Source organism: Sphingomonas sp. (genome assembly GCF_965248875.1).
Lineage (GTDB): Bacteria > Pseudomonadota > Alphaproteobacteria > Sphingomonadales > Sphingomonadaceae > Sphingomonas.
In genome coordinates this window covers 1-57,671 of the sequence record NZ_CBDFKR010000004.1, presented here as the reverse complement: position 1 = coordinate 57,671, position 57,671 = coordinate 1, and the positions used below count along the sequence as shown (strand labels likewise).

Genomic DNA, 57,671 nt, shown 5'->3' with positions numbered 1-57,671 from the left:
GGCTCAGCATCCAGTTCTTGTTGCCGCGGATCGTGTTGATCTCGCCGTTATGCGCGAGGCAGCGAAACGGCTGCGCCAGCCACCATTGCGGGAAAGTGTTGGTCGAATAACGCTGGTGAAAGATTGCGACGCGGCTCTCGAAGCGGCGGTCCTGCAGGTCGGGATAGAAGACCGACAGCGACTCCGCGAGGAACAGACCCTTGTAGACGATCGAGCGGCAGCTGAGCGAACAGACGTAGAAGCCCTGAATCTGCGCCGCGATCACGCGCTTCTCGATGCGGCGGCGGACGAGGTAGAGCGTCTTCTCGAACTCGGCGGCCGATTGCTCTTCGGGCAGCGGCCCGGCGATCATCAGCTGCTCGATCTCGGGCCGGGTCAGCTGCGCCTTGGTGCCGATCACGCCGACGTCGACCGGCACCTGCCGCCAGCCATAGATGGTATAGCCCGCCTCGATCACCGCGCTTTCGACGATCGTCCGGCACGTCTCCTGCGCGGCGAGGTCTGTCCGCGGCAGGAACATCATCCCCACTGCAAGCCGATTGGGCCGCACCCGATGCCCCGATGCCGCGACGGCGTCGTCGAAGAAGCGCACCGGCAGATCAAGGTGCAGCCCGGCGCCGTCGCCGGTCTTGCCGTCCGCATCGACCGCGCCGCGATGCCAGACCGCCTTCAGCGCGTCGATTGCGGACTGGACGACGCGGCGCGAGGCCACGCCGCCGGTCGCGGCGACCAGCCCGACCCCACAGGCATCGCCCTCGAACTCGGGGCGGTACATGCCTTCGGCGGCGAGACGGGCGCGTTGTGAATCGGCCATCATGTCGCAGGTCGATCCGTCCGGCCGAGGATCTCGCGCGTGGCTCGGGTGACCGCCCGCTCGCCAGCCTCTGCGCCCGCAACCCGGCCAAGCCCCTGCCCGCGGGCCGACATGCGCTGCTGGAGTTCGGGCTGCAGCCTGAGCAGTTTAGCGCCTGCTCCCGAGCTATAAAATGCGGCGATCGCTTCCAGCTCCTCGCGCGTGAACGCGGCGGCATATTCGGCGGCGGCGCCCCGTTCGATCTCCGGATAACGCCGCCGGATGCTGGCGAGATATTCCTGCGACAGGATCGCCGAGAAGCGCTCACGCCCGTCGGGCTTCGCGTCCAGTGCGGCGAGCAGCGTCCGCCCGCTTTCATCGCCCGACAATGCGCCGATAACGCCCTGTGCGAAGACCGGGGTCAGCTGCGCGAAGAGGCGATCGAGCGTCGCGTCGAGGTGCATCAGCGCGATCAGCCTTGTCGCCGCCGCGACCCGGGCCGGGTCGGTGTCCGGTGCTACCGTGACCGTCGGCGGGGCCTTTTGCGCCGCCGCCGGTATCGCCGAGAACAGCGTCGCCACCGACGCCAGGGTCGCAACGATCCTCTTCATGCCGCCCTCCTCTCCGCCATCGCCTTCGCCTTCAGCCACCGATGCATGCTCGCCGCGGCGTCGCGGCCGTCGCGCACCGCCCACACCACCAGGCTGGCGCCGCGGACGATGTCGCCGGCCGCGAACACGCCGTCGAGCGCGGTCATCATCGTCGCGCCGTCGACCAGCACCGTACCCCAGCGCGTGACCGGCAGGTCGGCGGCGCCCCACAGCGCCGGCAGGTCCTCGGCGTCGAAGCCAAGCGCTTTGATGACCAGCTCGGCGTCGATCGTCGTATCGCCGCCCGGGTCGTGCTCTGGCGTGCGCCTGCCGCTCGCATCCGCCGTGCCCAGCCGCATCCGGCGCACCGCGACGCTGCCGCCGCCGATCGCGGCGGGTGCGGACAGCCAGACGAACTCGACCCCCTCCTCCTCCGCGTTCGCGACCTCGCGCTGCGAGCCGGGCATGTTGGCACGGTCGCGGCGGTAAAGGCAGCGCACGCTCGCCGCACCCTGGCGGACGGCGCTGCGCACGCAATCCATCGCGGTATCGCCACCGCCGATCACGACAACATGCTTGCCGAACGCGTTGAGGCTGCCGTCGTCGAACGCAGGCACGGCGTCGCCAAAGCCCTTGCGATTGGAGGCGGTCAGATAGTCTAGCGCCGCGACCACCGGCGCTCCGTCCGCGGTCGGCACGTCGATTGCCCGTGCGCGGTACACCCCGGTTGCGATCAGCACCGCGTCATGGCGCTGCCTCAGCTGGTCCAGCGTCGCGTCACGGCCGACCTCGAAGCCATGATGAAAGACGATGCCGCCATCGCGCAGGCGCTCGACCCGTCGCATCACCACCGGCTTTTCCAGCTTGAAGCCGGGGATGCCGTAGGTAAGCAGTCCACCCGCCCGGTCGTGCCGGTCGTAGATGTGGACCTCATACCCCTCGACGCGCAGATATTCCGCCGCCGTCAACCCGGCCGGTCCCGCGCCGATCACCGCCACCGACTGCCCGCGCGCGCGTCCAGCGACGAGCGGCTCGACCCAGCCCTGTTCCCAGGCGGTATCGGTGATGAACTTCTCGACCGAGCCGATCGTCACTGCGCCGTGGCCGGTGAATTCGATCACGCAATTGCCCTCGCAGAGCCGGTCCTGCGGACAGATGCGCCCGCAGATTTCAGGCATGGTGGAGGTGGCGTTCGACAGTTCATACGCCTCGCGCAACCGTCCCTGCGCCGTCAGCCGCAGCCAGTCGGGAATGTGATTGTGGAGCGGGCAGTGCACGGTGCAATAGGGGACGCCGCATTGCGAGCAGCGGCCGGCCTGCGCCTCCGCGTCGGGTGTTGGATACCGAGCGGCGATCTCAGCAAAGTCGCCAGCCCGCTCTCCGGGCGCACGCTTCGCCGGATAGACTTGTGTCCGATCGACAAATCGAAGCGTTTCGCCGTCCGCCATACTCGCCTCCAAAATGGAGCGATATGCAGGAACTTCGACCGGAGTCCAGCGCAAATGGAGCTAATCAGACAGTAAGCATTACCTAATCAGACGTAAAATCCGATCTATAAGGTTCGCGATGCTATCGAACAGGTAGGTTAAGGCCCGCATCGGACTTATCCTTTCAGCAAGAGAAGCGCTACAGCACCGGCAATGATCCGGTACCACCCGAATGGTGCAAAGCCGTGCCGCCCCACCAGTGCGACAAAACCCCGTACCACCACCAGTGCGACGACGAACGCTACGGCCATGCCAATCGCGATCTCGGCGAAACTAACCCCCTGCCCTGCTGCCAGCGCGTGCCGCTGCCCCCAGATTTCTACTGAGCTCGCGCCCAGCATTGTCGGAATGGCAAGGAAGAACGAGAACTCCGCCGCCGTTCGCCGCTCGACACCGAGCGCGACGCCGCCAAGGATCGTCGCCCCGGACCGGCTTACCCCCGGCACCATCGACAGGCATTGGATCGCTCCGACGCCGGCGGCGATCCCGGCCGGCACGTCGGCAATGCCCCGGATGGTGCCCGGCCTTGCGAACCGTTCGACCAGCAGGATCGCGACTCCACCGGCGATCAGCGCCACCGCGACCACCGTCGCGTTGCCGAGCAGCGCCTCCACCTTCTTGTGCAGCGCAAGCCCGACCACCGCCGCGGGTAGAAAGGCGATCGCGATGTTGCGGACGAACCGGGCCGACCCGCGCTGTCCGCGCGCCAGCCCCGCCGCGACCGTCCAGAAGGTCCGCCAATACAGCACCACGACCGCCGCGATCGCGCCGAGCTGGATAACCACGTTGAACAGCTTCCACCGCGCGGCATCGTAGCCGAGCAGCTCGGTCGCGAGGATAAGGTGGCCGGTGGAGGAAACGGGCAGGAACTCGGTCACCCCCTCGACCACGCCCAGCAGCGCAGCGGCGAGCAGGTCGCTCATGCGGAAGCATCCCCCGTCTCAAGCACCCGGCGCGCAAACCGCCCCTGCCGCCGGTAGCGCACCAGCCATTCCCCAGCGACCGCCGCGATCGGCGTCGGCACGATCCCGAATGCCTCCAGCCCCTGCGCTCCGGGAGCGACCACATTGTCCGCTTGCAGCATCAGCCACTGATCGCGCGTGATCGGCATGCCGGGAAGAAATCCCGCCGACGCCAACGCCGCCCCGGCCAGGTCCGGCAGCTCAAGGAAGCGTGGCCGTCGCCCCGTTTCCGTCGCGATATAGCCAAGCAGCTCCCGCATCGTCAGCGTGTTGGGCCCGCCCAGCTCATAGGTCCGCCCGGCATGCGCCGCGGGCTCGGTCGCCGCGAGACAAATCGCCGCCGCGACATCGGCGACGTAGACCGGCTGAAACCGGGTCGGCGCCCGCAGCACCGGAACAACCGGCGCGATCGCGATCAGACGGGCGAAGCGGTTCAGGAAATGATCTTCGGGGCCGAACACCACCGACGGCCGCAGGATGGTCGCGGCCGGAAACGCCGAGCGTATCGCGTCGTCGCCCGCGCCCTTGGTCTGCGCATAGCGCGACCGCCCGGTCGCATCGGCACCGATGGCGGAGATATGCACCAGCGCCTCGACCCCCGCCTGGGCCGCGGCGGCCGCCACGATGCGCGCGCCGTTGAACTGGACCCGTGCCATGTCGGCCCCGAACGTACCAACCAGGTTGACGACCGCGTCCGCGCCCTCGACCGCCCGCGCGACCGTGTCGGCCCGGGTCACGTCGGCCGCGACGAACTGGCTCTGCCCCAGCCCGCCGAGCGGCTTCAGGTACAACGCGCGGCGCGGATCGCGCCCGGCGAACCGCACCCGCGCCCCGCTGCGCAACAGCGCCTGCGCGGCGTAGCGGCCGATGAACCCCCCGCCCCCGAACACCGTCACCAACCTGTCGCGCATCGCCTTTGTCCTCGCGTTCACCGGGGGCGTCCCTGCCCGCCCGCCGGGTTGTTGACAAGCCGCGCGACGCTCCCCTAGAGGCGCGCCCCTACCCGGGCTTCCAGCCCTCCGTGCCCAGATGGCGGAATTGGTAGACGCACCAGCTTCAGGTGCTGGCGGTCGCAAGGCCGTGGAGGTTCGAGTCCTCTTCTGGGCACCATTTTCCTGTTCGCGAACGGCCGCCAACAGTTGAGAAAACCACGGAAATCTGCGATAAAACAGCTCGACATGGTCGCTGCTGTTCGCTGCCGTACGCCCGCATTCGGGTGGTTCTGGGGGCCACGCTGGGGGCCACCGCTGAATGCGCTTTTGGAGTGGCCCCCATGCCCCTTACCGACGTAACCGTCCGTACGGCGAAGCCCGGCCCCAAGCCGATCAAGCTTTCCGACGAGCGCGGGCTGTTCCTGCTCGTGCAACCCTCCGGCGGAAAGCTGTGGAGGTTGAAGTACCGGATCGATGGCAAGGAGAAAAAGCTGGCGCTGGGCCGCTACCCGGACGTGGGATTGAAGGAAGCTCGTGAGCGGTCTGGTGAAGCGCGCAAGCTGCTCGCTGCCGGCGTTGACCCGTCGGAGAAGAAGCGATTGGATCGGCTCGATGCGACGCTCAGGGCCGCGACTATATTCAAAGCTGTAGCTGACGAGTACATCGAAAAATGCGAGCGGGAGGGACGAGCGGACGTAACCATCGGCAAGGCTCGTTGGCTGCTGTCGCTTCTGGAGCCCGCCTTGGGCTCGCGTCCGGTCAGCGAAATCAGCCCGCCGGAGCTGCTGGCGGCACTGAAAAAGGTCGAGGCGCGGGGGCACTTGGAGACCGCGCGCCGAATGCGCTCATTCGCAAGTCGGGTGTTCCGGTACGCGGTCGCGACTGCTCGCGCGTCTGCTGATCCGGCTGTGCCGCTGCGCGGTGCCCTGCTCGCACCCAAGGTGGTGCATCATGCGGCCATTCTTGAGCCGGCCGGCGTGGGCGCGCTGCTTAGAGCCATTGACGGCTACGAGGGCCAACCCATGACGCAGCTTGCGCTCCGCCTTGCGCCGCATGTCTTTGTGCGTCCTGGCGAGCTCCGGAAAGCCGAGTGGGAGGATATCGACTTCGAGGCGAGCGTCTGGACCATGGCTGCGTCCAAGATGAAGATGCGGCAACAGCCGCACAGGGTTCCGTTGTCCCGGCAAGCGGTCGAGCTACTCCGTTCGGCTCAGGCGATCACTGGCCGCCACCGATACGTGTTTGCATCCCTCTATCCCGGCACTCGGCCCATGTCGGGAAACACAATCAATGCCGCGCTGCGGCGGCTTGGCTATGCGGGAGACGAGATGACAGGACATGGCTTCCGCACGACTGCAAGCACGCTGCTGAACGAAAGCGGCAGATGGAATCCCGATGCGATAGAGCGGGCTCTTTCGCATAAGGACCCGAACGGCGTCCGTGCTGCATACCATCGTGGACAGCATTGGGCGGAGCGCGTAGAAATGGCGCAGTGGTGGTCAGATTACTTGACGAGCTTAGTGTCAGATAAGCCAAACAGCCTCGCCACGTCTTGGGCGCAGCGTTCGTCCGAAAGCGCTTAGCTGTCGGTAGTCGTTACAGCCGGTGCGGATAGGGTGATAATTCGCAAACTTGGGCTAATCTAGCCGACAAGTCGTCGTTTCGAGCTATGTCGATCGCAAACAGCTCGAGACGATCCTCACTAGCGTTGATGCCGAAACTGCCGATCAGCCCCTCGTCGCAAGCGGCCTGTCGATGGTGTGGATAGAGCAGGGTCAGGCGGCTGCAGCGATATAGGCGGCCGTAGGCCATCATCTGATAAACGTCCGCCTGCGACACGCCCTGTTTGGGGTCGTCGATCCGCGCCGTGATGCGCTTCCACTTGGTATCGATAACCTGGACGACGGCGTCGCCGCGCTTGATGAGGATGTCCGGCCGCGTCTGGAACAGGCCGCGGCGGTCGTCGGCCTCGAGGCAGTAGAGCCGGCCACCCTGGCTGACGACGCGCAGGTCGGTGTCGGCCAGCGCGCGCCTGAGCATCCGCGCGGCATATTCCTCGAACAGCGTGTTCATCTCGAACAGCAGCGAGAAGCCGTCGCTTCCGCCGGCCGACGTGGTCTGGAAGCGCTCGCCCAGCAGCAGCCGCGCCAGATTGAGCAGCTCGCGCCAGCGGGCGTTGGTGCGATCGAGCGTTACCTCGTCCCAGCGCAGCGCCGCGACAGGCACGTCGGCAATATCGGCATAGGCGAAGGCCAGTTCACGCAGCCGGCGCTGATTGTCGGTCGTGCGGGTGATGCGCGAGAGCCGGGTGACCGCCGCCTTCATGATGCGGTTCAGCGCGATGTCCGGGGTCAGCGCGTCGAAGCGGCACGCCAGCCGCGACGGTTCGACCGCCAGCGCGGTGAACTGGCGCGTCACGTTCAGCCGACCACGCAGCGTCGGCAGGTCGTCCTCATGCCCGACATAGCGGCGCGGCATCCCCTGCCGCACAGCATCGACCAGCTTTTCGGAGAATAGCCGGATCAGGATTTCGAGCAGCGTCTCGCGCTGCCAGTCGAGCGCGGTGACTTGGCCCGCGTCGATCTTCAGGTCGAGCGCGACCGCCAGCATGTGGACGAGCCGGCGGCGGATGTTCCCTGTCCTCTCGACATCGTTTCCACCAAGAACGTCGATCTTGGGCAGTATTTCGAGCGCACAGCCCTGCGCCGCGATGACGCCGACCACGCCTCGTGCGCGCAGGCGCTTGCGTCCGTGCTCGAGGACGCCGCCTCCGCCGCGGCCCGCCAATGGCGACGCTTCTGCGACCGCCGCGATCCGATCGGCGATGTCCGGCAGCAGTTCGTCTGCCGCCTCACCGTAGCGGATCGTCTCCCATTCGAGGATCGTGCGGCGGATCACGCCGCGGCGAAGCCGTCGTAGGAGAAGGTGTCGCGCACGCTCCAGCGATAACGCGCCGCTGCGTCCTCATCCCCGCCCAAACCCTTGGGCGCCTTCAGCCGACGGCGGTCGATGAATCTACCCTCGCGATCACCCGCGCCATCGTCGCCGTCACCCAGCACCGTGGCGACCTTCGCCCAGTCCTCGTAGAAATATTCGGCGAGTAGCGGGATGATCTTGTGGCGCATCACCTCGTCCACGTCCGCGCGGGTCGCGCAGCGGATGAAATAGGCGTGGCCGATCTGATGCTCGCGGTCGAACAGGTATTCAATTCGCTCGTTGATGGTGGATAGCAGGCCGGCGAGGTCGATGCCATCGACCGGCTTGAGCAGGCCCGCATCCGGCATCAGCTCGCGGAACTCGAAGCGGCGGCGCAGTGCGGTGTCGAGCAACGCGATCGAGCGGTCGGCGGTGTTCATCGTGCCTATGATGTGCAGGTTCGCTGGCACGCCGAACCGCGCCTCGCTGTACGGCAACGTCAGCCGCATGCCCTCGGCCATACCCAGTCGTTTGTCCGGCTCGATCAGCGTGATGAGCTCGCCGAACACCTTGGAGATATTGGCGCGGTTGATCTCGTCGATAACGAGGACATGCTCCTCCGCGCTCGCCTCGGCCGCCTCGGCCATCTGGCGCAGGACGCCGGGCTTAGCCTTGAGCGTGAAGCCGACGGCGTCTGCCAACGGCTGCGGCCGCAACCCCTCGATAAAATCCTCATAGGCGTAGTTCTGGTGGAAGGTGACGAAGCCGATCTGCCCCTGACCCTTCAGTTCCTCGTAGACTTTCCGCAGCTCCTGCCGACGCTCAACGTCTGTGAGCAGCGGATCGCCCTCGGCCAGGCCGCGGCACAGTCGCACCGCCTCCGCCATTGTACGGTAGGTTTTGCCCGTACCCGGCGGCCCGTAGAGGATGAGATTAAGCGGCGACCGCTTCACGGGGTCCGGCGCGGGGGCTTCCTCGGCAGGCAGGCCACCCCAATGCGTCATGTTGCGCAAGAACCAGTCGTAATCCTGCGGCTCGTCCATGAAGGCGAAGCGGATCAGTCGCTGCGCCATCTCGTTGGTCGGGTAAACCTCCCAAATCGTCGGCTGGTAGGTGTAGTGATACCACTCGCGCGGAACGTAAGCGGTCTGCCAATCGACCGACACGCGCTCGCCGGTACCCGCGTTAGCAGTGATCGTGCCGGTCGCCTTGATGGACATGACCGATACCGATCGCCCACGGCCATCAAATGGCAGGCCGTTCTTGCGGACATAGGTTGCCTTAATCGCGATCCGCTCGCCAGGGCGCATCCGAAGCACCTGCTCGCGATTGCGGTCGCTGGGGCTGTCGATGTCCCAGATCTCCTCAGTGAGAAAGCGATCGACCTGGTCGTCGCGACGACCATAGGATGCGCCGACGAACCAATAAGGACCGTCCTGCAACACCGCCGACTCCGCCTCAACCACCGGCGCGGCCGGCGGCGGCGCCTCCTCACCATCCCACTTTTCCTCTAGCGCGACCCAGATGAAGCCCTGCACATCGAACAGGTCGAGCGGGTTCCAGCCCAGCTCCTCTCGGAATAACGCGAACAGCGCGCGTAGCAGCTGGAGGTACTCGTCGAGGTCAATCGACTCGAACTGCTGGTGGGCGAACAACTTGCGGCCGAACAGGCGCTGGCCCATCGCCTCGATGCGGCTGACCTTGAACCAACTCGCCGCCTGCGGATGCATGGTGCCGACGACGCTGATCGTGATCGCCAGAACCTCACCACGGCGCAGCCCGGCAATCCCATCCGCCTTTAGCTGTTCGAGCGCGCGCGCATTATCTGCGATGGTCGCGAGCGGATCATCATCACTGCGCGCAAGTCGCGCGACGGTTTCGAAAAAGCGTTCGCGTAATGACCCGTCAGCCTTTTGCACCTCATCGAGCGTGCGCCAGCTGAGCGGTAAACCCTGCGCGTCGACGCTAAGCGCCCGATAAATCTGTTCACCGGCAGTGCGCTCATCGACGTCCGACGCGGCGAAGGCGCGCACTTTGTCGATCGTCTGGTCCTTGTAGCGACGTTCGGTCGTCCAGTAATCGCCATCTTGCCGCCGGAAATCGGTAAAGCCGGTCATCCGCGAAAGGAAGGTGCCCCGCAGCGCCTTGAACGCCGGCCAGTCGATCACGACGAAGCCGAGCGCGTCGAGCGCGGTCTTGCATTGCGCGCCGCCGGGCAGCACTTCGCTACCCGCGTGTGCAAGGGCGTCCCGCACGATCGCCTTACTGGGATAACGTATGCCCCGGTGGAGAAGCCAGAATTTGGCGGGTGCGCCTAGTCCGTCATGATTGGCAATGAACGCCTCAACCGAGCCGGCGGAATCGCAGCGGGCAATGGCGTCCAGGATGTTTTGTACGGTCAGGCCGAACGCTGAACCACTCCGCGCAACAGACCCGGCGTCAAGGAATCGTTGGTAGAAATTGAGCGCGGCGCGATAGCTTGCGAGACTGTCGTAGAGGCTACCCTCGATCGGAAACTTCGCCGGGTTAGCTCGTCCCGCACGCTGATCTGCCTTAGAGTACACTAGCGATGCGCGGATCGTTGCGACTGACTGGTTGTCGGGCAACATGTCGAGATCGCCGTAGACGCGATCGATCCGGCGGACATCGGCCATTTGGGTGCTAATCGTCCCCTTCGAGTAGCCCTCGGCCTCAAGCCACGCTTTGAACTCCGCTTCCCTCACGTTGCGCCCCTATCGTTGTAACCTTCGTCCCCGCTCACTCGCCCAGAGAGGAAGAGTACAGGTAACTCATTCAGCGCGGAGGTAATTGCCCCAGTCGGTTCAGGTCCAGCAATTCCGCGTCACCAAGACGATTTGGCGACGGCGCACAACATTCAGCCCGCTTTATCGGTGGCGGACCGTTGCATCGCACCTGTCGCGCGATGCCGTGCGGCCGCCGGCTGGCACAACGAGCTAGGAACGCTTGCGCGTCCCGGCCCGCGAGCCAATCAGCCTACACCAGCCGCGTCATTCGCACACGATTGCTTGGCGTGGACGCAGACGATGGCGAGGCACGTCTCTTTTAAGGGGAGCTGAGCAAATGTAGCGTGCTCGCCCCGAGGCTCTCGCCTGCGTTGAAACCATTGTTTTGTTGGCGCGGCCGCAAGCTAACGTCGGAAGAGCATCGCGCATACCCGTCTTTCTTCCCCGACGGAAGGAGCGGGGCAGAAGCGACCGTTTTGCAAAGTCCAAATAGCTCTCCGGGTTTTGTCACGTCGTCTCAGCCCCTTAGCGAAATCCTCAGGCGACGATCGCTATATGGGCGGCTTACTTGAATAGCGTTGCCGTGTAAGTTGGCCTCCTAACAGATGTAGGTTAGGACGTTTGCGACGAGCGTTCCGGAGCGGATGCCTCCTCCGATTTCCAAGCGAGGAGCGGCGTTGCCTCAACCCGGCTACAGTACTGCCGAAACTCGCACGTGAATGGCCGTTCGCAGTGTGGCCCAGTTGCACGCTGCACCTCCGCTCCTTCGACCGTGCGGCGGGCCTGATGCGCCACTGCTCCGCGGGTGCTAAGATAGCGCTCCAGCGGCTGGGTGACATCGGCGTCGACGAATCGGACGGCAGCGATGTCGGGGCGCGCCCAGGAGAATGGCGGCGCAAGATGACGGATCACCGCTTGGCGGACATGCAGCCCGGTGCCGCGCATGACCCACACCTGGGTAGCGAGATCGGCAAGTTCATACGCCTTGACCCGTGTCGAGGCCTTCACCTCGATTGCCCGCCAGCCACGGGCGAAGGGCTCCAGAATGTCGACCCGGCACAGCACGCCTTGGTGCTGAAAGGTCGCTTCGAAGATCGGACGGGCGGGTCCCGCCCGAAGCAGCTCGGCGGTACGGGCGAGGGCCGTCGCCATGTCGTCAGGCGCAACATCGACCATGATGCCGTCCGGCACTAGGAACGCCGCCTCCGCGCCCACGTGATGACCGAACCGGAACCGGGCCAACGTGTCGGCATCGAACCGCGCTTCATCGCGGCGATGTACCTGCAACCATAGCCGGCGGGGGCAGTGCTCGAATGCGGCGATCTTCGACTTAGACAGCCGATGCGGGCCCGCGCTCATGCCACACACTCCGGCGCGGCGGGTCTGGCAATGGGTGGCGTCGGCTCGCCTAGCGCGATCAGATAGTCGGCAGCAGCCTGAGCGCGGCTGGCGGCCGTGACGATCGCTCGCGGGTCATCTTTTAGCGCCGCCAGCCAGGAAGCGATATACAGGGCGTGGTCCTCGCGCGGCGTGGCGGCGAGCCCGAGATGCCCGACGGTGAACGCTGCGCCGAGCTCGGCTACCAGTTCCTCCATCGCATAAGCGTGTGAGCCGAACCGACCCGTAAGGTCCCGATCGAGACGGGATTTGATCCCCGTCCAGTGCGTCAGCTCATGAGCATAAACCGAATAGTAGGCTTCGGCCGATCGGAAGGCGCTGAACGAGGGTAGGAAGACGTTGTCGCTGGCCGGATCGTAGAAGGCGTCGTCGGAGCCATGCGACACCTCCGCCGGCAACGCCGCGAAGAACTCCTCGGCGGCGCTGATCCGCGCGGCGAGCGGCAATACCGGCTGCTTAGGCGTCCAGCCGTCGACCTGTGCGGCGTTGAAGACGTGGAACGCCCGGGCGAGCATACGCTGCCGGCTCCGCTCGTGATCGGCGTCGGTCTGGTCCTGGTCGGTAGCGCCTGAACCCACCGTCTTCCACAGCAGTACGACCGTGGCTTGCTCGCCCTTGCGCACCTGAGCACCGGTGGCGGACCACTGGCGGTAGGTCGCCCACTTGCCCGTCGGATAACCTGCCTCGGTTGCCGCCGCCCAGAGCAGCAGCGTGTTGATACCCCGATACGGCCGGCCTGACACGGCGTTGAGCGGGGTGGAGGTGCCGCTGCTGCGATGCCATGGCATACGATATTTGCCCGATCGCGCGCCCGCTTCGATCGCGGCGAGGATTGACCGCGTAATTGCCTGGTAAAGGTCGGTTCGCATGAACGCTCCGCGTCGTTGTCACGCGAGCTGGTTCATCAAGGCTTCTGTAATTTTTGCTCGCGCTTCGACCCAGAATGGGCCGTTCGCGGCAGCCTTCGCACCTTCCAATTTCTACCATTTGTTCATCGCGGTCGCAGCCCCTCCTTTCGCCCCACCAAGCTCTGTCCAGAATTGGATTAGTCGGACAGCGCTTGGCGGGCTCGAGCCGAATGCGTGCGTTGCCATTCTTTCGCGCGCTGACCTGGTGGCACCCTACACCTGACCGGTCGGCAGTCTACCGGACGGTGCCCAGGCCGGCGATCAAGCTTTTCCCAGTTGCGCGCGCTGCAGCGTTGCGCGAAGCGCTAGCCCGTGGAACTGCAAAGTACCCGCCGGCCGGCCGCCGAGTTCAAGCATGGCGCCGCGCTGACCGCCGTCATCAAAGATATTCTGGCCGAGAACGGCGTGCGCGCGGCGGTGGCGTTCTGGGGGCGTGGCTGCGAGGACTGGGTCACAGGTGGCAATGCGCAGATCATCGCCAATCTCAGGATGGGCGGAACGAACCCGCACGCGCTAAAAAAGGTTAAGGCGTCGCTGAAGCGCTGCGACCGCCTACACGCGAAGGTGTTCATCGGCAGGGATCGCGCCGTTATCGCGTCCGCCAACGTCTCGATCAACGGTCTCGCGCTAGAGGGTGCGGAGACCGCATCCTGGATCGAGGCCGGCATCGTGACCGACGACATCGACGCCATACACGGCTGGTTCGACGACCTCTGGCAGCACGGATCTCACGAGATCACAGGGTCCGACTGGGCGCGGGCCGAGGCTGCATGGAGCCTTCGTCCCCGCGCGAAGCCCAGCCTCGCATCCTTCGCCGACTTCGACGTGGACGCCGAGACGCTGCCGCTGGTCACCTGGATCGACAACAGCACGTGGACCGTCAACGAGCACGAGGTCCGGAAACAGCTCGGCCACTTCGACGCCCTGGCGAAGCAGCGGGTCGACGCCGGCATCGGCATCTCCCATCCGGATGATGATGACGTGTTGAAGGAGCGCTGGGTGCTCTGCTGGATGAAGGGTGCCCGCGCCCGGACGATCAAGGGCACACCGTGGTTTGCCGAGACCAGCGCGACGATCGTCCGGACCGGCTTCTCCTACGACCACGACGGTGAGGCATTCGACGTTATGCTCGCGCCCGAGAGGGATTCGGAACAGCCGTTCGACCCGAGCGAGGCGCGGTTCGTGGCCGCGCTGCGGAAGACGCTGCGCGATCCCGCCTTCCAGCAGCTCCACGAGGACGAGAAGGAAGGGGAAGGTTGGTTCGCAGCGCGCCAGTCGCTACTTCGGCAGTTCTGGGCGCAGCTTAAACAGGTCTACGACCGGACAGGTCCAGAGAAGGGGTAAAGCGGAGGGGGGGGCAGTCGGCGAGCCGCCTTCAGCTGCGGTCGCTGAGCACCGTCACGGACCAGCCGTGATAGCTGCACAGGAACTCGCCTCCCGGGGTCGGTCCTTGGACTTTACGCGCAGGCGCGCTTAATCGCCGAAGCGACATCTTGCGCAACGGCTGACATCGAGGAGATTGCAATAGGTATGCTGCTACAGCGTTGACCCAATTTCCACCGCTAGAAGCAGCTCGAGCCTGCTCCGGTTCCGACGCTGATCCATGTCCTTCTATCCTGCTCGGCTTATTCCCACCGGGCCTGGAGCGTCCCGCTCTATTCCCACCCCCGCGTCTGCCCTGCCACATCGGTTTGGCAGCCCAAGACAGCGACGAAAGCCGTGGAACGCGGGACAGCTACCCGCTAGGCATAGGCCCACGGAGGGAACGCGGCTTGTTTACTGATGGGCATCACGAGATTGCCGGGTCGAGCTGGGATGTCGAGAATCGGCTACGCGGACCTTTCCCGCGTACGTCCCTACGGCCCACCTCATGACGGGTGCGGAAGCGCAGATCGAGCGCGACCTCATCGACAAGCTGCAGGCGCTGAAATACGAGTACCGCCCTGACATCCAGAGCCGGCACGAGCTCGAGCGCAACTTCCGCGCTAAGTTCGATCAACTCAACCGCGTCACCCTGTCGGACACGGAGTTTCAGCGCCTGCTGGAAAAGATCACCACGCCCGACGTGTTCGCCGCGGCGAGCTCACTGCGCGAGCGCGACACGATCGAGCGCGACGACGGCACCCCGCTGAACTACACGCTTGTCAACATTCGGGACTGGTGCAAGAACACCTTCGAAGTCGTCAACCAGCTACGGATCAACACGGACGACAGCCACCATCGCTACGACGTGATCCTGCTGATCAACGGCGTGCCCGTCGTGCAGATTGAGCTGAAGGCGCACGCCGTCAGCCCGCGACGCGCGATGCAGCAAATCGTCGATTATAAGAGCGAGCAGGGCACCGGGTACCGCCGCACTCTGCTATGCTACATCCAGCTTTTCGTCGTCAGCAATCGCGTGGACACTTGGTACTTCGCGAACAACAACGCGAAGCATTTCAGCTTCGATGCCGACGAACGTTTCCTACCGGTTTATCAGTTCGCGGCCGAGGACAACAAGAAGATCGTTCATCTCGACCAGTTCGCCGAGAAGTTCCTGGCGAAATGCACGCTGGGTCAGATGATCAGCCGCTACATGGTCATCATCGCGAGCGAGCAGAAGCTTTTGATGATGCGGCCCTACCAGATCTACGCGGTCAAGGCGATCGTCGACTGCATCCGGCAAAACGTCGGTAACGGTTACGTCTGGCACACCACGGGCAGCGGCAAGACGCTGACGTCTTTCAAGGCGTCGACGCTGCTCAAGGACGATCCGAACATCGAGAAGTGCCTGTTTGTCGTCGACCGCAAGGACCTCGACCGGCAGACCCGCGAGGAGTTTAATCGATTCCAGCCGGGCTGCGTCGAGGAGAACACCAACACCGAAGCGCTGGTCCGCCGTTTGCTGTCGGACGACTACGCCGACAAGGTGATCGTCACCACCATCCAGAAGCTCGGCCTCGCGCTCGGCGACGGCGGCAAGCGAAACTACAAGGCGCGGCTCCAACCGCTCGCGGGCAAGCGCGTCGCCTTCATCTTCGACGAGTGCCACCGCTCGCAGTTCGGCGAGAACCACAAGGCGATCAAGGAATTCTTCCCTCACGCGCAGCTGTTCGGCTTCACGGGTACGCCGATTTTCGAGACCAACGCGCGCTACGAACAGGTGGAAGGCGAACAGGCCAGCCTGCGCACGACCGAGACATTGTTCGAACGGTGTCTGCACGAATACACGATCACGCACGCGATCGAGGATCGCAACGTGCTCCGGTTCCACATCGATTACTACAAGGCCGAAGGCGATGCGCCCAAGCCCGGCGAGGGCCCGAGGAAGGAGAAGGTCGTTGAGACGATCCTGGCCAAGCACGACGCCGCCACCGCGGACCGCCGCTTCAACGCGATCCTGGCGACCGGCTCGATCAATGAGGCGATCGAATATTGGGAGGCGTTCAAGGCGATCCAGGCCGCGCGCCTCGCCGCCGATCCCGACTTCCGGCCGCTCAACGTTGCATGTGTCTTCTCGCCCCCGGCCGAGGGCGACGCGGATGTTCGGCAGCTACAGGAGGACCTGGCGCAGGAGGTGCGCGACAACCAAGTTGACCCCGACGCGAAGAAGACGGCGCTGAAAGCGATCATCGACGACCATAATACCCGGTACGGCACCAATCACCGGATCGACGAGTTCGATCTTTACTATCAAGATGTGCAGAAGCGCATCAAGGCCCAGCAATGGCCCAACGCCGACCTGCCGCGGTCGCAGAAGATCGACGTCGTCATCGTCGTCGACATGCTGCTAACGGGCTTCGATTCCAAGTTTCTGAACACGCTCTACGTCGACAAGAGGCTGAGGCATCACGGGCTGATCCAGGCCTTCTCGCGCACAAACCGCGTGCTCAACGACAGCAAGCCTTATGGCAACATCCTCGATTTCCGGGGGCAGCAGGATAGTGTCGACGAGGCGATCGCGCTATTCTCGGGCGAGAGCACCGAGGCGCCCGCCGCCATCTGGCTCGTCGATCCCGCGCCCAAGGTGATCGGGACCCTGAGCGACGCGGTCAAGCGGCTCGACGAATTCATGACCTCCCAGGGGCTTGAGCCCCGGCCGGAGGAGGTGCCCAATCTGAAGGGCGACGGCGCGCGCTCGACGTTCGTAGAGCTGTTCAAGGGCGTGCAGCGGCTGAAGACGCAGCTCGACCAATATACCGACCTGGGCGAGGAGCAGAAGGCGGAGATCGCGCGCGTGGCGCCCCTCGAGGCGCTGCAGGGCTTCCGCAGCGCCTATCTGGAGACGGCGCAGCGACTGCGGGCTCAGCAGCGCCGGGAGGGCGACGACGCCGCGCCGGAGGTGCGGGACCTTGATTTCGAGTTCGTGCTCTTCGCCTCGGCAGTGGTCGATTACGACTACATCATGGGCCTGATCGCGAAGATGACGCAGGCCCCGGCCGGCAAGCGGACGTTGAGCCGCGAGCGCCTGATCGGCCTGATCCAGGCCGATGCCAAGTTCATCGACGAGCGCGACGACATCACGGACTATATCCGCGGGCTGCCCGTCGACCAGCCGCTCGAAGAAGCGGAGATCAAAGCTGGGTACCAAGCGTTTAAGACGAACAAGGAGGCGGCCGAACTGACCGCGATCGCCGAGCGGCATGATCTGGATGTCGCGGCGCTCCAGGCGTTCGTTGACGAGATCGTCCGCCGCCGCGTGTTCGACGAGGACGCGCTTCGCGAGCTGATGGCCCCGCTGGGTCTCGGCTGGAAGGCGCGGGCGCAGGCGGAACTGGCGCTGATGGAGGCGCTAACGCCGCAGCTGCACCGGCTGGCGGAGGGCCGGGTGATTTCTGGGCTGAGCGCGTATGAGCAGTGACGCGGCGGGCGTGGTTGCGGGCGAGGTAAGCAGCACGGACGGGTTAATACCGAAGCTGCGATTTCCGGAATTCAGCGGAACAGAGGCGTGGGGTGTCCGGCGATTGGGAAGTCTTGTCTCCTTTTCTTCTGGTGGAACGCCAGCAAAGGAAAACCCCGCGTATTGGGGCGGCGATATACCTTGGGTGAGCGCATCATCGATGTACAATGTTCTGCTCAGCGAGGCAGATCATTATGTCACACCACTAGCCATCGGTAACGGCACCAGCCTTGCAAAAAAAGGAGCAATCCTAATTCTAGTTCGCGGGAGCATGCTGTTCAAGCGAGTACCGATTTGTTTGGCAGAGGTTGACGTTGCATTTAATCAGGATGTCAAAGCGCTAAACGTTTCACCCTCTTTGGCACCTTCCTTTATCTTAAACCAGCTGTTAGCTGTCCAATGCCGTATCCCCATTCAAGTAACGGGGATGGGTGCGGGAAAGATCGAGTCAGACCATCTAGTCGGACTCGATCTGCCAATCCCGAATATCGCCGAGCAACAGAAGATCGCTGATTGCCTTTCCTCGATCGACGCGGTGATCGCGGCGGAGAGAGAGCGGTTGGTGGCGCTCCGGGAGCACAAGAAGGGCCTGATGCAAGCGCTCTTCCCAACCGAAGGTCAAACCAATCCCCGCTTTCGCTTTCCCGAGTTCCGGGATGCGGGGGAGTGGGTGGAGCGGCCGCTTAGCGAACTGCTGGCATGCCCTCCTGCCTATGGTGCAAATGCCGGGGCGGTGCCCTACGACACGCAGCTGCCGACCTATCTTCGCATCACCGACATCTCCGACGAAGGTCGGTTTGTTGATGCGGGCAAGATGTCCGTGGATCTGGTCGCCGATGATTTCAACACAATGCAGGGGGGCGACATCGCTCTGACGCGAACAGGTGCAAGCGTGGGTAAATCCTACCTGCATGCCGACGCGAACGGCCCTTTGGTGTTTGCTGGATTCCTTATCAGGGTTCGGCCAGACCAACAACGCGCTCTGCCACAGATCATCTTCCAATACATGCAAACGCAGCGTTATTGGTCGTGGGTGGCGAGAGTGTCGGGACGAAGCGGCCAGCCGGGCATCAACAGCACCGAGTACGGATCGCTACCAATCCCCCTACCGCCAGGGGCTCCGGGCGAGGCACTGAAAGAGCAACAGCTAATAGCGGATTGTTTCTCGTCCCTCGACTTGCTCGCTGCGGCAATTGCCAACGGGATCGATACATTGAAGGCCCATAAGTCCGGTCTGATGCAGCAGCTCTTCCCCTCGCCCGCCCAGCCACCGGCGTGACCCCCGCCACTTCCTACCCCGACCTGCCCGCCCTCGCCACGTACCTGCGCGAGCTGTTGAACGGCACGGACGGCAGCCCCGGCAAAAAGTCCGTGCTGCTCTATGCCTATAACGGCACGGGCAAGACGCGGCTGTCGATGCACTTCAAGAACTTGGGGAAGCAGGGCGAAGCGCGCGACACGCTGTACTTCAACGCCTTCACCGAGGACCTGTTCACCTGGGACAACGACCTCGCCGGCGACGCCGACCGCAAGCTGCGGCTGAACCGCGGCTCGAGATTTTTCGACGGGCTCGCCAGCCTGGAGATGGACAATCGCATCCGCCGCCTGCTGCTGCGCTACGCCGATTTTGATTTCGCCCTCGAAACGCACGAGGATCGGGCGGCCGACTGGTTCGTACGCTTCTTTCGGCCCGAGAAGCCCGAGGAACCGATCAAGGTTTCTCGCGGCGAAGAGAATATCTTCGTCTGGTGTTTTTTCCTAGCCATCGCCGAACTCTCGATTGCGGCGACCGAGGAAGCTGAGCCCTACGCCTGGGTCAAGTTTCTCTACATCGACGACCCGATCTCCTCGCTAGACGAGAATAATGCGATCAGCGTCGCATGTCATGTCGCGGCGGTGCTGAAGGGCCAAGATCGGGTGAAGGCAGTCATCTCGACACATCACACGCTGTTTTTCAACGCGCTGCACAATGAACTAGGCAAGAACCCGGCGAAGCTGTTTCTGAGCAAGGGCGCGGAGGGGTATCTGGTGCGAGACACGAACGATACGCCGCCCTTCTTCCATGTTGCTAATATAATCGAACTGAAGCGCGTTGCGGATAGCGGTGCCGTCTACACCTATCACTTCAACATACTGCGCTCACTGATGGAGAAGGCGGCGAGCTTTCACGGGCTGCCCGGCTGGAAGGCGTGCGTGCCGCGCGATCCAGACGACCCCGACGGTGTGCTGCACGAACGTATGATCGCGCTATTCAGCCACGGCGGCTACTCGCTGTTCGAGCCGGCCGAGATGATACCCGAAAACAAGGGCCATTTCGCCAGAGTGCTAAGCGCTTTTCTGGAGCGCTTCCCGTTCAACCCCGAACTCTTTGACCAACCCCAGCAGGCAGGCGGATGACCGACCAAGAACAAAGGAAGCTGGGCCAGACGCTCTGGAACATCGCCGACCAGCTTCGCGGCGCGATGAACGCTGACGACTTCCGCGACTACATGCTGGCCTTCCTGTTCCTTCGCTACCTATCGGACAACTTCGAGGCGGCGGCGGCGAAGGAGCTGGGGCCGGATTATCCTGACGAAGTGCCCGATGACATCCGCAAAAAGCTGGGAGCCGCTTCGCCGCTGGCCCTTTGGTACCAGGACAATCCGGACGACACCGAGGAGTTTGAGCGGCAGATGCGCCGGAAGGTGCATTACGTTATCCGCCCCGAGCACCTGTGGACCAGCATAGCCGAGATGGCGCGCAGGCAGGACGGCGACCTGCTCGACACCCTGCAGCGCGGCATGAAGTTCATCGAGGAAGAGTCGTTCCAAAGTACGTTCAAAGGACTCTTTTCCGAGATCAACCTATCTTCCGAGAAGCTCGGCAAGACGATGCCGGTCCGCAATGCGACGCTGTGCAGGATCATCACGGAGATCGCCAAGGGGCTGAAGGAGTTCTCCACCGCCAGCGACATGCTGGGCGACGCCTACGAATATCTGATCGGGCAGTTCGCCGCAGGCTCGGGCAAGAAGGCTGGCGAGTTCTACACGCCGCAGTTCGTGTCAGACATCCTGTCGCGGATCGTGCAGCTCGACGGGCAGGAGCCCGCGACGGGTCCGCGCGCGCACATCGATAGCCTGCTCGATTTCGCCTGCGGCTCGGGCTCGCTGCTCCTGAATGTGCGCAAGCAGATGGGGCCGCGCGGCATCGGCAAGATCTACGGCCAGGAAAAGAACATCACCACCTACAACCTGGCACGCATGAACATGCTGCTGCACGGGGTAAAGGACAGCGAGTTCGAGATTTTCCACGGCGATACGCTCGCTAACGAGTGGCCCGAGCTGCGCGAGACGAACCCGGCGCGCATACCGCGGTTCGACGCGGTGGTGGCCAACCCGCCTTTTTCCTACCGGTGGACGCCGACGGACGCGACCGCCGAGGACACGCGCTTCAAGAACTACGGCTTGGCGCCCAAGTCAGCGGCCGATTTTGCCTTCCTGCTGCACGGCTTTCACTTTCTAAAAGATGACGGCGTAATGGCGATCATCCTGCCGCACGGCGTTCTGTTTCGAGGCGGCGCTGAGGAGCGCATCCGGACGAAGCTCTTGAAGGACGGGCACATTGACACGGTGATCGGGCTGCCCGCCAACTTGTTCTACTCGACCGGCATCCCGGTCTGCATCCTCGTGCTTAAGAAGTGCAAGAAGCCCGACGACGTGCTGGTCATCAACGCCGCCGAGCATTTCGAGCGCGGAAAGCGGCAGAACCGTCTGCTGGAAAGCCACATCGATAGGATCGTCTCGGCTTATCGGGATCGCAGGGAGGAGCCGCGCTACTCCCGCCGCGTGTCGATGGCCGAGATTGCAGACGAGAAGAACGGCTATAACCTAAACATCAGCCGCTATGTGAGCACTAATGCAGCCGAGCCTGAGATCGATTTGGCCGCCGTGCACAAGTCGTTGTTGGAGATCACTAAGCGGGCGAGGGACGCGACGGTTAGGCACAACGAGTTTCTGGCGGAGTTAGGCTTACCGTCTCTGCCCATGTGACGGGAGGCAAGGGGTCAACGCGGAGCTGGACGCTCCCAAGCAGCGCCCCCGTCGCCCCACTCTCACGACACTGCGTTACTCACTCCGCCCGATTGCAACGCGGCTTCGACTTTCCGGCGTCGCGTCCCGCACCCGGATGTCTTGCGGATCGTGGCCGGACCGGGCTGTCCGGCGCTATCGATTCGGAGGCTCCCGTTGATTAGCTTGTCATGGGCTGCCAGCTTGGGCATCACCTTGCACGGGAGGGATGGCCGTTGCTCGACTTCATCAGCAAGCACTGGAAAGAGATCGCTGCAGTCATCGCCGCGCTCGTGGCGGGAGGCCATGCCATCCGGTTCGTCTCGACCCGCCTTTCCGGATCGAGCAACAACGTCAATCAGCGGGGCGCTCGCGCGAAGGGGGACATGGTAGGTCGCGACAACAACCGCAGCCGTCGCGGATAGCCCCATTCGTGGACAGGAACGACGTCAATCAGCGCGGCGCCAGCGCGGGCGCGAACCTCGTCGGCCGCGACGACAACTCGGTCAACATCATGCTCTCCCCGGACGGCCAGATCGGCCTTCTGGTCAAGCAGCTCGACAGGGAGATCCACGCCGACGAACTGCGGGAGCAGTGGATCGACGAACTCCAGTTCTTCGAGGAGCCCTACGCTCCCGACGGGGTGAAGGGCCTCGAGGCCAAGCTGACCAGGTGCGGTCGACCCGACAAGATCCAGATGGCGCTCCGTCAGAAGGAGCTCTTCGTCAAGTTCCTGTCGAAGTGGTCGCTCTACGGAGCGGCGCAGCAGCTGCTTGCCCTCTGCCTTCACCGCATCCAGGCTGAGTTCGACACGCATGTCCATCCCCACTGCGGCAGCGTCGACGGCCTCGAGATCGACCGGATCGTCGCCGAGAAGGTGGTGAAGGCGGTGGTCGTCGAGTACGGCCTCGGGACCTTCGCGCTCAACCACGGCCTCGTCATGGGCATGACCTACTGGCTCGCCGACCGCTGCTATGTCCGCTGGCATGCGGCATGACGCAGCTCGTCTACCATCCCGCACTCGATCCGTATAACGCGCTCCTGCGCGCCTGCCGCACCCTCGCCAGCTCCCAGAGCGGTCTGGACGTGACAGCCCTGCGCATCCTCGACTTCCTTCTGGTGTTCCCGGAGAAGATAGTCGCGATTCGCCTGTCGCCCGCGCTCCGCGCGGCCTCGAAGCGCCTGAAGGCGGAGCCACGCTTCCCCTACGACCGATCGCCGTCGAGCCAGGCGCTCTTCCGTCGGATGGGCGCCCCCTTCGAAGCCGCGGTCCAGACGATGATCTCCCGCGGTCTCGCGAAGGTCGGCGGGGCATCGGGCAAGCTGACGCTCGATCCGGAAGCGGTGCCGGCGGAGATGTTGGCGCTCGCCAGGGGCAGGAACGACGAGGAACCCGACCTCATGTCGCTGCTCGCGAGCCTGGGAGCCGAATACCCCAGCCAAGGTCCAAACGGACTGAAGGATCGATCGGGCCTGGCCGAGTTCAGATACGATGTTGTTTGAGCCCACACTCGCGGTCCGCGAGGTCGCCGTCTACCGGGGCTCGGCGTACGCCTACCGGGAGAGCTTCCACGACGGCGTTAACATCATCGCGGGCGAGAACAGCTCCGGCAAGTCGACGATCCTCAGCCTGATCGTCTACGGCCTCGGAGCAGACGTCTCCAAGTGGAGCGACCAGGCGCAGCTGTGCGACCGCGTCAGCATCCAGGTGGCGTGCAACGGCAACCCGGCCACGCTGTCGCGCCTCATCACGACCAAGTCGGGCCAACCGATGGAGATCTTCCCGGGCTCGCTCCCGGAGGCCGAAAGGGCACCGGTCACTGCATGGATGCGCTTTCCATATAGGACATCCGGCGATCGGGAGAGCTTCTCACAGGCACTGTTCAACCTCCTCGGCCTGCCTGAGCTCGAGACAGAGACATCGGGGAGGCTGACAATGCACCAACTCCTCCGGCTGATGTACTCCGACCAGCTGAGCGCGGTGGATCACATCTTCCGGGACGAGAACTTCGACAGCTCGCAACTGCGTGAGGCCATCGGCAGGCTCCTCATGGGGGCGTACGACACCGACATCTACGCCAATCAGCTCCGGGTCAGGGATCTCCAGAAGGAGCTGACCGCGACGGACGCGACGCTGAAAGGTATCTACACCCTCCTCGCCGACGTGAACCACAGCCTTACCCTCGACTGGGCGGCGGCCGAGCGACGCGGCATAGAGGAGCAGCTGGCCGCACTCGCCGCGCAGGCGCTCGACGCGGAAGTGCGCCTCTACGAGTCCGATAAGATCGAACCGCTCTCGCTCGAACCGCAGCGTCGCGCGCTGGACGAGGTGCGAGGCGCGCAGGAACGTCTGGCTGCGCTGGATCAACAGATCGTATCCTTGGAGCTTGAGAGCGCGGATTCGCGCATCTTCCTCACGACGCTCGACAGGAAGATTGAGGCTCTGCGGGACTCCTCCAAGGTTGCCGACGCGGTCAGCAAGGTCGAGTACAGCTGGTGCCCCTCCTGCTTCGCGACTCTGGCGCCACACGACAACCCGCACACCTGTCGGCTCTGCAAGAGCCCCCTGGACGAGGAACGCCTCCGCCGTCGCATCGTCGGTCAACTCAACGACATGCTGATCCAGCAGCGCCAGTCCCAAGCGGTCGAAGCAGACCGGGCGGCGGAGATCTCGACGCTCAGGGAGGGACGCTCGACGCTGCTGTCGTTCTGGCGAAACGCGGCCGCCAATCTGACCAAGGTCAAGAACACGCCGTCGAGCGAGGCCCGGGACCACCTGCGGGTCCTTAACGAGCGAATGGGCTATCTGCGCCGCGAGCTTGAGGACATCGCGCGGCAGGAACGCCTAATCGAGCGCCTTGAGGGCCTCTCGAGCCAGAAGCTGGTTCTAACTTCGGAGATCGCCGCGCTCGTGGACGCCACGGATCGGCTGACTGCCGCGCAGCAGGAACGGCTGTCGAGGGCCTACAAGGCGGTCGAGATCGAGACGGTCGCGTTCCTGCACCGCGATCTTCCACGTCAGGACTCGTTCGAACGAGCCGAGAACGTGTCGTTCAGCTTCCGAAAGGACGAGATGTCGGTTGATGGACACCTCTACTCTTCGGCGTCGTCGACCACGTATCTCAAAAACTCGCTGCTCTCGGGCTTCCTCGCAGCTGCTGCCAGTGATCGGCAGTTCCGCCACTTCCGGCTGCTGGTCTTGGACACGGTAGAGGACAAGGGGATGGAGCCCGAGCGCAGCCGCAACTTCCAAGAGCTGCTCGCCGCCCGCTCGGCAAAGCTCGAAGCCGAGCACCAGATCATCTTCGCGACCGCTATGATCAGTCCTCAACTGGATAGCCCCGAGTACGTCATCGGGCGTAAGTCGACTCACGCCGAACGAACCCTCAGTGTCGGCTGACCCAGCATGCCGCATCCAGTAGCCGTGGGTAGAGCGCGCCGCGGCTAGTCGGCGTGCTCCCGACCGATGTCCGTTTTTGTCAGATGCTCTCTCCAGACCCGATATTCCGCTCTCCACCATTATCTCTCAGAACTCCCAAGCGCAGGTATGGCCCTGCTCCGGGCGTAATGTGCGTCGCTCAGCCACGAAACGCGCTGGTGATCCAGCCCGAACATGTGCTCGACGGAGTGACGGAACCCTGCCGATCGGAGGCGGCGATCGGCGTAGACGATGAATTGAGCTCGCCGTTTATCGTAAACGACACGCCCGCGCGGGTACTCGTCATACTCCGCGCTCAACGGGATCAGCGGGATGCCTGCGCCTCGCAGCCGCGCAGCCCCTAGCCGGCTGAGGTGATCCCAGAACTGGGCATGCCCGCGATCATGGGTCAGCATGTCACCATACGGCTCGGCTTTGTCGAGCGGAGTGAGATCGTGCAGCAATCGCGATGCTGCGCCCTCCGGGACGAACCAGAAGATGCCGACCGACGGGGACACCGCTGACGTCGGGTTCGCGGTCATGGCCATAGGCAGAGTTCGTTGTCGGTGTTGGACCAGCAAGCGCCGCGCCGGGTCATCGTGCCTAGCGGCAGATCCCCATCAGGATCGTGATTCGGCCCGTTCCAAAATGCGGTCGTGATCTGATCGCGAAGCGACAATGCGGCGGCGAAGCCGTCCTCGTAAGACGTATGAGGACCCTCGACTATGAAACCGCCGTTTGCGCGCCGCAAATAGCTGCATTGGCCATCGATGTACCGTTTTCCGCCAACGGTGAGACGACAGGTACCGGTTCGGGCTTGCAGTCGCGCCGGCGCAGCGGGGTTCGACCCGGTGTCGATCGCAGTCGGGGTCGGGATTGGGGCGGGGCTCTGCGCGGGTTCGGCGGGCTGTTTGCTGTCCTGCCTTGCCTCGCACTGCTCAAATATGTTGCCACTGAGGTCAAATCGGTTGTCTGGACCATTATCCAACCAACCCGGTATATATGTGCCCTGGCGTCTCCATTCCGCTACTTGAGCCGCTGTTTCGGCTTTCTTTTTGGCGACCCTGTTTGGGCAATCGGCTTTGTAGGCCTCACGGCTGGGATAGGCCAAGGCGGGATCGAGGTCTCTACCGATCAAATCACGGAAGGTCATGTTAGCGAACGCCGCCAATGGAGACCCGACGAACTCCTGCTCGTCCACTACCGCAGCCGTCAGGAGCAGCTGCGTATCCTGGCTGTCGCCCATGGAGTTTGGGCCGCGTTGCACCTCGGTGAATACGAAGCCAAGGTTGTGCTTTCGCTGCGTGAGTTGATCGACCGTCGTTCCCCGCAAGATCCAGCCAGGGCTGCCCTTCTCCCACCTGATCGCGGTGTGGTTCTCGATCATTCTCGCCACAAAAGTGCTCAGCTTGAAGCCAAGCGGAAAACGGTCGACCTGCACCCAGCCGCTTAGGAAGCTGGGCGGTGGCGCGATGGTGGCGGGCCGGCTTTGCGCAGCGTGTTCTGGCGCCGCAACCGCAACGCTTGGTGGGATGGCTAGAACGATCGCCGCTAACGCCGCTACTATCTTCGCTCTCTGCATCTGCCGTCCCCCTATGTCCAGTCGGGGCGACGGCCGAAGCCGGATGTTGAGAACACTGGCACAGCACAGCGCGCATGCGCCTTTACCGGCAAGCCGGCTGGACATGCGCGCATGCCACCCGGCCGTGAACCGACCGAGATGCTGCGACAAAGAGGTTCTCACGCCCCGCTCCCGCGTATCTCGAGAGCGCGTAAACGATAGGAGACGAACCGGAGCGGGCGCAAGGCGCTTAGTCATGGCCCGCCTCCGCTTTGCGGGTGATCGGGAGTATGGACTCGACCAGCGTCGTCGCGCCGTCGCACGCGTGACAACGGGCGCAGTCGAACACGGTGAGCAGCTCCCAGCGTTGCTCGGCGGTCGACCAGTTTGCCCACGCATCGCGGGCCACGTCTGTGCTCCCGCACGAACCGCAGGTGATCTGGATTGGCGTCGTCGCCATGATCATCCCTTTCATCAACGTCGAACGTTAGGCCGCCTGGCTGATCAGGCGGAACGGCGGCGCGTCGGATCGCTGAAGCGGCCATTTGGCGACCCGCGCCTGCACCGCTGCGCCGACCAGCCGATCGACCTCGCCCCAGTCGAGATACCGCTCGTACAGTGCCGCCGCCGCCTCGGGCGCACCGGCGCGCTCCAAGGCGGCCACCATCGCATCGAGGGTCACGTGTGCGAACGGCACGTGGCCGGGCAGCGTGGGTGCCAAGAAGGAGCGGTAGCGATCGGCCTGACGCTGCACGCGTTCGTTCGCCGCGGGTGCCAGACTCACGAACACGGCCGATGGCCAATCCCCACGGATCACTGCGGCCTGAGCGAGCAGATGCTCGCGGAACAGCTGCTGGAGCGGGTTCGTCCGCAACGCCGCATGGCGTGGATGCATGTACAGCCCGGAAGCCTCGGCAAGGTCGTCCAGCGCACCGGAACGGTATGGCGCGCTCTCGAACAGACCCTCAGTGTACTTGACCTCGATGCACAGCACGCCTGTCCGGGTCGGATGGCGGCTGCGGCGTCGGCGGGTGAACAAAATGCAGCAATCGTGTGCACTCCGGTCAGAGGTCAGATCGGGCTGGTCGCGGCCGGGGCTATGCTCGATCCGGATCGCCGTCACGGTGTCGATATCCTGGTCGGGCAGGAGCTGGCGCAGGACGCACGCGGCGAGGTCGAGGTCGCCAGCGAGGATGCCTGCCAAGTTGAGGCACAGGCCCGTGGACGAGAGTGCGTTGCCGAGACCGCGCTCGACGTCGATGAACGCGCCCCGCTCGCGATAGGCGAGCATTTGATGGGCGTATCGGGCGATGTCAGGAGTGAGGAAGTTGCGTCCCGCCAGCGCCGCCGCCGAGTTCAGCCGAGAACCGAGCCGCCGCTTGCCGCCGCCGCGCACTCGCACATGGCCCGTCGGAATGTCGTGGCGCTGAAGCCACAAGGCCTGAAGAAGCCGGGCGGCGGCCTTGAGGCGATCGTCGTTGCGCTCATGGACGTTGAACTGCTTCAGCACCTCGACGGGCACGATCGGCAGCGCGGTACGGCCACCGGTCATTGCGGACGGTACGGACATGATCTCTCCTCTCGTGCCCCGGTTTGGGCAGGTGAGGAGCATTCACGTGGGCGGCGCAGCTATTAACCTCTGGCTACAACAGACCGCGATCGAGCATGATCGCTATTACCGCGTCGATGCCGGTCTCCTTCCAAGCGGGCTCGCCATCGGTGACGATACGCCGGGTAGTAGGGTAGTAGCTCAAGGTCGGGCCCACCTTCAGCTGATGTCGATTGTTGTGCGGCCGGCGAGCCGTTATTCCCTCTCTAATCAAACGATCGATTGCCGCGATCATCTCGGGATCATCACCCTCCCGCACTTCGGCGGGTAGCATCTTATTAAACTTCATATCAACTATCCTTCTTACTTACATCTCTCCGCAGTGAAGAGAAAGAAAGAAGGGTCGCATGGATGAAGAGAAGACAGGCAGAGAGAAGGCAAGGCAGAAAGGGTACGGAAGCGCTGCTACTTTCTAATGTACAACATCGATTATGTCTATGTTTTCGAGAGCCAAGTCCGCCATCGTTTTCGGCTCCTGAATAGCATCAATGCAATTGACTTCGCTAAGCGGGCACCAGCTTGAGGTTACGGCGTTTTTTAGCAACGTTAGACACGGGCAGCGCGGCTTTCTCAACTAAGCTTATTCCCGCTTCACTGACCTCGAGAGTGGGGTTGTTTGCCACAAGCTCGTCACAACATGCTATGAGGCTGGAATTGTTAGTCTGGTCTGTCCGTAGTATGACTTCTGTTCGCGTGCATTCTGTGTCAAATTGAACGATTGCGGCCCTAAGTGTAGGGTTGGTGACCAAGTCAGCCCGTGGTGTCGGTGAAATCGCCAGCAAGCGAGCCCAAAGATCGACGTTCAGACCAATGAGAGCGTCGTCCTCCGTAGAGCCGTGCTCGTAGACGGCATCAATATGCTGTTGCGCCTTACTAACGTTTGGCCCGTGGGTAGTGTCGACAGCGCCGAGGGCGACCGTCGACGCACTGCTCGCGAACAACTTGAGCGCAGCGTAAAACTCGTCCGTCTGCCGACCGCGTACGATCAGGCAGGTGAGCAAAGACGTGAGAAGTTGTTCACCGTTGACGCTCAGCAATACTGATCCGTCCCGAATCTTAGTGGCGATCTCGTCGAACGCGATATCGAGGGGCCGGCCGGCAGCGAAGGTGAACACGACGTTCTGCTTCGTAACCACGTAGTGCGATCTTGAGCGACGGATTTCTGCTCCACTCCCGGTCCAGCGCAGCATGAATGCCAGTTGGCCAACAAGTTCAGCTGGAATAGTGATGTCGTGATCGACCAAGTCGGGTGCTGTGTAGCGCAACGCATGATAGCCACGGAGCAGCAAGCTCCCCCCTGTCACCCGAACGACATCGAAATCGTCCACCCCAAGTTGCTTGGCGATCGTCAGTCCCTTGGCGATCGAAGCTGCCGCGAGGGGGTGCGCCGCTTGTTCGACCGGCAGGCCGCTAAGAAGCCGCTGCGGAGCGGGTTCGTGAACGACCGGTAAGCTGAGCAACGTACTTCCCAAAATGTATTCGATGGCTGACCGCGCGGGGTCCAGGCGCAATAGCAGAAGGGATTTTCGTTCACTCTTCTGACTACGGCGGATCGCCGCTGGCACCGCCTGACCGCGCTCGGCCAAGAGCTGGGCCAAGAAGGAGTACTTGGTTTGGAAGGCGATGCCCTCAGCTGGCAATCGCTCGCCGACGGCACGCGCGGGAACAGGGCACTCTACCTCAATGCCGGAGATCCGGTTGCGCAGCACCATTCGGCCACTCAGAACCGTTATGGTAAGCGGCTGGAGGCTTTCGACGATGGAATGTAGTTTTGCCCGATCGGCGTCTAACTTCCCGCCGTCCTTGATCTTGCGGATACGAGCGAGCTTGGAGTCATCGCGCGTGGGCAGGCGCGTGACGGTGATGGCCGCCGACAGAAGGCCTACCGGGACGGCGATCAAGAGTGTTCGCTCGATCTCCTCCGCAGTCGGCCTCTCACCCGTGGTGAGGCCGAGCCGCGTCCGCAACAGCTCGAGTGCGCGGTCAGCGTCGTCGCCGAGCCCCTCCGCATCTAGCCCGTCAGCCGAGCTGTCGATGCGCGCAAAGGCCCGGTTGATCTCCTTTCCCTCCATGTAGCAGGCCAAGTCGTCGCGCTCGGCCGCCGCCTCCTCTCCTACCTGGCTGATCAAGCGCTCAAGTTCATGATTGGTCATCATCTATCCCTCGGCGGAAACATTGGTGAGGGGTGCCCAGAGCGGCCTACGCCGTAGGCGCAGCTCGGGCGGAAGGTCGCGAACATGTCGCTCGTCACGGGCGATCAGGTTGATGTGGGCGAGTGTTAAAGGGTCGCCGGTCTCTGCACGACGCTGCTCAAGACCCCGCTCGAACGCGGCGCGGCGTTCGCGCTCGTTCTGACGTTCACGATACTCGCGCAGCTCCCAGCCGGTGAACAATTGGTCCCACCGGCCTGCCCGCCATGCGGACGCATGGGGCAGCTGCTGACGCAGCGCGTGCCTGCGAGCACCGGGACCGATCGTGTTTGATGTTCGGTACCGCGCGCCGGCGATGTCACCCAGCGAACCTCGATATGAAGACCTGACGGCCAGTCGGTCAAGTAAGGGTTGGCCACCGACGACAGCGCAAGGATCGATGCTACCCCACAGCGGGCGAAGAAGTCGCCATTGCCGGGCCACGCTATCGCGGGGATCGGAACCCGATCGAAAATCCAGCGTCGGCGAGTATGGAGCTTTCCCGCTCTTAACGGCGAAGCGGGCGAACCACGCGACAAACCAGGCCACAGCCCGCGCCTGGAACGCGGCCGGCAAATGGAATAGCAGGGTTCCCGATAGCCCGCCGGCTGGGGAACGATCGAGGAACGAAAGGCGGTGAAGCGAATGATCCTCGCCGCCGGCGTCGCACCAGTCTGCAAGTCGTTGAGCGAACTCGCGTCCGACCGCAGTCTGAACCGCTGTAGCTTCTTTCTCCGTCGAAACACCCATCGGGGCGAAGTCGATAACAAGCCGCGCGTCGAGCGCTACGCCGTGCTCCTGAACCAGAAAGGTCCCGGCCTCGTAGATCTGAAATGCCTGATCTGGGGTCAGTCTCATCGCGCGCTTCCGACAGGCAGCGCGTGTCGCCTATAGGTCGTCCTTGGTCGACGGTGTCGAGCGGAATCGAGCTTGTCGACGCGAGGCAGAGCAGCGAGCTGCTCGAGGGGCGATAGTGCTCCGTCTGACCACAATCCGGCGCAGAGGTCGCCGAAGCGTGCGGCATGGATCGCGAAAGTCTCCGCCGTGATCGGTGGAATGTACTCGTAATGCTCTAGCAGCAGGTCAAGATACGCCCGAAGCGACAATTGCAGTCTATCTGCGTTCAGTAGCAATTGCCTGAAAAGACTCTCGACCGATTCGCGCCGATAAAGCAGTCCGGACGCGTCATTGTGGGCGAAGATTGGATTGTCGTACGATTGCTTGATATACAGCAGTAAACGTTGAACGTCGCGAAACCGGTTGACAGGCTCCGCGTCCATCCTCTCCATCGAGCTCCAGACGGTGGCTACGTCTCCGGCGAGGGATGCTGAAAGGAATTTCACCACTGCGGTGGAATTGGCAAAATAAAGTGATGTACTTACTACATCGGCAGTTACACTCTGGCTCTTACCGACATACTCACCGATTTCTTGTAGCGCTGAGGTGGCCTGTCGCAGGCCGTTGCTCTGCTGTGCGATCAACGTAAGTGCGCCCGGTTCGATGGTCAGCGATTCGGCGCGGACGATCCGTTCCAGCCCCGAGACCTTCTGTTCGACGGTCAGCGGCTGCAACCGCAAGGGCGTACATCGCTGCTGCAGCGGTCCGGGCAATGCGGCGTCGTCGATCAACGCAAATATGAAGATGACGGCGTCAGAGTCCTCGATGGGCTTGAGCAGAAGGTCGGCGGCCGGCTTCGATAGCCGGCTCGCCTCATCAATGAAAACGGTGTGCGACTTGTAGCCCGCCGGCGCAAACCGAAGACGGTCGATGAAGCCCTCCAGCTCCTCCTTCGTCCCCATCCGGCTGGGTGTATTCAGTTCGTGATAGGCTGGGTGAGGCCGAACTTCTTTGATGCACCGGCAGCTGTAACACCGCCCGCAGGGCTCAGAATTGAGCAGCGCCTCACAATGGTATACCTGCGCGATTAGCCGCGCGATGTGTGGTCTTTCCGACCCCCGACGGCCCGGTGAGGACGACGTGAAAAACTCCGCGCGCCGCCAGCAGCGCAGACAACTTGCGGATCACGACGTCTTGACCGACGACATCGGCGAAGCGCTGCGGACGGTATGCGTTGGCCCAAGCTTGCGGCGTCGCGTCCGTGGTCACTCGCTCGACCGCCGGCTAGAAGGAGATATACGCAACGCCTGTGTTGCCGCGTAGCGGTCAGGCTTCATCTACCAGCGCCCTGATGGAAGCCATCGTGATCACCGTACGGGTGCCCAGCTTGCGAGCCACAAGGCGCTTTTGGCCAATAAGAGCGTACAGGTGCGTTCGGCCAACGCCGAGCAGGAGTCCGGCATCGGCGACTGATACGACTAGCGGAATCAGAGCAGGCGCACCGCCTTGCTGAGGCCGCGCGTCGGTGCCGATGATTGAGGAAGCGTGTTGGGCCGCTTGGTCTAGCGTGCGCGTGGATGGTGAGCGTGGCGACAAATTCTTGTCGCGCCCTGCAGCGTTGTCAGGTGTTACCTTCATCTGATCCATCCAGAGTGCACCGTCGGCGACCTGAGGAGGGGTGCAAAGCACCCGGATACGTGCCGGTGAAACGTTTCGTTCGGCTATTGGCGCCGCCCGGTCCGCCGGGATCGACGCGGAGCTTAGCTCTGATTCTTGGGCCGTCCACCCTTGTTCGTCAGACCTGCGCGACGCTGTATGGCACGCAGAAGTTTCTCTGGAACGTACATACCACGAAACCTAAGTTTTGCGACATCCAACAGAGCTCTGATCCTTCGAGACTGTGCCTCTTCAGAAAGCGAGTTGAACCAATCAGTAAGGTCGTCGAGACTTACAGACCTTTTTACATTGCCTTTCTCAACTGAGCTAAGGACCCAAAGCTCTGCCGGCCTGGCTGATAGGAGAACATCATCAAGAAACCGATCGTCGTAGAAGGCCGGATTGATATCCAGTAGTTGCAATGGAAGCCTTTCTCTTCCGAGCTGTAGAAATGTCAGCAAAGACCCGTTGCTATCATGCCAAACATAATGAGGTATCTCGAAAAGTTGACCGGTTCCTACTTCGCGCAATAGGCCGGTTAGATGTCCACTCCTAAGCTGAATCAGAGCTTCCTCCGCAGCCTGAGCAAGGTTTCTGGCGTGCAGCTCGACCTCGTCGTGGAAAGCTGTGCGGGCAGTATGCAGCTTGCGCAGATGAGTCGCACGCCTTTGAACCACGTCGGCCACTGCGACCAGCCGCTCTTTCAGCTCCTGTGGGCGTACGTTCCAATGATGGCCGGACATGGCTTGTCCCTGCAGCCGGCCGGAGGATCGGTCCAGACCTGTCGACAACAGCTAGGCGACGCAGTACGCCCAGACTGCCGGCACGGCACTCGATCGATCCCGATTACCTCTCACGGGGGCCTATTTGGGGGCCAACTCGAGCGACCCTCCTAATAATCTGTTTCATTGTAATGAGATAGCAATAGATCGCGAGTCCTCTTCTGGACTCACATCGACCAGTACTGAAAAGGCAGGAGAAAACCCGATCTCGTCCGGGGACTCGAACCCGACCACTCGGCTCGCTCCTCTTCTGGGCACCACGATCTTATCACCGAACTGATCCCAACACCGCGCAGGGCGCACATTGGCGTTTTCTTATCGGGCGGGGAGAGTAGAACATCTGCCGGCTCCGTGCGGCAATGTCCGCTGCGGCATATCGGAGGGGGACCCAGTGAACTTCGACCTGCTCGACGAACACCGGATGCTGAAGGAGCTGGTCCGCCAATTCGTCGACCGTGAGCTGATGCCGTTGGAAGCCGGCGTGCTGGCGCGCGAGGCGGGCGGCGCCAGCCCCTCGCTGCCGGCCGACGAGCAGGCGCGGATCGACGCGGTGACGCGCGAGCTGGGGCTCTGGGGGCTCGACGCGCCGGCGGATGTCGGCGGAGCGGACCTGCCGGCGGTGGCGCTGGTGGGGGTCAATGAGGAGCTGGCGCGAACCGTCACGCCCTACACGCTGCCCCCCGACTCGCCCAATCTCAGGATGCTGATGGCAACTGTCACCGACCGTCAGCGCGAGGCGTATCTGGCGCCCTATGTGCGCGGCGAGACCATCTCCGCCATCGGCATCTCGGAGCCGAGTGCAGGATCCGACCCGGCGGGGATGACGACGACCGCGGTGAAGGACGGCGACGACTGGGTCATCAACGGCCGCAAGATCTGGATCACGCGCGCGGCTGACGCGGACTTCACCATCGTCATGGCGGTGACCGAGAAGAAGCCGGGCGGTCGTAACGCCGTCTCCGCCTTCCTGATCGACAAGGGAACCCCCGGCTTCACCGTTGCGCGGCGGATCCCGATGATCGGCGGCCAGTCGACTTATGAGGTGGTCCTGGACGATTGCCGCGTGCCGGGGTGGAAGCTGCTCGGCACGCCCGGTCAGGGTTTCGCGCCGATGCAGGTTCGGCTGGGGACACGCCGGATCGAGATGGCGAGCTGGTCGATCGGGATGGCGCAACGCGCGCTCGACATGATGATCGACTTCGCGCCGCAGCGGACGACCTTCGGCAGACCGCTAGGCGAGCGCCAGACGGTGCAGAACTGGATCGCCGAGGCGGCGACGAAGATACATGCGGCGCGGCTGATGACCTATGATTGCGCATGGAAGCTCGACGAAGCGCGCGACGTCAGGCAGGAAATCTCGATGATCAAGGCGTTTGCGGTCGAGATGGCGTATGAGGTCGTGGATCGCGCGATGCAGCTCCACGGCGCGATGGGAATGACGCGCGAGCTGCCGCTCCACCTGATGGCTTCCCGGCTCAGGACAATGCGCATCTATGATGGGCCGACCGAGGTACATCGCTGGGTGGTCGCGCGTAATCTGCTTGGAACGCGGGCATGACGGTCGATACCCGGCACGAGGGCCATGTCGCGGTCGTCACTTTCGCGGCCCCACCCAACAACCATGTCTCGGTCGACCTGCTGCGTACGTTGGCGGACGCCTTTGATACGCTCGACGCCGATCGTTCGGTCCGGGCGACGGTGCTCGCATCTGCGGGCAAGGTGTTCTGCGCCGGCGCCGACCTGGCGCCGCCCGCGGAGGGCGGGCCGGGGGTGAACACGCTCGCGCTCTACGAACAGGCGGCGCGGCTGTTCGGGGTCGCCAAGCCGATGGTGGCGGCGGTGCAGGGCGCGGCAGTCGGCGCCGGGCTGGGGCTGGCCTTGGTCGCCGATTTCCGGGTCGCGGCGCCGGAAGCGCGTTTCGCGGCCAATTTCGTCAAGCTGGGCTTTCACCCGGGCTTCGGCATCAGCCACTCCCTGCCCCGGCTGGTCGGGCAGCAGCACGCCGCGCGGCTGCTCCTGACCGGGGAGCGGGTCAGCGGCGAGGCGGCGCTGGCGATCGGACTGGCCGACGTGGTCGCGCCGGTCGACGGGCTGCTCGACGCGGCGGTCGCGCTGACGGCGACGATCGCCGGGAACGCGCCGTTGGCGGTGCAGGCGACGCGGGCGACGCTGCGCGCCGGGCTGGTCGAGGCGATCCGCGCGCAGACCGATCTCGAAGCGGCGAAGCAGGCTGCGCTGATGCAGACCGCCGATTTCGCCGAAGGCATCCGTGCGGTACGCGAGCGGCGCGCCGGCAATTTTATAGGAGAGTAGTCATGGCCGAAGCCTATATCATCGACGCGGTGCGTACCCCGCGCGGCGGCGGCAAGCCCGGCAAGGGCGCGCTCAGCCACATGCACCCGCAGCATCTCGCCGCGACGGTGCTGAAAGCGCTGGCCGAGCGCAACGCGCTGGCGACCGGCGACGTCGACGACATCATCTGGTCGACCTCGACGCAGAGCGGCAAGCAGGGCGGTGACCTCGGCCGCATGGCGGCGCTGGACGCGGGCTATGACGTAAAGGCGAGCGGGACGACGCTGGACCGCTTCTGCGGCGGCGGCATCACCGCCGTTAACTTCGCCGCCGCGCAGATCATGAGCGGGATGGAGGACCTCGTCATCGCCGGTGGCACCGAGATGATGTCCTATACCCAGACGCGGCGAGCGGAGGAGGCGCAGGCGGGCATGGCGTTCGGCATGGGCTCGGGTAACGAGCGGCTGGCGGCGAGCCACCCGCAATCGCATCAGGGCGTGTGCGGCGACGCCATCGCCACGATGGAGGGGATCGCGCGCGAGGACCTCGACGCGCTGGGGCTGGAAAGCCAGCGCAAGGCCGCGGTCGCGATTGGCGAAGGGCGGTTTGCGCGGTCGATCGTGCCCGTGACCGACGACACCGGCGCGACCGTGCTCGACCGCGACGAATATCCGCGCCCCGACACGACGGCGGAAGGTTTGGCGGCGCTCAAGCCCGCCTTTGCCGCGCTCGCCGACTACAAGCTCGACGAGAACGGCCCGACTTTCCGCGAGCAGATCAACGCCAAATATCCCGACCTGACGATCGAGCATTTTCACCATGCCGGCAATTCGTCGGGCGTGGTCGACGGCGCGGCGGCGGTGCTGCTGGCGTCGAAAGACTATGCCGACAAGCACGGGCTCAAGCCGCGAGCGCGGATCGTCGCCACCGCCAATGTCGGCGACGATCCGACGCTGATGCTCAATGCCCCCGTCCCCGCCGCGCGCAAGGTGCTGGCCAAGGCGGGGCTTGCCGTGGAGGACATCGACCTGTGGGAGATCAACGAGGCGTTCGCGGTGGTGGCGGAGAAGTTCATCCGCGACCTGAAGCTCGACCGGTCTAAGGTGAACGTCAACGGCGGCTCGATCGCGCTCGGCCACCCGATCGGTGCGACCGGCGCGATCCTGATCGGCACGGTTGTCGACGAGCTGGAGCGGCAAGGCAAGCGCTACGGCCTCGTCACGATGTGCGCGGCGGGCGGGATGGCGCCCGCGATCATCGTCGAGCGCGTATGAGGCTTGGGCCGGACATCGCCGCAGTCATCACCGGCGGCGCGTCGGGGATGGGTTTCGCCACCGCGCAGGCCCTGCGGGCGCACGGGGTCAAAGTCGCGCTGTTCGACAAGAATGCGGAACTTGGCCCGGCACAGGCGGCGGCAATCGGTGCCACCTTCTGTGCGGTCGACGTGATGGACGAGGCGAGCGTCGTGGCCGGCTTCGCGGCGGCGCGCGCGGCGAACGGGCAGGAGCGCATCCTGGTCAATTGCGCGGGCGGCAGCGCGGGACCGATCAAGACCGTCGCGCGCGACCGTGAGACGGGGGCAATCGTCGAATATCCGATCGACAAATACGCCTGGGTGATCGGGCTCAACCTGATCGGATCGTTCCGCTGCATCGTGAAGGCGGCGGCGGGCATGCTGACCCTCGACCCATTCGAGGACGGTGAGCGCGGCGCGGTGGTCAACACCGCCAGCGTCGCCGCCGAGGAAGGGCAGGTCGGGCAAGTCGCCTATGCGTCCGCCAAGGCGGGGATCGTCGGCATGACGCTGCCCGTCGCCCGCGACCTCGCGAACGAGGGCATCCGCGTGAATACGATCCTGCCCGGCGTCTTCGGCACGCCGATGATGGCGCGCGCATCGGTGAAGGTGCGAGAGGGCCTGGCCGCGGCCGTGCCGTTCCCGAAGCGGCTTGGCCATGCCGAGGAATATGCGCGGCTGGCGTTGGAGATGATCACCAACGGCTACCTCAATGGCGAGGACATTCGCCTCGACGGCGGTATCCGGATGCAGCCGCGATGAGGGTGGCGCAATGAACTTCGACTATTCCGACGAGCAGAAGATGCTGAAGGACGAGGCGCGACGCTTTCTGGCGGCGCGGTGCGGCCCGGCGGTGGTGCGCGGCGTGCTCGACGACGGCGCGAAGAGCCACGACGCTGAGCTGTGGCGCGCGGTCGCGGAGCAGGGCTGGCTCGGCGCAGCGATTCCGGAGGCGCATGGTGGGCTGGGTCTGGGCCATGTCGAGCTGTGCGCGCTGGCAGAGGAGCTGGGCCGGGCGTGTGCGCCGATCCCGTTCGCGTCGACCGTCTATTTTGTCGCGGAGGCGCTGATGCTGTTCGGCTCCGACGCGCAGCAGGCCCGATGGCTGCCGCGGATCGCGACCGGCGAAGCGATCGGCGCCTTCGCCACCGCAGAGGCGCCGGGCCCGGTCACGTCGCGCTCGATCAGGGCGAGCGTCGCAGACGGGAAGCTCAGCGGCGTCAAGCTCCCGGTCACTGACGGCGACATCGCCAGCCTGATCGTCGTGCTCGCGATCGACGGACTGTATCTGGTCGAACGCGGCGAGGGGGTGAGCGCCGAGGTGCTGAGCACGCTCGACCCGACCCGCTCGGCGGCGCGGCTGACCTTCGCCGACGCCCCGGCCGAGCGGCTGGGCAGCAGCGCTGTGGATGGGGACGGGTTCACCGCGGTGCAGGCGGTGCTGGACCGCGCCGCGGTGCTGCTCGCGTTCGAGCAGCTGGGCGGGGCGGACCGGGCGCTGGAAATGGCAAAGGCCTATGCGCTGGACCGCTACGCCTTCGGGCGGCAGATCGGCGGCTATCAGGCGATCAAGCACAAGCTGGCCGACATGTACGTGAGGAATGAGCTGGCGCGGTCGAACGCCTATTACGGCGCCTGGGCGCTCAACGCCGGCGCTGCGGAATTGCCGGTTGCAGCAGCGGCGGCGCGCATCTCGGCGTCCGACGCCTTCTGGTTCGCATCGAAGGAAAACATCCAGACGCATGGCGGCATCGGCTTCACCTGGGAGGCCGACCCGCAGCTTTACTACCGCCGCTCGCGCCAGCTGGCGCTGGTGGCGGGTGCACCGGCGGTGTGGCGCGAGCGGCTGGTGGCGCAGCTCGATCGGCGGAACGCGTAAGGAGGCAGCATGGACTTCGAGGACAGCACCGACGAAGCGGCGTATCGGCGCGACGTGCAGGCGTGGCTGGCGGAGAACGTTCCCGCTCACCACGCAGAAACTCATGTGGACGGGCTGGCAGCCGCCAAGGCCTGGCAGGCGCGCAAGGCGCGCGGCGGTTATGCGCAGATCACCTGGCCCAGGGAGTGGGGCGGCGGCGGCGGCACCGCCATCCAGTCGGTGATCTTCGGTCAGGAAGAGGCCAAGCACGACGTCGACTCGCGCCCGTTCGCGATCGGACTCGGTATGTGCGTGCCCACGGTGATGAAGTTCGGCGACGACGCGGCCCGCGGTCGTTTCGTCGGCCCGGCGGTGCGCGGCGAGGAAATCTGGTCGCAGCTCTTCTCCGAACCTGCGGGCGGATCGGATGTGGCGGCGATCCGCACGCGCGCGGTGCGCGACGGCGACGATTGGGTGGTCAACGGCCAGAAGGTCTGGACGTCGGGCGCGCATTATTCCGACTTTGGCATACTGCTGGTCCGCACCAACTCCGATGTGCCCAAGCACAAAGGGCTGACGATGTTTTGGCTCGACCTGAAAAGCCCGGGGGTCGAGATCAGGCCGATCCACCAGATGTCGGGCGGATCGAACTTCAACGAGGTCTATTTCACCGACGTCCGCATCCCCGACAGCCAGCGGCTGGGCGCGGTCGATGACGGGTGGAATGTCGGGCTGTTCACGCTGATGAACGAGCGTCTCGCGATCGGCGGGGGGTCAGGGGTAGGTCCGGCGGAATTGCTGGAGCTGGCGCGTGCGCTGCCCGCGGCGGAGGGCACGCTCCTGGGTGACGCCGCATTCCGCCAGCGTTACGCCGACTGGTATGTCGCGGCACAGGGGCTGAAGAACACCCGGATGCGGACCATGACGGCGTTGTCCAAGGGCCAGACGCCCGGCCCGGAAAGCGCGATCGGCAAGATCGTCGCTGCCAATCAGATGCAGGAGCTGGGCAATGCCGCGATCGAGGCGGAGGATCAGTTCGGGATCATCGACGACCCTGCGCTGGCGCCGATGCGCGCCGCGTTCCAGTCGCTGGTGATGTCGGCGCCGGGTTATCGCATTGCCGGCGGCACCGACGAAATCCTGAAGAACATCATCGCCGAGCGCGTGCTGGGGCTGCCGGGCGAGGTGCGTACCGACAAGGACAAGGCGTTCCGCGATCTGGCCGTCGGGCGCTGAGGAGGGTAGCGAATGGAACTCGTCAGCGACCATATTATCGAGGGCCGTGCGGGACCGACGGCGCAGCCGGCTTATCCTACCCTGCCCGGCATCGATCTGACCGACATTGCCCGCTTCGCGCGTGGTCAGCCCTGGGGGGACTATGCCCGGATGCGCGAGGGCGCGCCGGTGATGTGGCATGACGGCCCGCACGGCGCGCCGGGCTTCTGGGCGTTGACGCGCTATGCCGATGTTGCACGGGTCAACAACGATCCGGGTACCTTCTCGTCCGAAAAGGGTGGCATCCTGATGACGCTGGGCGCACCGGAGACGCGCCATCCGGTACTGTTCTCCGCGTCGACCAACTCGATGATCAACCTCGATGCCAGCCCGCACCGCCAGCTGCGCCGCGAGCACATGCCCTTCTTCACCGCCGGCTATATGCGCGGCCTGCGTGAGCGCGTCGCGGGCGAGGTGACGCGGCTGCTGGACATAATGGCGGCGCCGCTGGAAAAAGGGGGCACGTGCGACTTGGTCCACCAGTTCTCCGAGCATCTGCCGGTCTTCACGCTGTGCGAGATGCTGGGCGTCCCCGAAGCCGACCGCGCGAAGTTCGTCCAATGGATCCGCTTCCTTGAAATGGCGCAGCAGATCGCGGTCGAGCAGATCGAGCAGCTTGCCGGCATGACCGAGCCGAGCCCACAGATCGCCGCCTTCATCGAGTTGTTCAACACCAACGTCGCGGAGATGTTCGCCTATGGCCGCGACATGCTCGCACGCCGGCGCGCCGATCCGCAAAACGATATGATGAGCGCGATCGCCAACGCGCGGGTCGACGGCGAGCTGCTGCCGCAGGAGTATCTCGACGGCGCCTGGCTGCTGATCGTCTTCGCGGGCAACGACACGACGCGCAACTCGATCTCCGGAGCGATGAAACTGTTCACCGAGTTCGCCGACCAGAAGGCACGGCTGATCGGCGACATTTCGCTGCTGCCCAACGCGATCCACGAGATCACGCGGATGGTCAGCCCGGTCATATACATGCGCCGCACCGCGACGGAGGATGTCGAGCTGAATGGCCAGCCGATCCGCGCGGGCGAAAAGGTCATCATGTATTATGGCGCCGCGAACCGCGATCCGAGCGTCTTCCCCGATCCCGATCGTTTCGACATCGGCCGCACGAATGCGGAGAAGAACATCGCCTTCGGCTATGGCCCGCACATATGCATCGGGCGGCTGGTCGCGCAGTTGCAGCTGGAGGAGGCGTACCGGCAGATCTTCGCGCGCTTCCCCGCCATCCGCTGGACCGGCGATATCGACATCGCACCCAACAATTTCGTCCACGCGATCCGGCGGCTGGAGGTCGCACTCCACTGAGCCTCGCCCAGTCGATGATCCCGGTGTCATCGCACGGCACGGGATGCTAGGCCGCGTCGGCGTGAGAGGAGAATTGCGTGACCGACATTGCCGCGATCATGCGCCTGGCGCCGGTCATTCCGGTGCTGGTGATCGACGATGCCGCGACCGCCCGGCCGCTGGCCGAGGCGCTGGTCGCGGGCGGCTTGCGTGCCCTGGAAGTGACGCTGCGCACCCCCGCCGCGCTCGACGCGATCCGCGCGATGAAGGCGGTGCCCGGCGCCGTGGTCGGCGCGGGCACTGTGATCACCCCTGACCAGGTCGACGCGGTGCGCGACGCCGGCGCGGAGTTCATCGTCTCGCCCGGACTGAGCACGCGGCTGTCGGAACATGTCATTGCGGGTGGGCTCCCGTATCTCCCGGGTGTGGCAACGGCGGGCGACATCATGCGCGGGTTGGAGCTGGGGCTGATGCACTTCAAGTTCTTCCCCGCCGCCACTTCGGGTGGCTTGCCTGCACTAAAAGCGCTGGCGGCACCGTTCGGGCAATGCCGCTTCTGCCCGACCGGCGGGATCGGGCCGGACAGCGCCCGCGACTGGCTGGCGTTCGACCCCGTGCTGTGCGTCGGCGGCAGCTGGGTCGCCGGCGGCTCGCCCGCCGAGGTGGAGGCAAAGGCGCGCGCGGCAGCGGCGCTCGGCGCCTAGCCCAGCCCGTACGTTTTCGCCCAGGCGGCGAACAGCGCCGGCCAGAGCGCGACCGGCTTGCCCGCGGCGCCGCGCACGCCGAAACCGTGGCCGCCCTCGGCGAACAGGTGGAGCTCGACAGGCACGCCAGCGGCTTTGCAGGCTTCGCGGAACACGACGCTGTTGGCGGGCGGCACGGTGCGGTCGTCCTCGGCATGGACCATGAAGATCGGCGGCGTGGCGGCAGTGACATTGGCCGCGGGCGAGTGCGCGCGCACCACATCGGCCGACGGGTTCGGGCCAAGCAGCAGCTCACGCGAGCCGGGATGCGCCAGGGCCGGGTCCATCGCCTGCACCGCATAGATCGGCGCAGCGGCCAGCGGCTTCGCCGGCAGCGCGTCCGCCGCATCGATCAGGCGATAGACGCTCGCGGCATGCCGCGTCGCGAGGTCGGCGCAGACATGACCGCCCGCCGAGAAGCCCATCGCGCCGACCCTCGCCGGCTCGATGCCGTAGTGCCCTGCCCGCGCGCGGATCAGCCGCATTGCCCGCTGCGCATCTGCCAGCGCCACGTCGGCGCGATCCGCCCAGCCCTCGCCTGGCAGGCGGTAGAACAGCACGAACACCGTCCAGCCGCGCGCCGACAGCAGGCGGCCCATCTCGAACCCTTCCTTGTCGACGACGACGCGCGCGTAGCCGCCGCCCGGTGCGACCAGCAGCGCCGACCCGTTCGCGCGGGCAGGACGGAACACGACCAGACGGGGGCGCGTAATGCCGGTCACGGCCCGGTCGGGACGACGCGGGTCGATCGATCGCTCGACCGTCCGCTCCTGCGGCGGCGGGCTTGGCAGACCGGGTGCGTCACCCGGCCACAGGTCGATCGTCTCGGTCGGATCGGGGAGCAGCATCGTCTCGCCGGTCACGCGCGGCACCAGTGTCTGCGCCGTCACCGCCCCGGCGAGCGATCCGATCAGCGTTGCGCGGCGTGTGATCACGGGATCAGCAGCGGACGCATCGCCGGCACCGCGCGCGCCAGCTCGCCGGCGACGACGCTCGCGAACAGCTCGGCGCCGAACGGGCCGAGATGGGTGTAGTCGAACACCGGTGTCGCGGCGCCGACGCGCGGCGGCGTCCCCGGCACGGGAGGCGATGGTGGGACAGCCGCCGGGGACGCATGCTCCACCGTCGTGCCCGTCAGCGCCGCCGCCTGCGTCGCCGCATCGCCCGGCGTTTCGGCGAGGTGCGTCGCCAGCGCCGGCCCCATCGCCTCGACCACCGCCGCCGAGCGTGCGGTGAGATCGACCAGCGGCACCCGCAGCTCGGCGGCGACACGGCGGATCGCGTCCGCCCAGGGATCGAGATCGCGAGTCACCTGTTCGGCGGTGAAGCTGCGGCGGGTAAGCGGGGTGACGAGGATCGGCACCGCGCCCGCCGCGCGCGCCTCGGCCACATAGCGGCGCAGGTTGGCGGGGAACTCGGTGGCGAGGTCGGTCGAGCGGCCCGGCTTGCCCGGCTGATCATTGTGACCGAACTGGATTAGGACATAGGTGGCGACATAGCCGGGCACGCGTGCCTCGGCGAGTGCGACCGCCCAGCTGCCTTCCGCGCGATAGCTGCTGGTCGAGCGGCCGCCGCGACCGAGATCGACGCATGCCGCGGTCGACACGACGCGCGTGGCACAAAAGGCGCCGCCCCAGCCGCTGTTCACCTGCATCGTCGAATCGCCGACCAGGATGATCTTCGACGGCCGGATCGGGACGACGGGGGGCGGCGCGACCGGTGCTGCGGCTTGCGCGGCCGCCAGGAGGATGGAGAGCATCACGTTCCCGGCTGGATATAGGGTGCGCGTGCGAACAATTCGCGCTGCCACCGGCGGGGATCGTTTTCGACGCGCGCGCGGGTGTCGAACAGCATCGTCGCGCGGCTGGTCAGATCGTAACGCGGCCACCCTGCCCCGGGCGTGCCGTGCGTGGCAAAGGCGACGAACCGGTTCTGCAGCGCCTGCGACGCCGCACGAGCGTCCGCCCCGGTGCCGGTCTGCGACCCCTCTGCGCCCAGCGTCCCGAACGCGAGGGGTATGTCCATCGTATGAAACGCGCCGCGCCGCGGGTCGATGCGCGACGCGAAGTCGAGCTGGTATACCCACGCAGGCGCCCCGGCCCGCGCGCGCGCCTCCGCCTCGATCACCTGCCCCGGCCAGCTGCGGCCGCAGGTGGTGGCGTCGTAGAAGATTTGTTGCGGCGTCCAGTCGGAAAAGTGCTGCCGATACTGCGCGACGATCCATTCGGGCGAGAGGTCGACGCGCAGCTCGGGCGTCATCCGCTCGGCGAGGTTGGTCCAGCTCAGCGTCTTCACCCGGTCGCTGTCGGGCGAGATGAACGCGCCCGTCTCCTGACGTGTGTTGCCCAGCATCAGCGGCACGGTGCTCGGCGGCGCGTCGGGCCAGAAGGGATGGCGGGCGAGGCTGCGCATATCGAGCACCGGGCCAAAGTAGAGGCCGCCGCCCAGGATCGGGTCGGTCGCGGCGAGCCCCTCGACCAGCCTCGCCACGGGCATGGCGAGCAGGTCGTCGACGCTGTTTGCCCCCAGCTTCGCCATATAGGCGCGCGTCCGCTCCGTCGCGTGGAGCGGGCCCGAGGCGGTGACCTGTTGCCCGCTCATCGTGATCGCGCGGTGGAACAGCCCGGTGGCGGCGGGCTGGGCCAGCATGGTCGCGATCTTCGCGCCGCCGCCCGACTGGCCGAACACGGTGACGCGCGCCGGATCGCCGCCGAACGCGGCGATGTTGTCGCGCACCCATTGAAGCGCGAGGATCAGGTCGAGCTGGCCCAGATTGCCGCTGTCGGGGAAGCGCGGGTCGAGGCGGGCGAGGTACAGATAGCCGAAGGCGTTGAGGCGGTGGTTGACGGTGACGACCACCACGTCGCCGCGTGCCGCGAGTGCCGTGCCGTCGTTAAGCGGATCGGTGACGCTGCCGGTCGAATAGGCGCCGCCGTGGATATAGACCATGACCGGCTTGCGTGCGCGCGGGTCGGGATCGGCGGTCCAGACGTTGAGGAAAAGGCAATCCTCCGACTGCGGGCCGTAGCGGTCGCCCGGCTGGGGCGCGACCGGACCGAACGCCTGCGCCTCGATCGGCAGGCGGGACGCGGCGATCGGCTCCGGCGGCTGGAAGCGCGGGGCGCGGCCGTAGCGGATGCCGCGGAAGCGGACGACGTCGCCGTCGAAATCGCCCGCGAACGAGCCCGCGGGTGCGTCGGCGATCGCCAGCTGCCACCCCGACGCGTGCGCGTGCCGCGGCATCGCCGCCGCCGCGATGCCGCCGCCCAGCACCGCGCGACGGCTCGGCTCACCGCCGGACATCGAGCCCGCCGGCCAGATAGGCGTCGAGGTCCGCCTGACGGAACAGGCTCGCGTCGCCCGGCAGCGAGTGCTTGAGCGCCGCGAGCGCCAGACCGGTGCGGGCCATGGCTTGAGGATCGCCGCCGTTCCGCTGCGCATGGAGCACGCCCGCCGCGAAGGCGTCGCCGCCGCCGATCCGGTCGACGATGCCGGCGACGGCGATCTCCTCGGTCTGCGCCGCGCCCTCGCGTGTGTCGACGCGCGCGGACAGGCGGTGGCGGTCAACCTGCTCCACTGTGCGCGCGGTGGAGGCGATCACCCGCAGGCGCGGGAAGGCGTCAAATGCCGCCTCCGCCGCATCGCGCCGACGCGCCTCGCCCTCGCCCCGGAAATCGCGGCCGAGCAGCAGCGCGATGTCGCGGTAATTGCCGAACAGCAGGTCGGCATGGCTCACCAGCCCGGTCAGGATCGCGCGCGGATCGCCGCCGCGGCGCGCCCACAGCTTCTCGCGATAATTACCGTCGAATGAGACGGGCACGCCCGCCCCGGTGGCAGTCTCCGCCGCCGCCAGCGCCGCCGCCGCGCTGGCCGTGCCGAGGGCGGGCGTGATGCCGGACAGGTGCAACCGGTCGACCCCCGCAAGCAGCGTATCCCATTTCCACGCCGCGACTGGCGTTTCGGCAAAGGCCGACCCGGCGCGGTCGTAGATCACGTCGGTCGCGCGCAGCCCCGCGCCAGAGGTGACGAAATACAGCCCCATCCGCTCGCCGCTGAGCTGGATGCCGCGCGTGTCGACGCCGTGGCCGCGCAGCGTCGCGATCGCCGCGCGGCCGAGGTCGTTGTCGGGCACACGGCTGGCGAAGCTCACGCGATGACCGAGGCGCGCAAGCTGCGTCGCGACGTTCGCTTCCGCCCCGGCCACCCAGACGTCGAGCGCCGGCGTCTGCAACAGCAGCTCGCGTCCCGGCGGCGACAGCCGGAGCATGATCTCGCCGAAGCAGAGCAGCTTCGTCACCGCGCCAGCCAGCCGCCGTCGACCGCGAGAATGTGACCATGGACATAGTCCGCCGCGCGGCTTGCGAGGAACACCGCGGCGCCGCCGAGATCGCCCGGATCGCCCCAGCTTCCCGCCGGAATTCGCTCGACGATCGCCCGGTTGCGCGCGACGTCCGCCTGCAGCGCGGCGGTGTTGTTGGTGGCGATGTAGCCGGGTGCGATCGCGTTGACGTTCACGCCCCGCGCCGCCCACTCGTTCGCGAGCAGCTTGGTGAGGCCGCCGATGCCGGATTTGGACGCGGTATAGCTCGGCACGCGGATCCCGCCCTGAAACGTCAGCATCGACGCGATGTTGATGATCTTGCCGCCGCCGTTGGCCAGCATGTGCCGTCCCGCCGCCTGGCACAGGAAGAAGACGCTTTTCAGGTTGGTGTCGATCACCGCATCCCAATCAGCCTCGCTGAAATCGACCGCATCGGCGCGGCGGATGATGCCGGCGTTGTTGACCAGGATGTCGAGGCCGCCGAGCGCCGCCAGCGTCTCGTCGACGACGCGCCCCACCGGTTCGATCGTCGTGAGGTCGGCCGGTACGATCGTCGCTTTGCGGCCGAGCGCGCGTACCCCGGCGGCCGTCTCGTCCGCGGGCGTGCGGCCCACACAAGCGACATCCGCCCCCGCCGCGGCGAGTGCCAACGCGATCGCCTGACCGATGCCGGTATTGGCGCCAGTGACGGCGGCGACGCGGCCGGTCAGGTCGAAGGGTCCGCTCATGCCAGCTGGCAGATGTCGAGCACGGTCATGTCCGTATAGTCCTGGTTCTCGCCCGCCATCGCCCAGATGAAGGCATAGGCCTTTGTCCCCGCGCCCATGTGGATCGACCAGGGCGGGCTGATCACCGCCTCCTCGTTCGCCATGACGATGTGCCGCATCGCCTCGCCCTCGCCCATGAAGTGCATCACGCGGTCGTTGGCGCCGTCGAGGTTGAAGTAGAAATAGATTTCGGAGCGCCGCTCATGGACATGCGGCGGCATCGTGTTCCAGACGCTGCCGGGTTTCAGCACCGTCAACCCCATCACCAGCTGCGCCGATTCGCAGACGCCCGGGATGACGAGCTGATAGATGGTCCGTTCGTTCGATTCTTCCAGGCTGCCACGCTCCAGTGCATTGGCGTCGGCGATACCCAGCTTGCGCGTCGCGAACGCCTGATGCGCGGGACAGCTCGCTAGGTAGAAGCGCGCACCCGCGCCGCCGAACGCGACGTCCTTCGCGCCCATCGTGACGTACAGGCAATCCATTCTGCCCAGCGTGAACGCCTCGCCGTCGACGGTCACCGTGCCGTCCGCTGCGCCGACATTGACGACTGCCAGCTCGCGGCGTTCGAGAAACGGGTGGCCGGCAGCGGACGACGGTTCCGACTGCGCGGGCAGCGCCACCGGGGCGCCCTCGACCGCAACGCCGCCGATCACGAACCGGTCGGCATGGGTATAGTTGAGCACGCACTCACCCGGCCGGAACAGTCCTTCGATCAGGTAGCGATCGCGCAGCTCGTCGTTGGAGACGCACTCCATCATGTCGGGGTGGGTGGCGTAATAGGTGCGCTCGAACATGGCTGCTCCGGTCATGCCGCGACGGCGGCGAGGGTGGGTTGATCGATCTTGTAGGCGCGACGGACGAGCCCGCCGGTCAGCTCGTGCGCCAGCTCGACGGCTTCCCAGTCGGCGACCCGCCCTTCGGCGACAAGCCGCGCCAGGAACGCGCAGTCGACCCGGCGCGCGACGTCGTGGCGGGCGGGAATCGACAGAAAGGCGCGGGTATCGTCGTTGAAGCCGACCGTGTTGTAGAAGCCAGCGGTCTCCGTCGTCATCTCCCGGAAGCGCCGCATGCCTTCGGGCGAGTCATGGAACCACCAGGCCGGCCCAAGCTTCAGGCAGGGATAATGTCCCGCCAGCGGCGCCAGCTCGCGCGCGTAGCTGCTTTCGTCTAGGGTGAAGAGAATGATCGTCAGGTCGCGCTCATGGCCGACAACGTTGAGCAGCGGCCTCAATGCATGAACATAGTCGGTGCGGGTCGGGATATCGGCGCCCTTGTCGCGGCCGTGGGTGCGGAATAAGGCTGCGTCGTGGTTGCGCATGCTGCCGGGATGGAGCTGCATGACCATGCCGTCGTCGACGCTCATCCGCGCCATCTCGGTCAGCATCTGCGCCCGGAACAGCTCGGCGTCGGCCGGGGTCCAGTCGTCGCCCGTGACCCGGTGGAACAACGCCTCCGCCTCGCCGGGTGACAGGTCGGCGGTTGCGGCGGTGGGATGCCCATGATCGGTCGCGGTCGCGCCCATCGTCCGGAAAAAGGCGCGACGGCGGCGGTGGGCGGCGAGGTAACCCCTCCAGCTTTCGACATCCTCGCCCGTCAGCGCCGCGAAGCGCGCCATCGCTGGGCGGAACCCTTCATGCTCGACATCGATGACGCTGTCCGGGCGGTAGGTGGTGACGACGCGCCCGCGCCAGCCCGCGCGATGGATCGCGGCGTGATGCGCGAGCGGATCATCGGCGGCCTCGGTGGTGGCGAGGAAGTCGATCCCGAACCGCTCGAACAGCGCGCGCGGGCGAAAGGCGGGGGTCGAGAGCGCCTCGCCGATCACGTCGAAATAATGGTCGGCCGTCGCAGCCTCGAGCATCACGTCGAGGCCGAACACCTGCGCAAAGACGTGGTCGAGCCACAGCCGCGATGGCGTGCCGCGGAACAGATGCCAATGCGCGGCGAAGGCGCGCCACGCCGCGCGGGGCTCGATCGCCGACGCGCCGTCGCGGCGCGGAACGCCGAGCGTGTCGAGCGGCACACCCTGCGAATGAAGCATCCGGAACAGGTAGTGGTCAGGCGCGAGCAGCAGCTCGCTCGCATTCGACCATGACGCGTTATCGGCGAACCAGCGTGGATCGACATGGCCGTGCGGGCTGACGATCGGCAGCGCCGCGACCTCTGCATAGAGCGCGCGGGCGAGGTTGCGGGTGCGCGCGTCGGCGGGGAACAGCCGATCCGGATCGAGCTGCAACGGCCGCGTCACCCTTTTCCCCTCCTTGTTGTGCCGCACCGGTAACCGGTGTCAGCCCCTCGCGCAACCTACCCACTCGGCTTCTGCACAGACGCGCGCCGGATCAACGTCGAGACGAACAGCGACGGCTCCTCTACCACATCCCCGCCCTCGATCCCGGCGACCAGCTTGAGCGCGGCAGAGCGCGCCATCGATGCGATCGGCCAGCGCACCGTCGTCAGCGGCGGCCAGACATGCGCGGCGACCGGCGTGTCGTCGAAGCCGACGATCGACAGATCGCGCGGGATGTCGAGCCCGCGCTGCCGCGCCGCGTGCATCACGCCGGCCGCCATCTCGTCATTGGAAGCGAAGATCGCGGTCGGGCGCGGCACCACGTCGAGCAGCCGTGCGGCCGCTACCAGGCCGGAGTCGAAAGTATAGTTGCCGTCCGCCACCATGGATCGCGGCAGCGCGATGTCGGCGCCGGCGAGCGCTTCCTCGAACCCCAGGCGCCGCTCGCGGGCCGAACGGAAGCCGTGCGGACCGGCGATCAGGCCGATCCGGCGATGCCCCTCGCCGATCAGATATTGCGTCGCGGCGCGCACCGCCTCGCGGTCGTTCGACGCCACCATATGCGCGTCGTCGTCGAGCCGCGCCGATCCCATCCGGACATAGCGGCAGCCGATCTGGGTGCAGATCTTTGCCACCGCATCGTTTTCGCTCACCGGCGGCAGGATGACGACGCCGAACAGCCGCTGTCGCTCCAGGAAGTGGCGCAGATCCTCGCTCATCGTCGCGGAGCCGCGATCAACGGGACGCACGACCAGTTCGAACTCGGTGCCGTGCAGCGCCTCCAGAATGCCCTGCTGCACGTTCATCACCATCTGGGCATTTGGGTTGTCGTGCACCAGCCCGATCAGGAAGTTACGCCGCAACGCCAGCGCGCGCGCCTGCGGATTGGGGATATAGCCCAGCTCGGCGATCACTTCCTCAACGCGGGCGCGGGTTTCCGCGTTGAGCAGCGGCGAGCGGTTGATGACGCGACTGACCGTCTTCTTCGACACCCCCGCTTCGCGGGCCACGTCGTTAATCGTCGGCTGGCCGGTCTTCACCATGCGCCGGGGCATAGCGGGCGCCGCCCGCCGGTGCCAGCGGCCGCGGCTTGCCAATCGTCCGGCTGACACCGATAGACAGCGGCGTGGACCGTGCGCTTATCCTTGACCCGGCCGACTGCGTGGCCACGGCGCTGGCTGACCTCGCCGCAGGCGAGCAGTGCGCCGGGGTGACGCTGGGCGAAGCGGTGCCGCGGGGCCACAAGCTGGCGCGACGGGCAATCGGCGCTGGCGAGACGGTGCTGAAATACGGGCAGTCGATCGGCCGGGCGGCCTTGGCGATCGCGCGGGGCGAGCACGTCCACAGCCACAATCTCGCGACCGGGCTGGCGGGCGAGGTCCGCTACCAGTTTGGCGGCGGCACCGCGCCCGCCGCCATCCGGCGGGACCAGCGCTGCTTTCAGGGCTACCGGCGCGCCGACGGGCTGGTGGGGACGCGCAACGAAATCTGGATTCTGCCCACGGTCGGCTGCGTCGCCCGGAGCGCCGAGCGGATCGCGCGTGCCGCCGCACCTTTAGTCGCGGGGCTGGTCGACGGCGTGTACGCGTTCCAGCATCCGTTCGGCTGTTCGCAGCTGGGCGACGATCTGGCCGCGACGCGCGCGATGCTGGCAAGCCTGGCCTGCCATCCCAATGCTGGCGGCGTGCTGCTGCTCGGGCTCGGCTGCGAGGAGAACCAGCTCGACGCGCTGCTCGACGCCATCCCGGCAGAGCGCCGCGGTGCCATCCGCACCATCGGCGCACAGCTCTGCGACGACGAGGAGGCGGCCGGGGTTGCGGCGGTCGTCGCGCTGGCGGAGGCGGCGGCGATGCCGCGCATGCCGATGGGGCTCGACGCCCTGGTGCTGGGGCTGAAATGCGGCGGGTCGGACGGTCTGTCGGGGCTGACCGCCAATCCGCTGGTCGGGCGGATCGCCGATGCTGTGATCGGGGCGGGCGGCGCGGCGATCCTGACCGAGATTCCGGAGATGTTCGGGGCGGAAGCGCTGCTGCTCGATCGCGCCGCGGACGCGGCGGTGTTCGCGCGGCTGGCGGCGCTGCTCAACCGGTTCAAACGCTACTATCTCGACGCCGGGCTGCCCGTGTCGGAGAATCCCTCACCGGGCAATGTCGCAGGCGGGATCACGACGCTGGAGGAGAAGTCGCTTGGCGCGGTGCAGAAGGGCGGCAGGACGGCGATCGTTGATGTGCTCGACTATGGCGCGCGGGTGCGCGCTCGCGGTCTGTCGGTGCTGGAGGCGCCGGGCAACGACGCGGTGTCGGCCACCGCGCTGACCGCCGCGGGGGCGACCTGCATCCTGTTCACGACCGGGCGGGGTACACCGCTGGGCTTCCCGGCGCCGACGGTGAAGATCGCGTCGAACGGTGCGCTGGCGGCGCGCAAGCCGGGGTGGATCGACTTCGATGCCGGCGCCGTGCTCGACGACGGCATCGACGCGGCGGCGGCGGCGCTGCTCGACCGGATCGTCGCCGTGGCGAGCGGCGAACCGACCGCGGCGGAGCGGCTCGGCGAGCGCGAGATCGCCCTGTGGAAGCGCGGCGTCACTCTGTGAGGCTGAACCGGGCGACGCTGGAGCGCTTGCCGCCCGCCGTACAGCGCCCGGCGCAGCGCGGGCCGATCGGCGTCGGCATCGTCCATCTCGGACCGGGTGCGTTCCATCGCGCGCATCAGGCGGCGTACATCGACACGCTGCTCGATCACGACCCACGCTGGGGTATCGCCGCGGTAGCGTTGCGCAGCCGCGGGATCGTCGACGTGCTGGCGGCGCAGGACGGCCTTTATACGCTGGCAATCCGGGATGCCATGCCCGCGTGGCGCGTGCTCGATGCCCATCGGGCGTGGCTGGGCCCCGACGACGGCGCCGCAACGATGCGGGTGCTCGCCCGGCCGGAAACGGCGCTGGTGACGACGACGGTGACGGAGAAGGGCTATTGCCTGGCGCCTGACGGTACGCTCGATTTCAATCATCGCGACATCGTCCACGATCTCGCCGCGCCCGCCCGGCCGATTAGCGCGATCGGGTGGATCGTCGCGGGGCTGGCGGCACGCCGCGCGGCGGGCGACGCGCCCTTCGTCGTGATGCCGTGCGACAATCTGCCGGGCAACGGCGCCGCCGTCCGCGCGGCGCTGATCGCCCTCGCCCGCGCGCGCGACGGCTCGTTGGCCGACTGGATCGCGGGTGAGGTACGGGTCGCCACGACGATGGTCGACGCGATCACCCCGGCTAGCGACGCCGCGTTGATCGCCGCGACCGCGACGGTGCTGGGCGTCGACGACGCCATCCCGGTGCAACGCGAGGCGTTCGCGCAATGGGTGATCGAGGACATCGGCGCATTCGGCCCCGACTTGGCGGCCGGCGGCGCAATCGTGACGGGCGACGTCGGCGCCTATGAGCGGGCGAAACTGCGCATCCTCAACGGCAGTCATTCCACGCTCGCCTATGTCGGGCTGCTGCGCGGCCATGCCAGCGTCGCCAGGGCGATGGCCGATCGCGCGCTCGCCGGCTTCGTCGCGACCATGATCGCCGCAGAGATCGCGCCGTCGCTGCCGCCTGCCCCCGGGCTGGACCTGGCGGACTATGCCGCCGCCGTGCTCGATCGGTTTCGCAACTCGGTGCTCGTTCATCGGCTGGAACAGATCGCCTGGGACGGATCGCAGAAGCTGCCCTACCGCTTGCTCGATACGCTGGCGGCGCGGCGCCGGGCCGGTGCGCCGCCGGGACGCGTGGCGGCGGCGGCCGGCGCTTGGGTCGCGTTCCTGATGCAGCGCGCGCGCGCCGGCGTGCCGCTCGTCGACCCGGCGGCGGCGACGCTGACCGGAGCGGCGGCGGACGGCGACGGCGCGATCGTCGTCGCACGGTTGGCGGCGGCGGGGCTGTTGCCGCTCCCCGATGACCTCACCGGCCGTGCTGTCGCCGCCGCTGCCGATGCCGCATCCGGCGGCGACTGGCCGCAATTCTTCGCCCGGGCGGCGGAGGCCGCTTGCTCCTGACACCGGTTTCCCCTACGCCCGGGACAAACAGAAGAATGGCCAGGGGATGATGGTGGGGGCTGATGTTGCCGGCGATGTCGAGACGATCGCGCGCGCCTTCGTGACCGCACGCCGCGCCGGACGGGCGCTGTCCGGCTATCCAGGGGTCAAGCCGGGGCTGCTGGCAGACGGCTATGCGGTGCAGGACGTCGCGATCGCGCTGAGCGGCGGCACGGTCGCAGGCTGGAAGGTCGGCAAGATCGACCCGCCGATCGACGGCGTCGACCGCCTCGCCGGGCCGATCTTCGCCGATCGCATCGTCCACGCCGATCCGCCGCCGGCGATGGCGATCTTCGCCGGCGGCTTTGCCGCGGCGGAGGCGGAGTTCCTGTTGCGGCTGGGCCGGCAGCCCGATCCCGCCCGCACCGCCTACACGCTGGCGGAGGCGCGCGCGCTGATCGATGCGGTGCACATCGGCATCGAAATCGCGTCCTCCCCGTTCGACGGGATCAACCGCCACGGGCCCGCCGTCACCGTGTCCGATTTCGGCAACAACAACGGTCTAGTCGTGGGTGCCGAACTGCCCGGCTGGCGCGACGCGGACGTCAACGCGATCGCCGTGGAGTTGCTCGTTAACGGCGAGCGGGTCGGCGCCGGCACGGCGGCGATGATGCTCGACGGCCCGTTCGGCGCGGCGCGCTTCCTGCTGGAGCACATGGCGGCACGCGGTATCGAGCTGCCCGCCGGGACGTGGATTTCCAGCGGCGCCGTCACCGGCGTCCACGCGGTCGCGGCCGGCGACGCGGTCGAGGCACGGTTCGACGGAAAGTACAGCGCGCGCTGCACGATCAAGCCACACTAGCAGCGATTGCGGCCCATCAGAGGCCGAGGGAGAGGGTTGATGGCGACACGGGCGGACTTCGCCGGGGCAGACGGCGCGACCGGAGCAGCGGGCGGCAGGATCGGCCGCTACCGCTGGGTGATCTGCGGGCTGCTCTTCGCCGCCACCGCGGTCAATTATGTCGACCGGCAGATGATCGGGCTGTTGAAGCCGCTGCTGTCGAAGGAGCTTGGCTGGTCGGAGCTCGACTACGGCAACATCGTCTTCTGGTTCCAGTGCGCCTATGCGATCGGCTACCTCACCTTCGGCAAGGTGGTCGACGTGCTCGGCGCGCGGATCGGCTATGCCGTCGCGGTCGCGATCTGGACGGTGGCGCATGTGGCGCACGGCGCCGTGTCGTCGGTGGGACAGTTCGCGCTGGCCCGCTTCGGTCTGGGGATCGGCGAATCCGGCAACTTCCCGGGCGGGGTAAAAGCCGTCGCTAACTGGTTTCCGCAGCGCGAGCGCGCGCTGGCGATCGGTATCTTCAACGCCGGGTCGAACGTCGGCGCGATCGTGGCGCCGCTGCTCATCTACCTGATGCTGCCTGCGGTCGGCTGGCGGATGACCTTTGTGCTGTCGGGCGTGCTCGGTCTCGCCTGGCTGCTTGCCTGGCTGCTGATCTTCCGCGACCAGCCACGCGACAAACCTCAGGTGTCCGCCGCCGAAGCGGCCTATATCGAGCAGGATCCGGTCGATCCGCCGGTCAGGGTCAGCTGGCTGACCCTGCTGTCAATGCGCGAGACCTGGGCGTTTGCGCTCGGCAAGTTCTGCATCGACCCGATCTGGTGGTTCTATCTGTTCTGGCTGCCGTCCTTCCTGGGCAAGCAATACGGGCTCGACCTGACCAGCTGGAAGACGCCGACGGCGGTGATCGCACTCGGCGCGATCTATCTGATCTCCGACTTCGGCAGCATCGCCGGGGGGTGGCTGTCGTCGCGGATGCTGGCAGCGGGCGCGACGCCGAACCGCGCGCGCAAGCTGACCATGCTGATCTGCGCGCTGTTCGTGCTGCCGGTGATGTTCGTGACGTCGGTCGGCAATCTGTGGGTAAGCGTCGCGATCATCGGCGTCGCGGCGGCGGCGCACCAGGCCTTTTCGGCGAACGTCTATGCGCTGCCGTCGGACCTGTTCCCGCGCTTTGCGGTTGGATCGGTGATCGGCATCGGCGGTACGATCGGCGCCGTCGGGGGCATGCTGTTCTCGCTTCACGCCGGCGACGTGCTGGAGCGGCTGGGGACGTACAAGCCGCTGTTCGTGCTTGCGGGCGCGGCCTATTTTGTAGCGCTGACCGCGATCCACCTGCTGTCGCCACGGCTGGAGCGGGTGAGGACGGCGCTGTGACCGCGCGGCGCTGGCCGGTACTGGGCGCGTTTTTGCTGGCCGCGGCCGCGCGCGCGCAGGACGGCACCGGGCTGCTCTTCCGCGCGTCGGCGGATCACGACCTGACCGCAGAGACCGCCGCGGGCGATCCGCGGCCCAACTTCCGCAGCGGCGTCACCGTCATTCCGGACGGCGCGATCGGCGGCGCGGCGCGGTGGGCGGACGACGGCTATGTCGCCTGGAACGCGCCGCAGAACATGCGCAGCCAGCGCGGCACCGTGGCTTTCTGGTGGCGCGCGCGAGACCCGGTCGGCGTCGCGCCGTTCGTGATCTTCCGCGCCGGCTTCGCCGATCATTCCAGCTGGGACATGGCCTTCCTGCGCATCGACTGGAACGGTCACGGCTTCGACGCTTTCGTCACCGAAGCCAATCTGGCCCGGGTGCGGGTCACGTCGACGGTCGCGCTGTCCGACCCACATGCCTGGCGCCATCTCGCCTTTACGTGGGACGAAACGGGCGGAGCGCGGCTGTACCTTGACGGGCGGCTGCTCGCCCGCAATCCGCAGCACGCTGATCTCGACACGGGGCTCGACCAGTTCGGCTTTGCCGGCCGGGTCATCGCGCCGCACCAAGTGCAGAGCCGGTACAGCTTCATGCGCGGTTCGGATTTCGACGAGCTGCGGGTTTACGACCGGGCGCTCGGCGACGCCGGCGCGGCAGCGCTCGCGGCGCGGCGTGACCCGGCTCCCCCACCAGCGGCCGACGCCGCCGCCCTGCGCGCCGCGTGGCTGCACCGGTACGGCTGGGATCGCGCGGCGCCGCCGCTGCTGACCGATCCAGTGACGCGGGTGCGCAAGGTCGAGTTCGGCGACGCGCGCGACCAGAGGCAGTGGATGTGGAAAGGCGTCGACGGCATCGCCGAAACCACTTGGCCCGGCGTCTACAACCGTTCGCGGCTGCCCGGGCGGAACGACTATTTCCAGCTCCCCGACTGGAACACCTATGTCGAAGGCGGCAGGCGCTATGACCTGACGATCCCGGCGGGCGAGACGGTCAACCGCGTCGAGCTGCGCGGCAGCGCACATGGGACGTTGAACTGGACGGGCGCAGGCGCGGCGCGGGTGCTGGCACACCGCCCGGCCGGGGTGGTGCGCTCGGTCGATGCCTTCGCCCCGGTCACGGGCGGCACGCTGAGGTTCGTCAATACTGAGGCCGAAGAGCCGATCCAGGAGCTGTGGGCATATCAGGTCGGCGCGGGCGCGGAACCGGCAGGCCTCTTCAAGCTGAGCTACACCGTCTCGACGAGCGCTGCCGACCTCGCCGCGCTGGCGCCGTTGCGCCGCTGGATCGCCGGACGCTACCCGCCCGAAGAGCGCGCGACGGTCATCGCGCTGCCGTCGGGCGGCGTGCGGGCGGCGGTGGGCGCGGGCAGCGGCCTGGGGGAGACGGCCGCCGCCGCCGCGCCGGCCGGCGCGCCGATCGTCCATCTGCTGATCCCCGCCAGTCTCGGCGACGCCGCCCCCGACCGGCCGCTCGCACGCGCCTTCGACTATGGCTGGCAGAACCTGCATGATGGGCTCGACGGCATCGCCATCGACCTGCCCGCGCTCCACA

50 protein-coding genes and 1 tRNA gene (1 of these 51 running past the window's edge) are annotated in these 57,671 nt (G+C 66.0%); 24 read left to right on the top strand and 27 right to left on the bottom strand.

Annotated features, from left to right (window positions below; translation table 11 throughout):
* The 5 genes from gltB to ACP2AD_RS02795 form a co-directional block, all read right to left on the bottom strand.
* On the bottom strand, window positions 1-814 hold the 5' portion of the coding sequence (gene gltB / locus ACP2AD_RS02815) for a glutamate synthase large subunit (RefSeq protein WP_425228565.1). It extends 3,692 nt beyond the left edge of the window; only the first 814 of its 4,506 coding nucleotides appear in the window; its start codon is at window positions 812-814; its stop codon lies beyond the left edge, outside the window.
* A complete protein-coding gene (locus tag ACP2AD_RS02810; RefSeq protein WP_425228564.1) occupies window positions 814-1,404 on the bottom strand; it encodes a DUF2059 domain-containing protein in 591 nt (196 codons plus the stop codon). Before ACP2AD_RS02810 ends, gltB begins: the two co-directional genes overlap by 1 nt.
* Entirely contained in the window at window positions 1,401-2,831 is a 1,431-nt protein-coding gene (locus ACP2AD_RS02805) for an NAD(P)-dependent oxidoreductase (protein ID WP_425228563.1), read from the bottom strand. The genes ACP2AD_RS02810 and ACP2AD_RS02805 overlap by 4 nt, the downstream gene beginning before the upstream one ends.
* A 155-nt stretch (window positions 2,832-2,986) precedes the next feature.
* A complete protein-coding gene (locus tag ACP2AD_RS02800) occupies window positions 2,987-3,793 on the bottom strand; it encodes an undecaprenyl-diphosphate phosphatase (RefSeq protein ID WP_425228562.1) in 807 nt (268 codons plus the stop codon).
* Window positions 3,790-4,743 (bottom strand): complex I NDUFA9 subunit family protein, encoded by a 954-nt coding sequence (locus ACP2AD_RS02795; protein WP_425228561.1) that lies wholly within the window; start codon window positions 4,741-4,743, stop codon window positions 3,790-3,792. Before ACP2AD_RS02795 ends, ACP2AD_RS02800 begins: the two co-directional genes overlap by 4 nt.
* A gap of 112 nt (window positions 4,744-4,855) precedes the next feature.
* Between ACP2AD_RS02795 and ACP2AD_RS02790 the strand changes: the two genes are divergently transcribed.
* A tRNA-Leu gene (locus tag ACP2AD_RS02790) sits at window positions 4,856-4,942 on the top strand.
* Between the two features lie 163 nt (window positions 4,943-5,105).
* Window positions 5,106-6,347, top strand: a complete 1,242-nt coding sequence (locus tag ACP2AD_RS02785) for a tyrosine-type recombinase/integrase (protein WP_425228560.1) — start codon at window positions 5,106-5,108, stop codon at window positions 6,345-6,347.
* Window positions 6,348-6,360: 13 nt separating this feature from the next.
* On the opposite strand, the gene ACP2AD_RS02780 is transcribed toward ACP2AD_RS02785, so the two are convergent.
* From ACP2AD_RS02780 to ACP2AD_RS02765, 4 genes are all read right to left on the bottom strand, one after another.
* Window positions 6,361-7,662 carry an McrC family protein gene (locus tag ACP2AD_RS02780; RefSeq protein WP_425228559.1) on the bottom strand — a complete coding sequence of 434 codons (1,302 nt, stop codon included), beginning with the start codon at window positions 7,660-7,662 and terminating at the stop codon, window positions 6,361-6,363.
* The gene (locus ACP2AD_RS02775) at window positions 7,659-10,403 is read right to left on the bottom strand and encodes an McrB family protein (RefSeq protein WP_425228558.1); all 2,745 of its coding nucleotides are present in this window, start codon (window positions 10,401-10,403) and stop codon (window positions 7,659-7,661) included. The genes ACP2AD_RS02780 and ACP2AD_RS02775 overlap by 4 nt, the downstream gene beginning before the upstream one ends.
* A gap of 633 nt (window positions 10,404-11,036) precedes the next feature.
* On the bottom strand, window positions 11,037-11,783 hold the full coding sequence (locus ACP2AD_RS02770) for a hypothetical protein (RefSeq protein WP_425228557.1): 747 nt from the start codon (window positions 11,781-11,783) through the stop codon (window positions 11,037-11,039).
* Window positions 11,780-12,691 carry an ArdC family protein gene (locus ACP2AD_RS02765; RefSeq protein ID WP_425228556.1) on the bottom strand — a complete coding sequence of 304 codons (912 nt, stop codon included), beginning with the start codon at window positions 12,689-12,691 and terminating at the stop codon, window positions 11,780-11,782. Before ACP2AD_RS02765 ends, ACP2AD_RS02770 begins: the two co-directional genes overlap by 4 nt.
* A 351-nt stretch (window positions 12,692-13,042) precedes the next feature.
* On the opposite strand from ACP2AD_RS02765, the gene ACP2AD_RS02760 reads away from it, so the two are divergent.
* The 9 genes from ACP2AD_RS02760 (at window position 13,043) to ACP2AD_RS02720 (ending at window position 25,055) form a co-directional block, all read left to right on the top strand.
* The gene (locus ACP2AD_RS02760; protein WP_425228555.1) at window positions 13,043-14,074 is read left to right on the top strand and encodes a phospholipase D family protein; all 1,032 of its coding nucleotides are present in this window, start codon (window positions 13,043-13,045) and stop codon (window positions 14,072-14,074) included.
* 526 nt (window positions 14,075-14,600) lie between these two features.
* Window positions 14,601-17,570 (top strand): type I restriction endonuclease subunit R, encoded by a 2,970-nt coding sequence (locus ACP2AD_RS02755; RefSeq protein WP_425228554.1) that lies wholly within the window; start codon window positions 14,601-14,603, stop codon window positions 17,568-17,570.
* Complete coding sequence (locus tag ACP2AD_RS02750; protein ID WP_425228553.1) at window positions 17,560-18,888, top strand: restriction endonuclease subunit S; 1,329 nt, start codon at window positions 17,560-17,562, stop codon at window positions 18,886-18,888. The genes ACP2AD_RS02755 and ACP2AD_RS02750 overlap by 11 nt, the downstream gene beginning before the upstream one ends.
* A gap of 56 nt (window positions 18,889-18,944) precedes the next feature.
* Window positions 18,945-20,006, top strand: coding sequence for an AAA family ATPase (locus tag ACP2AD_RS02745; protein ID WP_425228552.1), 1,062 nt, complete (start codon window positions 18,945-18,947; stop codon window positions 20,004-20,006).
* Window positions 20,003-21,637, top strand: coding sequence for a type I restriction-modification system subunit M (locus ACP2AD_RS02740; RefSeq protein WP_425228551.1), 1,635 nt, complete (start codon window positions 20,003-20,005; stop codon window positions 21,635-21,637). Before ACP2AD_RS02745 ends, ACP2AD_RS02740 begins: the two co-directional genes overlap by 4 nt.
* A gap of 254 nt (window positions 21,638-21,891) precedes the next feature.
* Window positions 21,892-22,080: a hypothetical protein gene (locus tag ACP2AD_RS02735; RefSeq protein WP_425228550.1), complete on the top strand. Its 189-nt coding sequence runs from the start codon at window positions 21,892-21,894 to the stop codon at window positions 22,078-22,080.
* A gap of 8 nt (window positions 22,081-22,088) precedes the next feature.
* Window positions 22,089-22,652, top strand: coding sequence for an ABC-three component system protein (locus ACP2AD_RS02730; RefSeq protein WP_425228549.1), 564 nt, complete (start codon window positions 22,089-22,091; stop codon window positions 22,650-22,652).
* The gene (locus ACP2AD_RS02725) at window positions 22,649-23,158 is read left to right on the top strand and encodes an ABC-three component system middle component 5 (protein ID WP_425228548.1); all 510 of its coding nucleotides are present in this window, start codon (window positions 22,649-22,651) and stop codon (window positions 23,156-23,158) included. Before ACP2AD_RS02730 ends, ACP2AD_RS02725 begins: the two co-directional genes overlap by 4 nt.
* Window positions 23,148-25,055, top strand: a complete 1,908-nt coding sequence (locus tag ACP2AD_RS02720) for an AAA family ATPase (RefSeq protein ID WP_425228547.1) — start codon at window positions 23,148-23,150, stop codon at window positions 25,053-25,055. Before ACP2AD_RS02725 ends, ACP2AD_RS02720 begins: the two co-directional genes overlap by 11 nt.
* 119 nt (window positions 25,056-25,174) lie before the next feature.
* Here ACP2AD_RS02720 and ACP2AD_RS02715 read toward each other — a convergent pair whose 3' ends face one another.
* From ACP2AD_RS02715 to ACP2AD_RS02670, 10 genes are all read right to left on the bottom strand, one after another.
* Window positions 25,175-25,621, bottom strand: a complete 447-nt coding sequence (locus tag ACP2AD_RS02715) for a hypothetical protein (protein WP_425228546.1) — start codon at window positions 25,619-25,621, stop codon at window positions 25,175-25,177.
* A complete protein-coding gene (locus ACP2AD_RS02710; protein ID WP_425228545.1) occupies window positions 25,612-26,655 on the bottom strand; it encodes a hypothetical protein in 1,044 nt (347 codons plus the stop codon). Before ACP2AD_RS02710 ends, ACP2AD_RS02715 begins: the two co-directional genes overlap by 10 nt.
* 229 nt (window positions 26,656-26,884) lie before the next feature.
* A complete protein-coding gene (locus ACP2AD_RS02705) occupies window positions 26,885-27,094 on the bottom strand; it encodes a hypothetical protein (protein WP_425228544.1) in 210 nt (69 codons plus the stop codon).
* A 27-nt stretch (window positions 27,095-27,121) separates the two neighbouring features.
* Window positions 27,122-28,204 (bottom strand): PGN_0703 family putative restriction endonuclease, encoded by a 1,083-nt coding sequence (locus ACP2AD_RS02700; protein ID WP_425228543.1) that lies wholly within the window; start codon window positions 28,202-28,204, stop codon window positions 27,122-27,124.
* 73 nt (window positions 28,205-28,277) lie between these two features.
* Window positions 28,278-28,532 carry a hypothetical protein gene (locus ACP2AD_RS02695; protein ID WP_425228542.1) on the bottom strand — a complete coding sequence of 85 codons (255 nt, stop codon included), beginning with the start codon at window positions 28,530-28,532 and terminating at the stop codon, window positions 28,278-28,280.
* 214 nt (window positions 28,533-28,746) lie between these two features.
* Window positions 28,747-30,396 (bottom strand): hypothetical protein, encoded by a 1,650-nt coding sequence (locus tag ACP2AD_RS02690; protein WP_425228541.1) that lies wholly within the window; start codon window positions 30,394-30,396, stop codon window positions 28,747-28,749.
* 3 nt (window positions 30,397-30,399) lie between these two features.
* Window positions 30,400-31,290 (bottom strand): hypothetical protein, encoded by an 891-nt coding sequence (locus ACP2AD_RS02685; protein ID WP_425228540.1) that lies wholly within the window; start codon window positions 31,288-31,290, stop codon window positions 30,400-30,402.
* Window positions 31,287-32,441 (bottom strand): hypothetical protein, encoded by a 1,155-nt coding sequence (locus ACP2AD_RS02680; protein WP_425228740.1) that lies wholly within the window; start codon window positions 32,439-32,441, stop codon window positions 31,287-31,289. Before ACP2AD_RS02680 ends, ACP2AD_RS02685 begins: the two co-directional genes overlap by 4 nt.
* Before the next feature lie 154 nt (window positions 32,442-32,595).
* Window positions 32,596-32,907 carry a helix-turn-helix domain-containing protein gene (locus tag ACP2AD_RS02675; protein ID WP_425228739.1) on the bottom strand — a complete coding sequence of 104 codons (312 nt, stop codon included), beginning with the start codon at window positions 32,905-32,907 and terminating at the stop codon, window positions 32,596-32,598.
* A gap of 122 nt (window positions 32,908-33,029) precedes the next feature.
* Window positions 33,030-33,668 carry a hypothetical protein gene (locus ACP2AD_RS02670; protein ID WP_425228539.1) on the bottom strand — a complete coding sequence of 213 codons (639 nt, stop codon included), beginning with the start codon at window positions 33,666-33,668 and terminating at the stop codon, window positions 33,030-33,032.
* Window positions 33,669-34,098: 430 nt separating this feature from the next.
* Here ACP2AD_RS02670 and ACP2AD_RS02665 point away from each other — a divergent pair, with 430 nt between their 5' ends.
* From ACP2AD_RS02665 to eda, 8 genes are all read left to right on the top strand, one after another.
* Window positions 34,099-35,265, top strand: coding sequence for an acyl-CoA dehydrogenase family protein (locus ACP2AD_RS02665; RefSeq protein WP_425228538.1), 1,167 nt, complete (start codon window positions 34,099-34,101; stop codon window positions 35,263-35,265).
* On the top strand, window positions 35,262-36,020 hold the full coding sequence (locus tag ACP2AD_RS02660) for an enoyl-CoA hydratase/isomerase family protein (protein WP_425228537.1): 759 nt from the start codon (window positions 35,262-35,264) through the stop codon (window positions 36,018-36,020). Before ACP2AD_RS02665 ends, ACP2AD_RS02660 begins: the two co-directional genes overlap by 4 nt.
* 2 nt (window positions 36,021-36,022) lie before the next feature.
* Window positions 36,023-37,273: an acetyl-CoA C-acetyltransferase gene (locus ACP2AD_RS02655; protein WP_425228536.1), complete on the top strand. Its 1,251-nt coding sequence runs from the start codon at window positions 36,023-36,025 to the stop codon at window positions 37,271-37,273.
* Window positions 37,270-38,055 carry an SDR family NAD(P)-dependent oxidoreductase gene (locus ACP2AD_RS02650; protein WP_425228535.1) on the top strand — a complete coding sequence of 262 codons (786 nt, stop codon included), beginning with the start codon at window positions 37,270-37,272 and terminating at the stop codon, window positions 38,053-38,055. The genes ACP2AD_RS02655 and ACP2AD_RS02650 overlap by 4 nt, the downstream gene beginning before the upstream one ends.
* Window positions 38,056-38,065: 10 nt before the next feature.
* The gene (locus ACP2AD_RS02645) at window positions 38,066-39,172 is read left to right on the top strand and encodes an acyl-CoA dehydrogenase family protein (RefSeq protein ID WP_425228534.1); all 1,107 of its coding nucleotides are present in this window, start codon (window positions 38,066-38,068) and stop codon (window positions 39,170-39,172) included.
* A gap of 9 nt (window positions 39,173-39,181) precedes the next feature.
* Window positions 39,182-40,387, top strand: coding sequence for an acyl-CoA dehydrogenase family protein (locus tag ACP2AD_RS02640; protein ID WP_425228533.1), 1,206 nt, complete (start codon window positions 39,182-39,184; stop codon window positions 40,385-40,387).
* Between the two features lie 12 nt (window positions 40,388-40,399).
* Window positions 40,400-41,743 (top strand): cytochrome P450, encoded by a 1,344-nt coding sequence (locus tag ACP2AD_RS02635; protein WP_425228532.1) that lies wholly within the window; start codon window positions 40,400-40,402, stop codon window positions 41,741-41,743.
* A gap of 77 nt (window positions 41,744-41,820) precedes the next feature.
* On the top strand, window positions 41,821-42,426 hold the full coding sequence (eda, locus tag ACP2AD_RS02630; protein WP_425228531.1) for a bifunctional 4-hydroxy-2-oxoglutarate aldolase/2-dehydro-3-deoxy-phosphogluconate aldolase: 606 nt from the start codon (window positions 41,821-41,823) through the stop codon (window positions 42,424-42,426).
* Here the strand turns inward: eda and ACP2AD_RS02625 are convergent.
* From ACP2AD_RS02625 to ACP2AD_RS02590, 8 genes are read right to left on the bottom strand one after another with little or no spacing between them, the layout of a single operon-like run.
* Window positions 42,423-43,400: an alpha/beta hydrolase gene (locus ACP2AD_RS02625; protein WP_425228530.1), complete on the bottom strand. Its 978-nt coding sequence runs from the start codon at window positions 43,398-43,400 to the stop codon at window positions 42,423-42,425. The genes eda and ACP2AD_RS02625 overlap by 4 nt on opposite strands.
* Window positions 43,397-44,224: a rhamnogalacturonan acetylesterase gene (locus ACP2AD_RS02620; protein WP_425228529.1), complete on the bottom strand. Its 828-nt coding sequence runs from the start codon at window positions 44,222-44,224 to the stop codon at window positions 43,397-43,399. The genes ACP2AD_RS02625 and ACP2AD_RS02620 overlap by 4 nt, the downstream gene beginning before the upstream one ends.
* A complete protein-coding gene (locus ACP2AD_RS02615) occupies window positions 44,224-45,768 on the bottom strand; it encodes a carboxylesterase/lipase family protein (RefSeq protein WP_425228528.1) in 1,545 nt (514 codons plus the stop codon). Before ACP2AD_RS02615 ends, ACP2AD_RS02620 begins: the two co-directional genes overlap by 1 nt.
* Window positions 45,755-46,762 (bottom strand): sugar kinase, encoded by a 1,008-nt coding sequence (locus ACP2AD_RS02610; protein ID WP_425228527.1) that lies wholly within the window; start codon window positions 46,760-46,762, stop codon window positions 45,755-45,757. Before ACP2AD_RS02610 ends, ACP2AD_RS02615 begins: the two co-directional genes overlap by 14 nt.
* Window positions 46,759-47,514, bottom strand: a complete 756-nt coding sequence (gene kduD / locus ACP2AD_RS02605; protein WP_425228526.1) for a 2-dehydro-3-deoxy-D-gluconate 5-dehydrogenase KduD — start codon at window positions 47,512-47,514, stop codon at window positions 46,759-46,761. Before kduD ends, ACP2AD_RS02610 begins: the two co-directional genes overlap by 4 nt.
* Window positions 47,511-48,350, bottom strand: a complete 840-nt coding sequence (gene kduI, locus ACP2AD_RS02600) for a 5-dehydro-4-deoxy-D-glucuronate isomerase (RefSeq protein ID WP_425228738.1) — start codon at window positions 48,348-48,350, stop codon at window positions 47,511-47,513. Before kduI ends, kduD begins: the two co-directional genes overlap by 4 nt.
* 11 nt (window positions 48,351-48,361) lie before the next feature.
* On the bottom strand, window positions 48,362-49,804 hold the full coding sequence (uxaC, locus tag ACP2AD_RS02595; protein WP_425228525.1) for a glucuronate isomerase: 1,443 nt from the start codon (window positions 49,802-49,804) through the stop codon (window positions 48,362-48,364).
* 56 nt (window positions 49,805-49,860) lie between these two features.
* Window positions 49,861-50,886 (bottom strand): LacI family DNA-binding transcriptional regulator, encoded by a 1,026-nt coding sequence (locus ACP2AD_RS02590; protein WP_425228737.1) that lies wholly within the window; start codon window positions 50,884-50,886, stop codon window positions 49,861-49,863.
* 83 nt (window positions 50,887-50,969) lie between these two features.
* Here ACP2AD_RS02590 and ACP2AD_RS02585 point away from each other — a divergent pair, with 83 nt between their 5' ends.
* From ACP2AD_RS02585 to ACP2AD_RS02565, 5 genes are all read left to right on the top strand, one after another.
* The gene (locus ACP2AD_RS02585; protein ID WP_425228524.1) at window positions 50,970-52,436 is read left to right on the top strand and encodes a UxaA family hydrolase; all 1,467 of its coding nucleotides are present in this window, start codon (window positions 50,970-50,972) and stop codon (window positions 52,434-52,436) included.
* A complete protein-coding gene (locus tag ACP2AD_RS02580; RefSeq protein ID WP_425228523.1) occupies window positions 52,433-53,875 on the top strand; it encodes a mannitol dehydrogenase family protein in 1,443 nt (480 codons plus the stop codon). Before ACP2AD_RS02585 ends, ACP2AD_RS02580 begins: the two co-directional genes overlap by 4 nt.
* Before the next feature lie 52 nt (window positions 53,876-53,927).
* Complete coding sequence (locus tag ACP2AD_RS02575) at window positions 53,928-54,716, top strand: 2-keto-4-pentenoate hydratase (RefSeq protein ID WP_425228522.1); 789 nt, start codon at window positions 53,928-53,930, stop codon at window positions 54,714-54,716.
* A gap of 39 nt (window positions 54,717-54,755) precedes the next feature.
* Window positions 54,756-56,078, top strand: coding sequence for an MFS transporter (locus tag ACP2AD_RS02570; protein WP_425228521.1), 1,323 nt, complete (start codon window positions 54,756-54,758; stop codon window positions 56,076-56,078).
* Window positions 56,075-57,671, top strand: a 1,597-nt coding sequence (locus ACP2AD_RS02565; protein WP_425228520.1) for a LamG-like jellyroll fold domain-containing protein, incomplete at its 3' end; no start/stop codon positions are given. The genes ACP2AD_RS02570 and ACP2AD_RS02565, both read left to right, overlap by 4 nt.

Coding starts and splice junctions, on each gene's coding strand:
- ACP2AD_RS02715 (WP_425228546.1), bottom strand. CDS start 25,621: ATGGCCATGACCGCGAACCCGACGTCAGCGGTGTCCCCGTCGGTCGGC.
- ACP2AD_RS02685 (WP_425228540.1), bottom strand. CDS start 31,290: ATGAGACTGACCCCAGATCAGGCATTTCAGATCTACGAGGCCGGGACC.
- kduD (WP_425228526.1), bottom strand. CDS start 47,514: ATGAGCGGACCCTTCGACCTGACCGGCCGCGTCGCCGCCGTCACTGGC.
- ACP2AD_RS02720 (WP_425228547.1), top strand. CDS start 23,148: ATGTTGTTTGAGCCCACACTCGCGGTCCGCGAGGTCGCCGTCTACCGG.
- ACP2AD_RS02770 (WP_425228557.1), bottom strand. CDS start 11,783: ATGAGCGCGGGCCCGCATCGGCTGTCTAAGTCGAAGATCGCCGCATTC.
- ACP2AD_RS02795 (WP_425228561.1), bottom strand. CDS start 4,743: ATGCGCGACAGGTTGGTGACGGTGTTCGGGGGCGGGGGGTTCATCGGC.
- ACP2AD_RS02640 (WP_425228533.1), top strand. CDS start 39,182: ATGGACTTCGAGGACAGCACCGACGAAGCGGCGTATCGGCGCGACGTG.
- ACP2AD_RS02785 (WP_425228560.1), top strand. CDS start 5,106: ATGCCCCTTACCGACGTAACCGTCCGTACGGCGAAGCCCGGCCCCAAG.
- ACP2AD_RS02750 (WP_425228553.1), top strand. CDS start 17,560: ATGAGCAGTGACGCGGCGGGCGTGGTTGCGGGCGAGGTAAGCAGCACG.
- ACP2AD_RS02755 (WP_425228554.1), top strand. CDS start 14,601: ATGACGGGTGCGGAAGCGCAGATCGAGCGCGACCTCATCGACAAGCTG.
- ACP2AD_RS02710 (WP_425228545.1), bottom strand. CDS start 26,655: ATGCAGAGAGCGAAGATAGTAGCGGCGTTAGCGGCGATCGTTCTAGCC.
- ACP2AD_RS02695 (WP_425228542.1), bottom strand. CDS start 28,532: ATGAAGTTTAATAAGATGCTACCCGCCGAAGTGCGGGAGGGTGATGAT.
- kduI (WP_425228738.1), bottom strand. CDS start 48,350: ATGTTCGAGCGCACCTATTACGCCACCCACCCCGACATGATGGAGTGC.
- ACP2AD_RS02675 (WP_425228739.1), bottom strand. CDS start 32,907: ATGAAGGTAACACCTGACAACGCTGCAGGGCGCGACAAGAATTTGTCG.
- ACP2AD_RS02645 (WP_425228534.1), top strand. CDS start 38,066: ATGAACTTCGACTATTCCGACGAGCAGAAGATGCTGAAGGACGAGGCG.
- ACP2AD_RS02570 (WP_425228521.1), top strand. CDS start 54,756: ATGGCGACACGGGCGGACTTCGCCGGGGCAGACGGCGCGACCGGAGCA.
- ACP2AD_RS02615 (WP_425228528.1), bottom strand. CDS start 45,768: ATGTCCGGCGGTGAGCCGAGCCGTCGCGCGGTGCTGGGCGGCGGCATC.
- ACP2AD_RS02700 (WP_425228543.1), bottom strand. CDS start 28,204: ATGTCCGTACCGTCCGCAATGACCGGTGGCCGTACCGCGCTGCCGATC.
- ACP2AD_RS02660 (WP_425228537.1), top strand. CDS start 35,262: ATGACGGTCGATACCCGGCACGAGGGCCATGTCGCGGTCGTCACTTTC.
- ACP2AD_RS02805 (WP_425228563.1), bottom strand. CDS start 2,831: ATGGCGGACGGCGAAACGCTTCGATTTGTCGATCGGACACAAGTCTAT.
- ACP2AD_RS02740 (WP_425228551.1), top strand. CDS start 20,003: ATGACCGACCAAGAACAAAGGAAGCTGGGCCAGACGCTCTGGAACATC.
- ACP2AD_RS02670 (WP_425228539.1), bottom strand. CDS start 33,668: ATGTCCGGCCATCATTGGAACGTACGCCCACAGGAGCTGAAAGAGCGG.
- ACP2AD_RS02810 (WP_425228564.1), bottom strand. CDS start 1,404: ATGAAGAGGATCGTTGCGACCCTGGCGTCGGTGGCGACGCTGTTCTCG.
- ACP2AD_RS02725 (WP_425228548.1), top strand. CDS start 22,649: ATGACGCAGCTCGTCTACCATCCCGCACTCGATCCGTATAACGCGCTC.
- ACP2AD_RS02765 (WP_425228556.1), bottom strand. CDS start 12,691: ATGCGAACCGACCTTTACCAGGCAATTACGCGGTCAATCCTCGCCGCG.
- ACP2AD_RS02650 (WP_425228535.1), top strand. CDS start 37,270: ATGAGGCTTGGGCCGGACATCGCCGCAGTCATCACCGGCGGCGCGTCG.
- ACP2AD_RS02800 (WP_425228562.1), bottom strand. CDS start 3,793: ATGAGCGACCTGCTCGCCGCTGCGCTGCTGGGCGTGGTCGAGGGGGTG.
- ACP2AD_RS02690 (WP_425228541.1), bottom strand. CDS start 30,396: ATGACCAATCATGAACTTGAGCGCTTGATCAGCCAGGTAGGAGAGGAG.
- ACP2AD_RS02705 (WP_425228544.1), bottom strand. CDS start 27,094: ATGGCGACGACGCCAATCCAGATCACCTGCGGTTCGTGCGGGAGCACA.
- ACP2AD_RS02590 (WP_425228737.1), bottom strand. CDS start 50,886: ATGGTGAAGACCGGCCAGCCGACGATTAACGACGTGGCCCGCGAAGCG.
- ACP2AD_RS02635 (WP_425228532.1), top strand. CDS start 40,400: ATGGAACTCGTCAGCGACCATATTATCGAGGGCCGTGCGGGACCGACG.
- ACP2AD_RS02655 (WP_425228536.1), top strand. CDS start 36,023: ATGGCCGAAGCCTATATCATCGACGCGGTGCGTACCCCGCGCGGCGGC.
- ACP2AD_RS02620 (WP_425228529.1), bottom strand. CDS start 44,224: ATGCTCTCCATCCTCCTGGCGGCCGCGCAAGCCGCAGCACCGGTCGCG.